Raw genomic sequence first — 57,149 nt, 5'->3', positions numbered from 1 at the left:
CGCTCGGCATCGACGGCATCCACCTCGGCAAGCCGCCCGCGCACGCGACGACGACCTATGCGCCGCTGGCGGGCACCCAGCTGAGTCTGATCGGAAAGCCGATCAGCACAAAGGTTTTGGGCCGCAGCTATGGTCTGCCCGGTGCGCTCGGCGCGGCCGCCCGGTGTCTGTTCCTGCCCGGGCTGGAGGCCATTCTGGAGGGTGAGCTGCCGCCCATCCTCGAAACCGAACTCGGTGCGGGCAACGGTGTGTGTACCGCCCCCGCCCTGGCCACCATGTACGGCGCGCTGGCCAATGGCGGTGTGGCCGACGGTGTGCAGTACCTGTCATCGCGAACCATCAAGGAGCTGAGCCGGATTCGGACCTTCCGTCTCGACCACACACTGTTCTACGCGCCGATGCTCTGGCATCTGGGTTACCACTCGCTGCCGATGCCCGGCGCGCGCGGCGGCTTCGGCCATATCGGCCTAGGTGGCTCCTTCGGCTGGGCCGAGCCGCGCCTCGGGCTGTCGGTCGGGTTCGTGCACAACCGACTTTCGGTGGGGCAGCTGAGTTTCGATCAGGCCTCGGCCGCATGGCTGTTGCCGATGGTCATGGCGGGCCTGCGCACGACCCGGCGGGCCGCCGCCGTGGTGGAGACGCCCAAGGCAGCGTAGTCGGGGAATGCAAAACCGGCCGCGGGGACCAATGTCCATGCGGCCGGTTCGTATTCGTGCTGCTGGTGGTTGCTCAGGTGAGGTAGCGGTAGGCCGGGGAATCCGGCTCGAGACGTTCGCACTGGATCGGCGAATCGTCCATCCGCTCCAACAAGGGGCCGAGTCCGTCCGGTGCGCCGAGTTCGATGCCGACCAGTGCGGCACCGGTCTCCCGGTTATTGCGCTTGACGTACTCGAACAGGGTGATGTCGTCATCGGGACCGAGCACCTCATTGAGGAACCGCCGCAATGCGCCCGGCTCCTGCGGAAAGTCCACCAGGAAATAGTGTTTCAGGCCGCGATGGACCAGCGAGCGCTCGATGATCTCGCCGTAGCGCGACACATCGTTATTGCCGCCGGAGACCAGGCACACCACCGTGGAACCCGGCTCGACCTCGATTTCGGCCAGCGCCGCCACCGACAGTGCGCCCGCGGGTTCGGCGATGATGCCCTCGTTCTGGTAGAGCTCGAGCATCGTCGTGCAGATTGCGCCCTCGTCGATGTGCATCATCTGGAAAGCGCCAGCACCCCTTGGTGATTCGGTCGCGGTCAGCAGGGGCAGCGACCCGTGCGAGACCACCCGGCCGCCGAATGCGGAAATCGCCGTATAGGGCAGCTGGCCGACCCGGCGCACCGCGGCGCCGTCGACGAATGGATCGATCTCCGGCAGCGTCACCGGGCCGCCCGCGACCAGTGCGGCGGTCATCGAGGCCGCGCCCGCCGGTTCGGCGCCGAGGATGCGGGTGCTGGGCGAGCGTTCGCGCAGATAGGTGCCAATGCCCGCCAGACAGCCGCCACCGCCGACCGGGATCACCACCAGATCGGGGGTTCGGCCGCCGAGCTGCTCCAGGATCTCCGGGGCGATGGTGCCCTGTCCGGCCGCGGTGCGCGGATCGTCGAACGGCGGCACTATGGTGGCGCCGGTGCGCTCGACATCCTCGGCGGCGGCCGCCGCGGCGGCGTCATAGGTTTCCCCAACCGCGATCAGTTCGACGTAATCGCCGCCGTGCACCCGGATGCGGTCGCGCTTCTGCTTCGGTGTGGTGGTCGGCACGTAGATACGGCCCTTGATACCCATCGCATTGCAGGCGAAGGCCACGCCCTGGGCGTGATTGCCCGCACTGGCCGCGACCACGCCCGCGGCCCGCTCGGACTCGGTGAGCTGGACGATCAGGTTGTAGGCGCCGCGCAGCTTATAGGAACGCACGGCCGTCAGGTCCTCGCGCTTGAGGTAGACCTGCGCGCCGGTCAGCGCGGAAAGCCGTGGGCTGTGCTGCAGCGGGGTCGGCTCGATAATGTCGGCAATTCGCTTGGCGGCGGCGTCGATCTCGTCCGCGCTCAGCGTGGGACGAGAAGTGGACTGGTCGTCGAGGAGTTCCAGCGGATTGGACACCCGAAACATGCTGCCACCCGCCGCGTCGGCCGGACGCGGCGGGTGGGCGTCTGAGGAGGGCAAACGGTCGGTTTCCCGGCCGCTAGCCGGGTCGGATCTACCGAGGCGTCAGGACGAAAACCGGGATTTCGCGGGTCGTCTTGGTCTGATAGTTCGCGTAATCGGGCCAGACCTCGACCGCCCGCTCCCACCACAGCGCCTTCTCCTCGCCGAAGACCTCGCGTGCGGTGTAGTCCTTGTTCACGGCCCCGTCGCGCAGCTCGACATGCGGCTCGGCCTTGATGTTCCAGTACCAGACGGGATGCTTCGGCGCGCCGCCCAGCGAGGCGACGATCGCGTACTCGCCGTCGTGCTCGACCCGCATCAGTGCGGTCTTGCGCAGCAGGCCGGTCTTCGCGCCCCTGCTGGTCAGCACGATGACGGGCGTGCCCTGCAACGTCGTGCCCTCGGCGCCGCCGGAGTTCTCGATCTGTTCGGCCTGCTCACGAGCCCAGTCGGAGGTGCTCGGTGCGTATTCACCTGTCAATGGCATGACACCGACAACACCGCCGGGCGCGGCGGTGTTCCCGACCCAATGTTAGGTCGCCCGAACTTCCGCATCCGTGTAGCCTGACGCTATGGCAGTGGTTCACCCCTCGACCCGCCCCCCGGCGGTGGAAATCGCGGGCAGCGCGTGGCCGATGTACAAGCTCGAGGCACTCGCCCTCGGCTTGGTCGTCTGCCTCGTACTCGCCCTGATCACGGGATCGCTCCAGGTTGCGGTGCTGGCCGCGGCCGCGGTCGGTGCTGGCCGCTGGGTCATTGGGCAGGTTGGAGCGCGAGACCGGGGTGAGCGCGGGCACTGAGCGTTCGAGGTGCCGGGGGTTCAGGGGTCCGGGTGGGCGTGGGGGGCGTGGGGAGCAATCTCGTGCGTACATCAGACGTCCCAGACCGATCATGGTCGTCCGCTGTCCAGTGGGTTGGTGCCCCGGGGTGGCCATTAGGCGGTGTGTAGGGGGAGGTTGGTGAGTTCGGTGCGGGAGAGGACGCCTAGTTTGGGGTAGGCCTTGTAGAGGTGGTGGCCTATGGTGCGGGGGCTCAGGAAGAGTTGGGCGGCGATATCTCGGTTGGACATGCCCTGGGCGGCGAGGCGGACGATCTGGAGTTCCTGCGGGGTCAGGCGGGCCAGGACGCCGGTGGTCGGGCGGGTGGCGGTGCCGACGCCGAGGGCGGCGAGTTCGGTGCGGGTGCGCGCGGCCCAGGGGGTGGCGTCGAGGCGGTCGAAGGTTTCCAGGGCGGGTTGGAGTTGGTTGCGCGCCTCGGTCTTTCGGCGGCTGCGGCGTAGCCATTCGCCGAAAAGCAATTGGGTTCTCGCCTGTTCGAAGGGGCGACCGCCCTGCTCGAGCGCGGCTTGAAAGTGCTTCTCCGCCTTGGCTTCCGGCGCTACCAATGCCATACACCGCTGGACCAGGGCGGCAATCCACTCTTGTTGCGACGCCTTGGCCCAGTTCTTCAGTCGCTGCAGCGCGTCACCAGCGCGCTCGGGGCTGCCGAGCCGCACCGCCGCCTCGATCAGGTCGGGCAGGGCGCGCAGACCGATCACGTGGTGGCGGGCGGGTTCCACGGTGAGCAGTTCCAGTCGCGAGAGTGCGCTGTCCACCTTGCCCTGGCCGAGATCGAGTACGCCGAGCGCCGCCAGCGTCCATGGTGCGCCGGGCGCGGTGGCGCCGCCGAGTTCTTCGGCGAGTGCTCGGTCGACCAATTCTCGGCAGTCCTGTTCGCGACCTTCGATGGCGGCCAGATAGGCCAGATAGCTCGACATCTGGCTGATCCAGTGCCGCTGTCCGATGTCCTGGGCGATCCGCAGGCCCTCGGTCGCGGCGATGCGGCCCCCCGGTCAGTAGCAGCCGATGTGCCGAAAGTGGTTTGCCCGCACCGAATTCCGCAGTGGCCCGGACCAGGTCCAGTCGGGCGCAGAGCAGTGGGTCGGTGGTCTGGGTGGCCGCGCGTTCGGCCAAGCGGCTGGCGCGGTCCAATTGTCCGGCCTCGCCGGCGGTTTCGGCGGCCGAAACCAATCGGCGGACGCGGGCCGCCGCATCGGTGCTCAAACCCGCCGCGCGCTCGTAGGCGGCGACGGCGCCGGAGTAGCCGCTGCGGCGGCGGGCGCGATCGGCGGTGTCCTCGAGGGCGGCGGCGGTGGTTTCGTCCGGTCCGGTCGCTGCCGAGGCCAGATGCCAGGCGCGCAGGTCGGCGTTCTCGGGTTCGGTCAGTGCGGCGGCCAGGGCGGCGTGGGCGGTGAGGCGTTGGGTCAGTGCCGCACCCTGGTAGACGGCCGAGCGCAGCAGCGGATGACGGAACCGCATGGTCTGTCCGTCGCTGTGGACGAGTCCGGCATCGGCGGCGGGTTGCAGGTCCGGCAGCCGTGCGCCGAGTCCGTCGGCGGCGCGCAGCACCGTGGTCAGATCGTCGGTGCCCGCGGCGGCGGCCACCAGCAGCAATGTCCGGGTGGTGGCGGGGAGTCTGGTCACTTGGCCGTGGAAGGCGACCTGGAGTCGCTGTGTCAACGGCAGCGGATTCGGCCCGCTCGTATGGCCCGATCCCGTTGCCTCGGCGGCCAATACGGCGGGCAGCTCTTGCAGCGCAAGTGGATTACCGCCCGCCTCGGCGAGCAGCCGATAGCGCATGGCGGGTGACAGCTCCGGAGCGCGGCTGTCCACCAGTGCGGCGGCCGACTCCTGCGGCAAACCGGTCAGCACGAGTTCGGGCAGTCCGGGTGCGGGAAAATCCTGGTCGCCGGTCCGCGTCGCGAAAATGATCACCACCCCCTCGGCATCGAGGCGCCGCGCCACGAACAGCAGCGTGTCCGCCGTCGCCCGATCCAGCCAATGCGCGTCATCGATCAGACACAGCAGCGGCCCCTCCTCCTCGGCCAGCAGGGATAACACCGCCAACCCGATCAGCATCCGATCCGCCGGATCATGGTGCGCCAGCCCGAAGGCCCCGCGCAGCGCATCGCGCTGCGGTGCGGGCAGCCCGTCGACCAGCGCCATCCCCGGCTTGATCAGCAGATGCAGCCCCGCGAACGGCAACTCCGCCTCGGACTCGATCCCGGCACTGCGCACCGAGGTGATCCCCTGCGCCGCCGCATAATCCAAGAGCGCCGTCTTGCCGATCCCCGGCTCCCCACGCAGCACCAGCGCCCCACTGCGGCCCGCCCGTGCCTGCTCGAGAAGCCGATCGATCTGTGCTTGTTCGGCTTCTCTTCCATGGAGCATCTGCCCACCGTAGCCGTTGGCTACGGCGATGTTCGATCGGATGTGGAGCCGTGTCACAGCCCATTTCCATAGCCGTGTGCTACTACAGTGCGGTTATGCCCTCGAAGTTGACGGAGATAGCGCTGGTGGGCGGCAGCGTCTTGATCGCCGCAATGTCGTCGATGGCGTCCGCACCGGCCGAGGTCGTCTCGATGGCGCCGCACGAGAAGACCTTCGCCTCGCCGATCGGCGGAAACATCATGGTGGGCAGTAGGGACGAGACCATCAACCGGATCGCGCCGCTGAATCAGGTGGGAACTACTCGGGAGGCGCTGGTTACCACCACTGTCTACGGTCAGGTCGATGCGGCGGCAGTGGGCAGGCTGAAGGTTGGCTACCACGTCGGCTGTGCGGTGACGATCGGTACGGGCACCCTCGGCGCGACACCCGACCTCATCATCCCTATACCTCTGCCCTGGAACAACCAGACCGACACGACCACCCCGACCACGCCGACCACGCCGAGCCTGCCGATCACGCCGACCCTACCGAGCCTGCCGATCACGCCGACCCTGCCGAGCCTGCCGATCACGCCGACCCTGCCGAGCGTGCCGATCACGCTGACCCACCCGAGCGTGCCGATCACGCCGACCCACCCGAGCGTGCCGATCACGCCGACCCACCCGAGCGTGCCGATCACGCCGACCCTGCCGATCCCACCGAGCCTGCCGATCCCGCCGAACGTGTCGACCACGCCGATTGCGCCGATCGCCCGGAACGTGCCGAATGTGCCGAACATGCCGACCGCGCCGAACGCGCCGAATGTGCCCATCACGCAGAACGTGCCGATCACGCCGATCACACCGAACGGGCCCAACAGGCCGAACGTGCCCAACTGGGCCAACTGGAATGGGCACGGGAGCAACGGGCACGGGAGTAACGGGAACGAGATCAGCGGGAACGAGATCAGCGGGAACGGGATCGGCGCGACCGAGATCAGCGACGGCGGCGGGTTGGACGTCCCCATCTTGGTCAACCCGAACCCGGTGGTCACGTTGAACCTCAACGCGGGTGAGATCGCGGAGGTTCCGTTGGCGGAGAAGGAGATGATCCCCGGCACGCTCATCCAGACGGTGGTCCGGGACTTCCACATCAAGGTCGATTCCTGCACCGGTCCGGTTACTCTGCGGCAATTCGCCTATGTCTACGCCTTCTCACCCGAGGTCGACGATTCGGGTGCGGTCTTCGGCGACCCCACCTGGTTGTAGCCGCGCGAGGATACTCGCGAAAATCCCCTCCGACACCGTCCTTTCAAATGAAAAGCAAGGATTTCATTAACGTCCCCGCTTGGGCCGTCGATGATTCGGGTAGTCGAGTACGCAGGTTTCGACGGTATTCGGGGCGGAGGATTTTTACCTATGAAACGACTGGTGGTCTGCTGCGACGGCACTTGGAAGGCCGAATCGAGCAGCACGGTATCGAATATCATCAAGATCGCGCAGACGATCCGGTACGAGGCGCCGGGACCGTCGGGGGAGCCGATCCAGCAGTGGGTCAGCTATGTTTCCGGGCCGGGCGCCCGCGGCTTCCTGGCCGACCGTCTGATGGGCGGCGCATTCGGACTCGGACTCGAGGCGAATCTGTCCTCGGCGTACTGGCATCTGGCATTGAACTGGCAACCGGGCGATGAGATCTACATCTTCGGTTTCAGCCGTGGCGCGTTCACCGCACGTAGCCTGGCCGGTCTGATCGGCCGCATCGGGATCATGACACCGGATGCCATGATCGACGGAAAGTACCCGGAGGCCTTGCGGATTCACCATCAACCCGCGCCGCAGCGGACACCGGAGAATCCGGATCCCAAGGAGCCGCAGGAGTGGATCGACTTCCGCAAGGCGAACTGCTGGGACGGCCCCGCCAAGATCGACTTCATCGGGGTCTTCGATACCGTCGGCGCGCTCGGCGTGCCCGGACTGACCTCGCTGCGGCACCGATTCCACGATGTGAAGCTCGGGCGCAATGTCTACTGCGCGCGTCAGGCCCTCGCCCTCGATGAGCGGCGCCGCAATTTCGAACCGTGCCTCTGGGAGGTGCCGATCGAGCCGGATGTGAAGTATTCCCACGACTACGACCGCGTCAAGCAGGTGTGGTTCGAGGGCGTGCACAGCGATATCGGTGGCGGTTACCAGCAGTGCGGGCTGTCCGACATCACGCTGCGCTGGATGGTGGGTGAGGCGGAGGCCGTCGGGCTCGTCTTCGACCGAGAGCGGCTGGAGGGTCTGGCAGAGCGCTGCCGAGCCGAGGACAACCATATGGAGCTGCACGGTTCGCTGAGCATCGGATACCGAATCCTCAATGTGCTGCGCACCATTCGCCAGCCGAGGAACCCGCGGTTCTATTGGGATTCCTGGCGGCGGCTCTACACCAACGGGGACCGGAGCGTGCGCCTGGCCTCCACCGTGCACGACGCCGACGACTATCGGCCCGTGAATCTGCGGCGCTGGCTGCGCGAGCACGACGGGATGGTGCCCGAGATGCTGATCGAGAAGACCGGCCCGGTCACCACGATCGCGCTGGAGCAGGCCTCAGCGCACCAGTAGCGCCACGGGCAGTCGGGCGAACAGTTTCTCCAATCGGGCCCGGCCCTGGAAGGTGTGGCCGGTCAGCCGGTCGGTCCAGCTGCCCTGCGGCAGCTCCAAGGTGGTATCGCCCCAGCCGGTTTCGGCCAGCGCTACGCTGTGCCGGGTGGCGGCGACGACCACCTCGGGCATCTCACCGACCCGGCCGCGTGCGTAGGCGACCAGTCTGCTCTCCTGCTCGCCGGTGGCGAACAGCGGCAGATAGGTGCCGCCGACGAAGCAGTCCGGACGTTCGCGGCGCAGCCACAGCGCATAGGCGACTATCCACATCTTCGCCGCACCCGTGGTGTCCAATGCCGGTGTGCCGGTGAGCGATTGCAGCAGGCCCGCGCGCGCCGCAAAGTCGACCGGACGCCGGTTGTCCGGATCGACGAGGGAGTCCTCCCACAGCTCGCAGCCCTGATAGATATCGGGGATCCCGGGCCCGCACAGTTGCAGCAGCTTCTGCGACAGCGAATCCGACCAGGCGTGTGGCGCGAGTTCGTGCACCAGATCGCCGATTTCGGAGCCGACGGGTCCGTCGATCACCGCGTCCAGCCAGGCGTGCACCTTTGTCTCGAATTCGGCATCCGGTTCCTCCCAGGAGGTATGGACTCCGGCCTCGCGAATGGCCTTCTCCGCGAACAGATGCAGTCGCTCGCGCAGTCCGGCCACCGAGGATGCGGGGCGGCCGTCGGCGGGCCAGATACCGAACATGTTCTGCAATAGGAACAGCGTGGTCGCACCGTCGGGGCCAGGGGCGACGTCCTGCCAGGATTCGACGGCGCGCGCCCAGGTCTCTGCGGCCTGGGACAGCACCCCGATCCGGGCCCGCACATCCTCGCCGCGCTTGGTGTCGTGGGTGGACAGCGTGGTCATGGTGGCGGGCCAGCGCTGCGCGCGTTCGCTATTGGAGAGGTGGAATTCGTTGAGCGAGTGGCCGAATCGCGCCGGGTTGCCACCCACCTCCTGTAGGGAGACCAGTCGCGCCGCCTGATAGAACATGGTGTCCTCGACGGCCTTGGCGGTGATCGCGCCGCAGACCTGGCTGAACCGCACGGCCGCCTCGCCATCGGTGGCCAGCGCGGCCACCAGCATGCTCAGCGGCACCGTCAGTTCGCTATTGCGCTTCTCCACCTCGGCGACCACCGCGCCGGTCATACCCGCGAGCGGTGCGTAATCCACCCGATAGACCGGCATGAAGGCCAGCACCTCGATGGTGGCGTTGGTCAAAGCCATGGTGTCGAAGCTCTCGGCTCTGGCATCGCGCTTGATCGCCGCGACCAGCCGGCGGATCTCCGGGGCCAGAATGTTCTCCGCCACCGCGCGTTTGATCCGATGTTCGGTTTCGCCGATCCAGGCGCGATCGCTGCCGTGTCCGGCGAGTTTGCGCGACAGTTCGGTCAGCGCCTGTTCGCCGTCGGGGTGGATCAGCACGCCGCCGTAGTCGGACAGGGCGTCGTAACCGGTGGTGCCGTCGACCGGCAGGGTGGCGTCCAGCGGTTCGCGATTGGCGAGGATCTTTTCGACGAGTAGTAGCCGGTGCGGGCCGATGAGCCGACGCAGCTTCGCCAGATACGCGGCGGGATAGGACAATCCGTCCGGATGGTCGATCCGGACGCCATCGATCAGGTCGTGCTCGCACCAGGCGGCCAGTTCCCGATGGGTGATCTCGAAGACCTCGGGATCCTCCTGACGTATCGCGGCCAGGCTGCTGACCGCGAAGAAGCGTCGGTAGGTGCACAGTCCGGCCTTCCAACTGACCAGCCGGTAGTGCTGTTTGTCGTGGATGCGCAGCGCGTTGTCGCCGTCGGTGCCCGCCGCGATGGGGAAGCGCAGATCGTGCAGTGCCAGCATCGGTTCCGAACCGGATCGGTCGACGGTCAGCGCGGCCGGATCGTTCTCGCTCTGCAGTACGGGCAGCGCCAGGCGCCCGCCCGCGCCGTTGCCCGCGCTCCAATCGATATCGAAGAAGTGCGCGAACTTCGATTCGCGGCCGTTGCGCAGCACATCCCACCACCACGGGTTCTGCCGGGGATCGGCGACGCCGAGGTGGTTGGGCACCAGGTCCACGATCAGACCCATACCGCGGCTGCGCACTTCGTCGGCGAGCGCCTTGAGTCCGCCCGGGCCGCCCAGGGCCGCCGAGACCGTCGTCGGGTCGGTGACGTCGTAGCCGTGCGTCGATCCGGCCGTCGCGGTGAGGATCGGCGACAGGTACAGATGCGAAATCCCCAGCTGCTGTAGGTATTCCGCGATCGCGCGGGCATCGGTGAAGGTCAACGTGTCCGGGCGCAGCTGGAGTCGGTAGGTGCTGCGGACCGGGGTCTGCCGGGCCGTGGCGCGGCCGCGGGAGATGGGATCGGTGTGATGGGTGTGCGTCTCGATCTTGGGGGTCTCGGTCATCGGCGTTTCGGTTATGCGGGGCAGTGGAGGACGAGCAGACAACGAGCGGGGACGGCAATGACACTCGCCGCCGGATAGGTGGCCTCGGCGCGGCCGTCTGGCACCGAACAATTCAGTGCGACAGACCATTCGGCGCCGTAATCGGGGCCGGGGAGTCCGAAGTCGAGGCCGGTGTGGTGCGCGTTGAAGCACAGCAGAAAGGAATCGTCGGTGATGCGCTCGCCGCGCGGGCCCGGCTCATTGATGCCGAGGCCGTTGAGATACACCATCAGCGATTTGCCGAATCCGCTGTCCCAGTCCGCGGGCGTCATCTCCTCACCGGCCGGGGTGAGCCAGGCGATATCGCGGGCGTGGTCTTTGGCGCGGATCGGCCTGCCCGCCAGGAAGCGGCGGCGACGGAACACGGGATGCGTTGTACGCAATGCGATCACCCGCTTGGTGAACTCGAGCAGATCCGAATTCGTCCGCATCAGTGACCAATCCATCCAGGCCAGCGGCGAGTCCTGGCAGTAGACATTGTTATTGCCCTGCTGCGTGCGGCCCATCTCGTCACCGTGCGCGAGCATCGGGGTGCCCTGACTGAGTACCAGCGTCGCGAGCAGATTGCGACTCTGCCCGGCGCGCAACGCGAGAATCTCCGGATCGTCGGTCGGTCCCTCCACCCCACAGTTCCACGAGCGGTTGTAGCTCTCGCCATCGCGATTGCCCTCGCCATTGGCCGCATTGTGTTTCTCGTTGTAGGACACCAGGTCCCGCAGCGTGAAACCGTCGTGCGCGGTAATGAAGTTGATGCTGGCACTCGGGCGACGGCCGGTGGCCTCGTACAGATCCGAGGATCCGGTGAGGCGGGAGGCGAATTCGCCGAGGGTGGCCGGTTCGCCGCGCCAGTAGTCGCGAACGGTGTCGCGGTACTTGCCGTTCCACTCGGTCCACTGGCCCGGGAAATTGCCGACCTGGTAGCCGCCCTCGCCGACATCCCACGGCTCCGCGATCAGCTTCACCTGGCTGACCACCGGATCCTGCTGCACCAGATCGAAGAACGTCGACAGGCGGTCCACATCGTGCAGTTCCCTGGCCAAGGTGGCGGCCAGATCGAACCGGAAGCCGTCGACGTGCATATCCAGGATCCAATAGCGCAGCGAGTCCATGATCAGCTGCAGCGTATGCGGGTGGCGCACGTTGAGGCTGTTGCCGGTGCCGGTGTAATCCATGTAGTGCGACGGGTCGTCATCGATCAGGCGATAGTAGGCGGCGTTGTCGATACCGCGGAAGGCCAGGGTCGGCCCGAGGTGATTGCCCTCGCCGGTGTGGTTGTAGACGACGTCGAGGATCACCTCGATGCCCTCCGCGTGCAGGGCTCGCACCATGGCCTTGAATTCGGTGACCGCGGCACCGCCGCGCGGGCTGGCGGCGTATTCGTTGTGTGGGGCCAGGTAGCCGAAACTGTTGTAGCCCCAGTAGTTTCGCAGTCCCTGATCCAAAAGGACGCGGTCGTGCAGGAATTGGTGCACGGGCATCAGTTCGATCGCGGTAATGCCGAGGCCCTTCAGGTGTTCCACGATCGCCGGGTGTGCGATACCGGCGTAAGTGCCGCGCAGTTCCTCCGGAATATCCGGATGCGTCATGGTCATGCCCTTGACATGCGCCTCGTAGATGACCGTCTCGTGGTAGGGGCGATTCGGCGGGCGGTCGGCGCCCCAGTCGAAGAACGGGTTGATCACCACACCGGTCATGGTGTGCCCCAGCGAATCCTGGCCGTAGGTGTAGAGCGAGGAGTCATTGTCGAATTCGCCGTCGAAGGCCTTGCCGTACGGATCGAGCAGCAATTTGCTTGGATCGCAGCGCAATCCGTGCTCGGGATCGTAGGGTCCGTGCACTCGGAAGCCGTAGCGCTGCCCCGGTCCGATGGTCGGGAGATACGCGTGCCAGACGTAGGTGTCGACCTCTTCCAGCGGCACCCGGGTTTCGGTGCCGTCCCTGGCGATCAGGCACAGTTCGACCGCGTCGGCAACCTCGGAGAACACCGAGAAATTGGTTCCGGCGCCGTCGTAGGTCGCGCCGAGGGGGTAGGCCGTGCCGGGCCAGACACCGAGGGGTGTCACCTCACCGGTCGCTGCGTCGGGCTGAGCCATGTCAACGACACTAGCGTCAGCCGGAGCGCACTCCGTATGGGTGGTTGCGGCCGGGCGAGTCAGTCCAGGTCGGGGCCGGTTGCCAAGTAGCGCCGCCGGTAGCCGATTCGGGTGGCCAGCCGGGCGAGTCCGCCGAGTATCGCGCGCTGCGGTCCAACCGGGATGCCCGCGATATAGCCGTCCTGGTAATCCCACAGCAATGCCAGGGCCAACGGGTTGCGTGGCATTCGGGACCGGACGGTGGTCTTGCCCGCGGCGTCCAGTGCGTGCCACAGCTGGAACATCTCCCAGTGCCGTAGCGGCGGGCGGATCTCGTGATCGAAGACCGTACCGGGCGCCTCGCTCCAGAATTCGTGTACCACGCGCGGGGGCGCGGTGAGCGAGTCACCCGGGCCGACAACGGTTTCCGTGCCGTCGATCCGGAAGCGCAGTCGACCGCGGCGCACGGTCCATGATTCGCTGAGTTCGGGGTGCCAGTGCGGGCCCGCCTGCCGGTCCGCCTCGGGCAGTTGATGTTCCAGGCGCAGGTATGGGCCGTGTTCGTCTTCATCTTGTGCGATGAAGGTGATGCGGTGTCCGTTGCGAAAGGTGAGCGTTTCTCCCATATTTTCAGATATAAAGGTAACCTTCATAATATGTCAATGGTTGATCCGCACACCACATTGCTGAAGCTGCTCGGTCAGGCGACGCACGCCTTCGAACGGGAACTGAACCGGGAATTGCGGGCCGCGCTGCGCGACGATCTACGCCCCGCGCACTACGCGGTGTTCCGGTATCTGGCTCCGGAAGGTTCACGCATCAGTGAATTGGCGCAGGAGGCCGGGATGACTCAGCAGTCGATGGGGGAGTTGGTCGCACATATGGAGCGGTGCGGATATGTGGAGCGGACGGTCGATCCGAGCGATCGGCGGGCGCGGCTCGTGGTGCTGACCGGCGAGGGGCGCGCGGCGCTCGGCATTGCGGCGGAGCAGATCCGCCGGATCGAGCACAGGCTCGCGACGAGTCTGGGGGAGCGTGGGTCGGCTGAGCTGCGGCAGTGGTTGGGGCGGGTGCCCGAGGCGCTGGCCGACTAGCGGTCACTCTCGCGTCGGCAAGGTCAGTCGCCAGGTCTGGCCCACCAGATCGTGGCCGAAGCTGTGGTGCGGATTCGATTCCACCAGTTCGAAACCCGCGCGTTGATAGATGTGCCGCGCCGAGGTCAGAACGTCATTGGTCCACAGCACCATCTCGCGGTAGCCCACTTCGGTGGCGAATCGCAGACACTGCTCGACCAGTGTCGAGCCGACCCCGAGCCCGCGGGCGCTCGGCTCCACCAGCAGCAGCCGCAGCCGGGCCGTTGTTTCGTTCTCTGCCACGCAGAACACGCAGCCCACCGGTTCACCGTCGTATTCGGCGATCCAGGCGCGCTCGCGACGGGTGTCGTGTGCGTCCAGATAGTCGGCGACGATGCGGGCCACGAGCGCTTCATAACTGGTGTCCCACCCGTATTCGGCCGCGTAGAGCGCGGCATTGCGCTGGATCACCCAGCCGTAGTCGCCGGGGCGCGGGGCCCGGATCGCCAACTCACGCGGTCCCAGGCCGTCGAGAATGCGCTGGATGGTGCGCATGGAGGTGACCAGCCGGGCGCGCTCGGCCGGTGCGTGCGCATCGAGCAGATGGCCGACCTCGCTGTTCGAGCGCTGGTTGAGTACCGCGAAAATCTCCTGTCCGCGCGCGGTCAGCCGGACCTCCTGGCGTCGCGCATCGCTCTCGCTGCGGTTGCGCTGGACCAGTCCGTCCTTCTCGAAGCGGGTCAGAATGCGGCTCAGATATCCGGGATCGAGGTCGAGCGTGCGGCGCAGCGTGACTACCTCGGTGGAGCCGGAGTTGGCCAGTTCGAACATGATTCGCACTTCGGTCAGTGAGTATTCGCTATCGAGCAGGCCCTCGCGCAACACGCCGATGACTCGGGTGTAGCGGCGGTTGAATTCGCGGACGGCGTCGATATCGGTGGCGGCAACGGTGGTCACGGCGGCTCCCCAATCTTTGACTGAGTCAAAGGATACGCCGCGCCGGTAGGTCGGTGCGGAATTCGCCGATGCGGGATCGTGCGCACGCTGCTCGGGTGGTAACTTGAACACCGTTCAAGCGCGCCTCGGGGAGGCCGGGGCCGTCGCGCGACCCCGAGGATTGCTGTGGCACCGAGTTCACCCACCCCGCCCACCCCGCCGGCTCCGCCGGCTGCCATCCCCCTGACCCCGGAACAGATCACCGCCATCGATGCCGAGCATGTCTGGCATCCCTACGGCGGCTTCCCCGCGACAACCGAACCGCTGGTGGTTTCTGGTGCTCGCGGCACCCGGCTCACACTGGCCGATGGCCGGGAATTGGTCGACGGGATGAGCTCCTGGTGGGCCGCCATCCACGGCTATCGGCACCCGGTGCTGGATGCCGCGCTGGTGGCGCAGTCGCAGCGGATGAGTCATGTGATGTTCGGCGGGCTGACCCATGAACCGGCGGCCCGGCTGTCCGAACTGCTCGTCGAGCTGACGCCGGCCGGCCTGGACAAGGTGTTCCTGTGTGACTCCGGATCGGTATCGGTCGAGGTCGCGGTGAAGATGTGCCTGCAGTACTGGCGCGCGGCGGGGCGGCCGGACAAGCGCCGGCTGCTCACCTGGCGCGGCGGGTACCACGGTGACACCTTCACGCCGATGAGCGTGTGCGATCCGCAGGGCGGTATGCATTCGCTGTGGACCGATGTGCTCGCCGAGCAGATCTTCGCCCCGGTGCCGCCGCGCGAATACTCGGCGGAATATGTGGCCGGACTCGAGCGACTGTTGGCCGCGCATGCGGACGAAATCGCCGCCGTAATAGTGGAACCGGTCGTGCAGGGCGCGGGCGGCATGCGCTGGCACGATCCGCGGTATCTGACCGATCTGCGGCGCCTGTGCGATGAATATGACGTGCTGCTGGCCTTCGACGAGATCGCGACCGGATTCGGCCGCACCGGAACGCTTTTCGCGGCCGATCACGTCGGGGTGAGCCCGGATGTGATGTGCGTCGGCAAGGCGCTCACCGGCGGCTATCTGACCTTGGCTGCCGCACTGTGCACCACCCGCATCGCCGAAACCATCAGCGCCGGACACGGCGGGCTGATGCACGGGCCGACCTTCATGGGCAACCCGCTGGCCTGCGCCGTCGCGGTGGCCTCGATCGAACTACTGCTGCAACGGGATTGGCGCGGTGCGGTGACCCGGATCGAATCGGAGTTGAAGACCGGTCTGGCTCCGGCTCTTTCGCTGCCCGGTGTGGTGGATGTGCGGGTGCTCGGCGCGATCGGTGTCGTCCAGCTCGACCATCCGGTGGATATGCGCAAGGCCACCCACGCGGCCGTCGAGGCCGGAGTGTGGTTGCGCCCCTTCCGCGATCTGATCTACACCATGCCCCCGTTCATCAGCACGACCGAGGACGTCGAGCGCATCGCCGCCGCAATGGTCGTCGCCGCCCAGGCCTGATCGCCGCTGGCCGGTGTTGCGTCGGTTTCGGCGATCTCGGGGTGGTCGGTAGCGGAGACGACCTGCCAGATGTCGTCGGCCCAGCCGCTGGCGATCAGCAGGTAGGTATGGCCGTCGCGGAGCACGGCGCGGCGGCCGGGGCGCTTCGGATGCGGTGGGGTGAAGCCCGGGATGAGTGCGGTCATTTCGGCCATGGCTTGTTCGCGGGTGCCGACCACCTCCGCGAGGACGCGCGGCGACCAGCGCTCGAGATCTCCGGAACCCGTTGTCTGTTCGACTTCTATCGTCCACCGTGGCATTCGGCCCTGCTCCCGCTGGCCGCGCCGTCGTTGGACGGTGGCGACCCTTCAACGATGGCCCACAGTACCGCGTCGGCCCCTGGGCAGGCGGCCTGAACGGTGTTCAAGTATGCTGCGGAGCTGTGACTACCGATCCGTTGGGCTGGTTGGATGAACGCGCCGCCGAGCGCGTGAGCGCTGGGTTGCGTCGCGAGCTGCGGCCCCGCACACCACAGTCGCCGTCGATCGACCTGGCCTCCAACGATTACCTCGGGCTGGTGCGCCACGCCGAGGTAATCGAGGGCGCGATCGATGCCGTGCGACGCTGGGGTGCCGGATCGACCGGGTCCCGGCTCGTCACCGGGACCACCGCCGAACACGAACAGCTCGAGACCGAACTCGCCGAATTCGTCGGCGCCGAAGCCGGTTTGGTCTTCGCTTCCGGTTACGCGGCCAATCTCGGCGTGGTGACCGCGCTCGCCGGACGGGGTGCGCTGGTCGTCTCCGATGCGGGCAGCCATGCCTCGCTGGTGGACGCCTGCCGACTCTCGCGGTCGCGGGTGGCGATTGCCCCGCACTGCGATATTGCTGCGGTCGAGCGGCTGCTCGGTGAGCGCACTGAGGAGCGGGCGCTGGTACTCACCGATTCGGTATTCAGTGCCGACGGTGATCTGGCTCCGCTGGCCGAATTGCACCGGGTCACCAGGGCCAACGGTGCGGTGTTGATCGTGGATGAGGCGCATGGGCTCGGCGTGCGTGGCACGGGGGGACGCGGGCTGGTGCACGAGGTCGGTCTGGCCGGGGAGCCGGATCTGGTGATCACCGCGACTCTGTCGAAAGCCCTTGCCGCGCAAGGTGGTGTGGTCCTGGCCAGCGCGCGCGTGCGTGCGCATTTGATCGATGCGGCGCGCACGTTCATCTTCGATACCGGGCTCGCACCGGCCGCGGTCGGCGCGGCGCGGGCGGCGCTGCGATTGTTGCGTCGCGAACCCGAGATGGCGGGGCGGGTGCTGGAGCGGGCCGCCGAGATCGCGCGCATTGCCGGTGTGGCGGAACCGGATTCGGCGGTTGTCTCGGTCGTGCTGGGGGAGGCGCAGGTCGCATTCGACGCCGCGCAGGCCTGTCGCGAGCGTGGGCTGGATGTCGGATGCTTTCGTCCGCCTTCGGTGCCCGAGGGTACGTCGCGATTGCGGCTGACCGCGCGGGCGAATTTGACTTCTATTGAAATCGACACCATCGCAACGGTTCTCACCGAGGTACTGGCGCGAGCGCGTGGACTGGAGGTGGTGGGCGCATGAGCGAGCGAATCGTGTCACAGTGCGCGACGCGCATGCCGGAGCCGAGCGCCAGCGAGGCGCAGGCATGAGCGTGCTCTTTGTTACCGGGACGTCGACGGAGGTCGGCAAGACCGTGGTGACCGCCGCACTTGCCGCGGCCGCCCTGGCCGACGGTCGGACCGTGGCCGTGTGCAAACCGGCCCAAACCGGAGTTGGCCCGGGGGAACCCGGCGATCTCGCCGAAATCGAACGTCTGACCGGGGCTACGCGAACTATTGAGCTGGCTCGCTATCCCGAACCGCTGGCACCGGATACCGCCGCGCGCCGCTGCGGGCAGCCGCAGCTGACATTGGGCGAAACCGCCGCCGCCATCGACTCGCTCGCCGATGCCGACCTGACATTGGTGGAGGGCGCCGGCGGACTGCTGGTCCGTTTGGGCGAGTTCACGCTGCTCGACCTGGCGCAGAAGCTCGACGCGCCCGTGCTGCTCGTTGCCGCGGCCGGACTCGGCACCCTCAACCACAGCGAATTGACCACGCGCGCACTGTCTTCGGCTGGAGTCCGCTGTGCGGGTCTGGTGATCGGCTCCTGGCCCGCCGACCCGGATCTGGCCGCCGAATGCAATCGCACGGATCTGCCCCGGGTTACCGGTGTCGACGTGGTCGGTTCGGTGCCAGCGGGTGCGGGCGGCTGGGATCGCGATCGCTTCGTCGCGGCCGCTCCCGGTTGGTTCACTCCGGGGTGGTCCCCGCTCGGCTGAGCGTTGGGACCGATCGGATCGGATGGCTCGAGTATCGTTGCTCCGTGGCTTCCACTCGGATCGGACGGCATGTGAAGGCGCCGCGGGCGACCGTCTATCGGCTGCTGCTCGATGCCGACGCGGTGGTGCGCTGGCAGGGCTGGCGCATCGGACTGGGCAAGCTCGCCGCACTCGCCGAGACCGGCGAACTGCCCTGACGCGCTGATCGAGCCAGCGCACCGCCTCATCGGCGCGGCTCAATGATGGAGGTGGGCACCGGATTCCACCGTTCGATCCGATCGGGGTCCGCTCCAGGACGCGCCGGATCCGCTGAGTTGTCTGGCAGTACCGGCGAACCGTACCTACCCTGGGGAAGATGTCGCCGTTGGACGATCGGCACCCGTCCACCGTCTCGGACTGGGACGGCGCGCGACGGAAAGCCCGGCTCCGGGAGACTCGTCTCGGGCACGGATGGCAGACGTTGCGCCGGACCAGGCAGGCGCTGCTGCGGGTCGCCGTGGTGTTGCTCGCTGGGCTGACCGTATTCGCCCAGTACTGGGAGTACGACGTGACCCCGGAACGCGATCGGCTCGCGCGCACCGAACCCGCGGTGCTGCCGATCGCCACGCCCGCGCACGAGCGCGATTGGGACACCGTCGTCGTCGATATGGTCGGTCTCGGTGGTCTGAATGCCAGCAATACCGCGGCCGCGCTGCCCGCGCTCAGCGAGATGGGCGTGGTCTGGGCGATCAAATACGACAATCAAGGCATTGATACCAAGGTGATCGCCGAGCTGATCATCCGCGCCGCGCAGATGTCGGGCCTGAAGAACATCGTGCTGGTCGGGCACAGCATGGGCGGGGTCATCGCACTCGAGGTCGCCCGGCATATCCATCTCGGCAGCGACCGGCGGCTGGTGGGGGTGCTCCTGGATTGCACGCCGGTGGATCTGAACGCGGTGCGCCTGGAGAGCCGCGGCGCTGGCGAGGATATGGTGCGCTGGATGGGCTGGCTCCCCGGTGCACGCGAGAGCCGCACGTTGCGGCTGGCCGTCGAAACCTATGCGCGGCGCGACCGATTCGTCGATCGCGGGCGCAGCGGATTGCCCGGCGTACGGCTCGAGCCGCTGCGCGACGTGGTCGAGGAAGTGTTGCGCGAGAAGGTCTTTTCCCGCGATGTGGCCAGCAACGGTCTGATCGAGACACAGTTCCTGGCGATCGTGGCGGGCGGTGCGATCAACGACCTGCGCGCGCTATCGCATCCCGCCACTGGCAAACCACGTCCGGCCATCGTGTTCATCCGTCCCCGGGATCCGGATAACGACCGGGTGGTCGATGTCGAATACTCCCATCAGGTGCTCATCGAGCGAGTCGGCGGCGTGGACGGCTCGCTGCTGGTCGTCATGCCGCGAAATACTGGGCACGCCAATCCGATGCAGCGGCCCGAGGCCTACAACCAGATCATCGACCAGCAGATCCTGCCGTTCATCGAGCGGTACCAGCAGCGGGTGCGGGAATCGGTCTCGTCGGCTTCGCCACCCTGATACCCGATTCCGGAGTTGGAATCAGGCTAAGACAAACCGTATTCGCGCCGGTTTTGTCTTGCTTCAATGCCAGCATGCCTCGACCACGTACGCTCCTGACCGGCCTGCTCGGCCGCACAACCGCCAGTTTGCTCGCCGTGGCGGCCGTTGCGAGTCTGGGACTCACCGGCTGCGCGAGCGACGACAAGCCGGTCGGCAATGCCAACGCACCGTTGCCCACCGAAATCCCCGCGGGCACCAAACTCGTTGTCGGCGACCAAGCCGAGCGGTTGAAGGCGGTGCTCCAGTTCTCCGGTGAGCTCGACAAGCTGCCGTTCAAGGTGGAGTTCGCCAACTTCGTCGGCGGTCCGGCGATTCTGGAGGCCTTCCGGGCGGGTGCCGCCGATGTCGCGACCGTGGGCGATGTCCCGCCAATTCACGCGCTGGTCGCCGGGCAGGACGTGCCGATCGTCGCGGCTTCGCAAACCAGCGCCAGCGCACTGAAACTCGCGGTCGCGCCGGGCAAGACCGTCACCACCCTGGCCGATCTGAAGGGTAAGAAGATCGCCTATGCCGAGGGCACCGCACAGCAGGCCGCCGTACTGCGAGCGTTGGCCAGGGCGGGGCTGAAACCCAGTGATGTGCAACTGGTTCGGCTGCAGCTCGCCGAGTTCCTGGACGCGGTGCGCACCGGCCAGGTCGATATTGCCCCGCTGATCGAACCGAATGTCACCCGGCTGTTGCGGACCCAGGGCGCGTCACTGATTCCGGATTCGGAGACCACCGGCATCTACGGCGGCCTCGCCTACCTGTACGCGCGTCGCGCCACCGTCACGGATCCGGCCAAGGCGGCTGCCACCAGGGCGCTGGCCGCCGCCTACGTGCGGGCCTTCCAGTGGGCCAATACCCACCAGGACGAGTGGGCGCGCAAGTATTACATCGAGAGCCAGAAGGTAAGTGCCGACGATGCCAAGCGCATTGTCGACTCGCTGGGCACCTACACCTTCCCGCATCTGGACCAGCAACTCGTCGATCGCCAGCAGGGCACCATCGACGCCATCGACCAGGCGGGTGAGCTGCCCAAGAAGGTGCGCGCCGCAGACGGTTTCGATCTGCGCTTCGACGCCGTCATCACCCAGGCCGTCGCGGAAAGCGGCGCGTCGTTCGAACCGAAGGCGAAATAGCAATGGTCACCTTGGAAGTCGGCGTACTCGGCCGGATCGGTCGAAATTCACCCACCACGCCCGAACCGGTGCTGGCCCGGCGCAGGCCGACCCGACCCCGGCTCGGTCCCGGCCGCCCGATCCCGTTCGGCATCGCCATCGGACCCGTGCTGCTGATCGCGGCGTGGGTGCTCGGATCCGCCACGGGCGCACTGGATGAGCAGACGCTGCCCGCACCGTGGACGGTCGCCGAGACCGCACGTGATCTCCTGGCCGACGGCAGACTGCAATCGAATCTGCTCACCTCCCTGAAGCGGGCCGCCTGGGGTCTCGGACTCGGTGTCGTGATCGGTGTGGTGCTGGCTTTGATCGCCGGGCTGAGCCGGATCGGGGAAGCCCTGCTGGACGGCCCGATTCAGATCAAACGCTCGATTCCGACGCTGGCGCTGATTCCGCTGTTCATCGTGTGGTTCGGCATCGGCGAGGAGATGAAGCTCATCGTCATTACGACCAGTGTCGCGATTCCGATCTACATCAATACCCACGCGCAACTGCGCGGCGTCGACAGCAGATATGTGGAATTGGCCGCGACGGTGGGGCTTTCGCGCTGGAGCTTTATCCGCCGGATCGCGCTGCCCGGTTCATTGCCCGGATTCTTCACCGGGCTGCGGCTGGCGGTCACCATTTCCTGGCTGGCGCTGGTCGTGGTCGAACAGGTCAACGCCACCAGCGGCATCGGCTATCTGATGACGCAGGCGCGCACCTACGGCCAGATCGATGTCATCGTCGTCGGCCTGGTGATCTATGGCCTGCTCGGACTGTTCGGCGATATCGCCGTGCGGGCGACGGAACGGAGGGCGCTGTCATGGCGGCAGACGATCGCGGACTGAGCGTGGTCCGAACCCGTGCGCTGCGCCGGGGTTTCGGCGATCGGGTGGTGCTGCACGGCATCGACCTCGATATCGCGCGCGGTGAATTCGTCGCCCTGCTCGGGCGCAGCGGTTCCGGCAAGAGCACCCTGTTGCGCGCGCTGGCCGAGCTGGATCGTGACGTGCGGGGCTCCGGGGAGCTGCGGGTACCCACGGAACGTGCCGTGGTGTTCCAGGATTCGCGACTGCTGCCGTGGCACCGGGTACTGGACAACGTGACTCTCGGGTTGAAGGGTGCCGACGCCGCCGAGCGTGGCCGCACCGCACTGGCCGAGGTCGGCCTGGCGGGGCGGGAAAGGGCCTGGCCCAAGGAGCTTTCCGGCGGTGAGCAGCAGCGCGTTGCACTGGCGCGCTCGCTGGTCCGGGAGCCGGAGCTGCTGCTGGCCGACGAACCCTTCGGCGCGCTGGACGCACTGACCCGCATCAAAATGCATGTGCTGCTACAGGATCTGTGTGCTCGACATAAGCCTGCCGTCCTGCTGGTGACCCACGATGTCGACGAGGCGGTGCTGCTCGCCGACCGCGTGCTCGTCCTCGACGAAGGGTGCATCGCCGTCGATCAGCGCATCGACCTGGAACGTCCACGCCGCCATATCGATCCGGACTTCAACCGCCTGCGCGAACTGCTGCTGGCCAGCCTCGGCGTCGATGTCGCCGCCCTACCCGATGAGAAGAAGGCCTCATGACCCGCCAACTCAGCCTCAATGCGTTCATCTACCCCTCCGGACACCATGAGGCGGCCTGGCGGCATCCGCAGAGCCGACCCGACCGGATCTACGATGTCGCCTACTACCAGGAGATCGGCCGCACCGCCGAGGCCGCCAAACTCGACGCGGTGTTCTTCGCCGACGGGCCCGCGCTGCGTACCAATGTCGAGCACAACGCGGCTTCGGGCCTGGAACCGATCACGCTGCTCACCGCGATCGCCACGGCCACAACCCATCTCGGCCTGATCGCCACCGCGTCCACCACCTACTACGAGCCCTACAACCTGGCCAGGCTGTTCTCCACACTGGATCACATCTCCGGCGGCCGGGCGGGCTGGAATATCGTCACCACCGGAACCGACCTCGCCGCGGCCAATTTCGGGCTCGACAAACATCCCGATCACCCGACCCGGTACGCACGGGCCAGAGAGTTCGTCGACGCGGTCGTCGCGCTGTGGGACAGCTGGGAAGACGATGCGATCGTGCTCGACCAGCAGGCGGGCGTCTACGCCGATCCGGACAAAATCCACCCGATCGACTTCGTCGGCGAATACCTCAGTGTGCGTGGGCCGTTCAATGCGCCGCGCACCCCACAGGGGCATCCGGTGCTCGTGCAGGCGGGTGCGTCCAATGACGGCCGGGCATTCGCGGGCAAGTACGCAGAGGCCATCTTCACCGCGCATCAGCGGCTCGAGGACGCGCAGGCGTTCTACGCCGATATCAAGGCCAAGGCGGCCGAATTCGGCCGCGACGCCGACCAGGTCAAGATCCTGCCGGGTATCAGCCCGTTCATCGGCGATACCGAGACGGCGGCCAAGCGACTCGAGCAGGAGTTCAACGAGCTCACCGTGCCCGAGTACGGTCTGAAGCAGTTGGAGGGCATCGCGGGTCAGCGGCTGGGGCACCTGCCGCTGGATGAGCCGGTACCGCTCGAATTATTCAGCGATGCGGGCGATGTCACCGACAACGACCGCAGCCGTCGGCAGGTGGTGGCCGGGATTGTGCAGCGGGAACGGCCCACCGTGCGCGGGCTGCTGCACCGCCTTGCCGGTGCGCGTGGGCATCGGGTCTTCGCCGGTACTCCGGAGCAGGTCGCCGACACGATCGAGGAATGGTTCCGCAGTGGCGCCGCCGACGGTTTCAACGTGATGCCGCCGTACTATCCGGGCGGGCTGGAGGTCTTCGCCGAAACCGTGGTGCCGATTCTGCAAGAGCGCGGACTGTTCCGGACCGAATACACCGGCACCACCCTGCGCGACCACTTCGGCCTCTCGCGCCCCGAGAGTCGGTTCGCCCGCCGACCGGCCCTCACCCAGTGAGCGCGGCGGTCGCCGAGCCGGACTGCCGTCGAGCTGCGAGCCGTCGGTCGGCGCGATATTCGATGGCCCCGCTGCCCGATCGTCCATCGCGGCGAACTGTGGTCGCCGAACGCGTTCGGGCAGATCGCGCAGCCACAGATCGTCGAGAATCCACGCCCCTGCGCAGTGGAAGTTCGTGGCCGAAGCCGAAGGACGAACTGGCCGCCCGCCGCTCGGCGCTCGACCACAATCGGGAGGTGGCCTGAGCACCCGCACTCAGTCGCCCGATATCAGCTGACGTCGGATCGTGATCTGCGCCTGGTGCATACCTAGCGAGCGCGGCGGATAGGTCGCACCTTGTGTGCTGCGCTCGCTGAGTGTGCGAGGTTCCGCACTGCTGGGGCTGGGGTGGCGATGAGCGGTCGCAATGTCAGTGCCGTGGTCGGATGCGGCCCAAATAGGCGAGTAGGCGGTCGGTCGGCGCGGCGGTCGGTGGTTCGATCGGGGGAGCGAAGAGCGGCCAGCGGTCCGCGACCGGAACCAGTTTTGGTGCCACGCTGAGCAATTCGCGGGCGAGGGGATCCGGAATCGGCGCGGCGGACTGGTCGGTGGCGGTCAGATCCCATGCGTGGATCGTCAGTTCGAGAGCGCCGACCGTGCCGAGGACCCGGGCCGATACCGGCCTGCCGTAAACCACAACCGATTCCGGATGCTCGTTCGCCCAGTCGTCGAGCAGGGCCTCGGCACGACTGCGAATATGCAGGCTCCCGGCACAATTCGGCGTCGGCGCGCCGGGTGTCAGCCGAACCTGCCCGCCTGCCAGACCTTCGCGCAATGCGGCGATCGACTCGTCCACGTGCGCGAGCAGCATGCGCGTATTCCAGCCCCGGCACGGCGTGGGTGCCGACAGATCCGGGCCGATAGCGGGCAGGACCGCCAGCAGATAGGCGACCGCCCGCTCGAGCAGGTCATCGGTCATGGCAGGACCGGCTCGCGCGGCGCGGTCTCGATCAGGGACGTCGGCAGGCCGAATGCCTCGAACAGCGCGGCGTCGTGGTAGGAGACGACGTGCGAGATCCCTTCCAGTGTGACCGTGAGCACTTGCACTGACTGCGCATGACCATGCAGATAGAACGCGAATCCGGGCTGACCGTTCGCCGCGATCGGCACCATCTGGGCCTCGCCCGGCGCATATGGGCACTTCGCTGCGATCAGTTCGACGATCGTGGTGTCGCCACGGAACCACTCGGACATCGGCGGCATCTCCCAGACCACATCCGAACGCAACAGCGTGATGAGCGTATCCATATCGGCGGCCTCGAACGCCGCGGCGTAGCGGTCCAGTAGCGCACGGATTTCGGGATCGTCGGGCTCTACCACCGGCGTATCCGGCCCCAGTGCATCGAGGGTGGCGTGGGCGCGTTGCAGCATGCTGTTGACCGCCGCCACACTGGTCCCGATCAGGTCCGCGACCTCGGCGGCCTTCCAGTGCAGCACATCCCGCAGAATCAGCACCGCGCGCTGGCGCGGCGGCAGATACTGCCACGCGGCGATGAGCGCCAGCCGCATATCGTCACGGGCCGCGACAATGGCGGCCGGATCCGACGCCTCGGGTGCGATGAGCACATCCGGCATCGGCTGCAGCCAGGGGATTTCGGGGGCGAAGCGCACGCCCTGTGTCGGATCGGCCGTCGGGCCGGACAATCCGGCGGGTAGCACACGTCGACTGCTGTGCTCGAGTGCGTTGAGGCAGGCGTTCGTAGCGATCCGGTAGAGCCAGGTCCGCATCGAAGCACGTCCTTCGAAGTCGCCGTAGGCGCGCCAGGCCCGCAACATCGTCTCCTGCACCAGATCCTCGGCGTCGTCGACCGAACCGAGCATCCGATAGCAGTGGGCGAGCAATTCGCGCCGATACGGCGTCGTGCGGGCCGCGAATTCGTCGCTGTCGGTCATCTGCTGTCCTTCCGGGTGCCCGAAACATGTCCCTGCGATTACCGACCGCCGAACCGCCCGGAATTCATCGGTCCGCGGCGAAATCAGGGCAGTCGATGAGTTTCGGTCCGGGGCCGGTCGGTATCTGTGCGGGTTCGAAACCACCGGACCTGCCGAAACCCCATAGGAAGGACCATCGTGAGCACACCGATTGTTTCGGCGGTGACCCAGCGCTGGGTGCTCGCACTCGGCGCGGTCGCCTCGCTGATGGCGGCATTGGACACCCTGGTCGTCAGCACGGCGCTCAGCACCATTCGCCACGACCTGGGGGCGTCGCTCGAGACGCTCGAATGGACCGTCAACGGATACAACCTCAGCTTCGCCGTCCTCCTGATGACCGCGGCCGTGCTCGGCGACCGCTTCGGACGCAAGCGGATGTTCACGGTCGGGCTCGGCATTTTCGTCGTCGCCTCGGCCGCATGCGCGGTATCGACCTCCGTCACGACCCTGATCGCCGCGCGGGTGGCGCAGGGCGTCGGCGCGGCATTGCTCATGAGTCTGGCGCTGGCCCTGGTCAGCGCGGCGTTTCCACCGGAGCGGCGGGGCATGGCGATGGGTCTGCTGCAGGGCATAACCGGCCTTGCGGTCGCCTGCGGTCCGCTGGTCGGCGGTGCCGTCGCGGAGGGGTTGTCCTGGCAGTGGATCTTCTGGCTGAACGTGCCGATCGGGCTGGTCGCGATTCCGCTGGTGGCGACTCGGGTTCCGGAGGGCTTCGGCCCCGACAATGCGCTGGACGGCATCGGATTGGCGCTGGTCACCGGTGGTGCGTTCGGTGTGGTGTGGGGCCTGGTGCGCGGCAATATCGCGAGCTGGTCGGGTTCGGAGGTGTTGATCGCGTTGATCGGCGGGATCGCCCTGCTGATCGCCTTCGCGGTCTGGGAGGCACGGGCGCGCGAGCCGATGTTTCCGATGCGGCTGTTCATGAATCGCGGCTTCGCTGCGGGCAATACCGCGATCTTTCTGACCTTCGCCGCCCTGTTCAGCGCGGTGTTCTTCTATGCACAGTTCCTGCAGACGGTGCTGCACTACGGCCCGCTCGGCGCCGGATTGCGGCTGCTGCCATGGACTCTCACGCTGTTCTTCTGTGCCCCGCTCGCCGGTGCGCTGGCCGACCGGATCGGGGAGCGGCCGCTGATGGTGACCGGCCTGGGATTGATGGCGGGCGGCATGTTCTGGATCGCGATGGTCGCCGATCCAGCAATGGCCTACGGCTCCTTCGTGATTCCGTTCATCGTCTCCGGTGTCGGCACCTCGATGGTGCTGCCGTCGGCGCAGAGTTCGGTGGTCGGCGCGGTGGAACACGCGATGCTCGGCAAGGCCGCCGGTGCCAACAGCATGATGCGTGAACTCGGCGGAGTCTTCGGAATCGCCGTCGCGGTAGCGGTTTTCGCCGGATCGGGTGGCTACGGCTCGGTGGAGGAGTTCACCGCCGGATTCGGTCCGGCGATCGAAGTCGGTGCGGCACTTGCCCTCCTGGGTTCGGTGGTGGCACTCGCGCTGCCCGGGCGTCGGGCGAGCGTTGCGACTTCTGATCTCGAGGTGACGGCGGCATCCGTCTGAGTCCGGACCGGTCGCCCCCGAACGGGCCGCAGAGGCGACACTGCGCACCCCTCATCTCAGCTGCACACCTGATATGAGGGGGCACAGGTCTGTGCGGCCGACGCCGGGCAAAATCCGGACGGGCTTATGCGCCGAACGCCGGACGTACCGGACTCAGCGCACGCGGGAGCCGAGCAGATGACGCACACCGCCGACGAACAGCTGTAACCCGAAGTCGAATCGTGCGGTCGCGTCCGGGGTGTCGTTGAGCGGTGAGGCGTCCTCGGTCAGCGCCCCGGCCGAATCCATCTGCATCCTGGACTGTTCGTCCACCGTCTGCCCGAGCACGTAGTACAGCAGCGTGTACGCCGCGAGTTCTGCCTCCGACCGCGGCATTCCGGCGCGGATCGCGGCCACCACGAGTCGTTCCCGGCCCTTGCTCGTGGTGAGTCGGGAGGCGTATGTCGCCGAGACCAATTCGGCCCCGTCGCGATATGCGAGCAGACAGCTGCGCAGCCGATGCGCCAATTCGGTGATCTGGCCGGACCAATCCTCGGCCTCGATGGGATCCTCCATCGGCGCCAGTATCCGGTCGGCGACCGCGCCCAGCAGCGCCTGTTTATTGGGGAAGTGCCAGTACAGCGCGCCCGGCTGGACCTGGAGTGACCCGGCGAGCCGGCGCATGGTCAGGTCGGCGAGACCGTACTGGTCGAGAATGGCGATGGCGCCGTCGACCACGTCCGCCCGGTGCAGTTGCACGAGGTTCTCCTCCGCTGTATTCGATTGCGGCGTTCCCGCCTGCAGGCCCGTCGCTCATGCCGCGCGTGTTTTGACTCACTGTTACCGCTACCCTAGCCTGAACACCGTTCAAGTTGCACGGCCACCTCGGCCGGACGAAGGGATTCGTGCAGTGACCCAGGCACCCGTCCACACCGATATTCTGGCGACCGCCCGCGAGCAGGTGCTCGAGCGCGGCGAAGGCCTGACCCAGGAGCAGACCCTCGAGGTCTTGCGGCTCGGCGACGACCGGCTAGAGGAGCTGCTGGCCCTGGCGCACGAGGTGCGCATGAAGTGGTGCGGTCCCGAGGTCGAGGTCGAGGGCATCATCAGCCTGAAGACCGGCGGCTGCCCCGAGGACTGCCACTTCTGCTCGCAGTCGGGCCTGTTCCAGTCGCCGGTGCGCGCCGCCTGGCTCGATATCCCAAGCCTGGTCGAGGCCGCCAAGCAGACCGCCAAGACCGGCGCCACCGAATTCTGCATCGTCGCCGCGGTGCGCGGTCCGGATGAGCGGCTGATGGCGCAGGTCGCCGCCGGTGTCGAGGCCATCCGCAATGAGGTCGACATTCAGGTCGCGTGTTCACTCGGCATGCTCACCCAGGAGCAGGTCGACCAGCTGGCCGCCATGGGCGTGCACCGCTACAACCACAACCTGGAGACCTCCCGTTCGCACTTCCCGAATGTCGTCACCACGCACACCTGGGAGGAGCGCTGGGACACCCTGCGCATGGTCCGCGAGGCGGGCATGGAGGTCTGCTGCGGCGGCATCCTCGGCATGGGCGAAACCCTGGAGCAGCGTGCGGAATTCGCGGCCGATCTGGCCGAGCTCGAACCGGACGAGGTGCCGTTGAACTTCCTCAACCCGCGCCCCGGTACCCCCTTCGGCGACCTCGAGGTGCTGCCCGCCGCCGACGCACTGCGCGCCGTCGCCGCGTTCCGGCTCGCACTGCCGCGCACCATGCTGCGCTTCGCGGGCGGCCGCGAGATCACCCTCGGCGACCTCGGCGCCAAGCAGGGCATTCTCGGCGGCATCAATGCCGTCATCGTCGGCAACTACCTGACCACCCTCGGTCGGCCCGCCGAAGCCGATCTGGACTTGCTCGGCGAGCTCAAGATGCCGATCAAGGCCCTCAACGAAACGCTCTGATCCGCGGCCGAAACACTGAGTACGCAAGCATCACGAAAGAGGCTGGCGCCGTGAGTACTGTCATGGATATGGACGAGCGCTATAACCCGTTCACCGGCAAACGCATTGTGCCGGGGCTCGATGATCCGGTCCCCGCCGCGGCGGTGCTCGGTCTGGAACCGCCGCGCTTCTGTGAGCAGTGCGGCCGTCGGATGATCGTGCAGGTCAGCCCCGATGGCTGGTGGGCGAAGTGCTCGCGGCACGGTGTCCTGGACTCCAAGAATCTGGAACACCGCTAGTGGTGGCCGAATACGGCGGTATCCAGATGGCGCCGCCCAGATCGGCGTGGCGGCTCGGTGTGCGCCGCGAGCTGCGGGCCGCGGCGCTGATCGCGGTCGGCGTGTTGGTGCTCAGTGCGCTGGGCGGTGTGGTGTGGGCCTTTGTGGTGCCCACCCAGCAGTTTCTGGTGGTCAAAGGGCGCGCCGGTGCGGTACCGGCCAAGGGCGCGACCCTGACCGGGGAGAGCGTGCACCAGTTCGATGCACTGGCGATCTTCGTATGCATCGGCGCGGTGCTCGGGGTGCTCACCGCGGTCGGCGCGTGGCGCTGGCGTCACGCGCGCGGGCCGCTGCTGCAAATCGGTCTGCTGATCGGCGCGGTGGCGGGCGCCTATGTCATGTCGAAGGTCGGCGAGCAGATCGTGCGGTGGCAGCATCCGATGCCGTACGACCCGCCGGTCGGGCAGATCGTGCAGTTGCCGGTGGAGGTCGGCAGCTGGGTGGCATTGATCGTGCAGCCGCTGCTCGCCTCGCTGACCGTGCTGTTCCTTGCGGCCCTGAGCCCGTCGGAGGATCTCGGCACCGGATCCCGCGGGCCGTTCGGCAATCGACGGCGATCCTCTTTCGCGACAAGCACATTCGAGTCGGTCGACGGCGCCGGGCCCGATGGCCGCGCTGCGAACGGTGGGCAGGTGCCCTACGGTGTGCCCTACAACGGCTTCGGACCGCCCGGCGAGGCCGGTTCGGGGCGCACTCGCTGAACTATTGTCCGAACCGTTGCCCGCGCGACGGCACAGCCGTATCGGAACACCCTAGAATTATGGGATACGCTGTGCGTTCAGAGAGGAACGGATCGTGGCGTTCGTCGGTAGCGGGCCAGTCGTCGAGGAGCTCGACGCACAGTTCTGGCGAGTGGTCGAACCGCTCGTCTATCACGGTGCGACAGCGGAATTCGTCATCCCCGCCGGCTTCCGCACCGACTTCGCATCGGTGCCGAGGGCGCTGGTCTGGTTGGTGCCCCGTTACGGCATCTACACCCGAGCCGCCATCCTGCACGACTACCTGCGCAGTTCGAATGCGGTGAGTGTGGCCGACGCCGACGGCATCTTCCGGCGCTGCCTGCGCGAGTTTCGCGTCTCGATACCGCGCCGCTACATGATGTGGGCCGCAGTGCGTTTGGGCAGTCGGCTGCGTGGCGCGAACCTCGGCGATATCGCACTGGTCGTGGTCATCGCCATCCCGTCGTTGGTCTTCCTCGCGATCCCGGTGACCGTGGTGACGGTATTCCTGCTGCTGTTCTGGTTGGTGGAGTTGGTGTTCTGGGGGTTCGGGCGGGTGGCCCGCCGAACGGCCGCGCCGCCGCCCGAGCCGCAGCTGAAGACGGCCTGAGCGCGGCGGCCCCTTCGAAAGTTCCGGTCCGGACGCTCTTTTCAGCCTGCTAGCTGCATGTTCGCATAGAGTCGGTGCCTGTGTGCGCTGGCCCGTCCTAATCTCGTTGCACGCCGGGGGGTGTCGCTCCCGCCATCGGAACGTGCAGGAGGACAGATGGATTCGGGTCACCGGGAACCGCGGCTGCGACCCTCGCCGCGAACCACTTTCTCGCAACAGTTCGCCGCGCTCTTCGAGTCCGCGGGCAATCCCACATTGCGTCGGGTGGCGGCAGCGGCGCAGGCGCGAATGCGCGCGGCACGGGCGCCCGGGCAGAAAGGCGGCGCATCGGTTCAGCGCATCAGCGACTGGAAGGCCGGACGCAATGTGCCGGCACGGTTCGAATCCTTGCTGCCCGTGCTGCTCACGTTGATCGAGGAGGCGCGCAAGTCGAGTGCGCCGGTGCCGCCCGCACTGTTGGATGTGCAAGAGTGGCAACGGTTGTGGGCCGCGTCGAATGCGTGGGATCCAGCCGCCGATGCGACCGAATGCCCGTATCTCGGGCTGACCTCCTACGGCCGTGACGACACCGAGTTGTTCTTCGGCAGGAGCAGGCCGACCGCCGAACTTGCCGAATTGGTCTGCACCACAGTCGGTCCCGAGGGACACGGCGGCATTGTGATGCTGGTCGGTGCCTCCGGTGCTGGCAAATCCTCGCTGCTCGCCGCGGGGCTGCTTCCGGCGCTGGCGGATCCGGTCGAGGAATGGGCGGTCGCGTCGATGACTCCGGGCAGCGCGCCTGTCGAGGCGTTGCTGGCTGCTGTCCGAGCGGAATTCGATACGAAGCCCGTTGAACCCGGATCTCTTTCGACGGACGTAACCAGGCCTGCGGACGAGGCATTGCTGGCCGCCGTCTGCGCCGGATCCGACAGGAAGCCCGCCGAACCCGAATCTCTCTCGACGGAGCCTGCGGACCGCAGCGGTGCGGCGCTGGAAGACAGCGCTGGATCCGCAGCTGGGCTCAGCCGCGAAGCCAGATCCGAGAAGACCGGCGGCGCTGCGGAATCCATCGCCGTGGCGCTGGCGGCATGGGGTGCGGGCAAGCGTCGACTCCTGATCATCGACCAGCTCGAGGAACTGTTCACGCTGTGCCGCAACGAAGACGAGCGCGCGCACTTCCTCGCCACCCTCGAACACCTCGCCATCCGCGGTGAACGCGAACCGACCGCAGTCGTCATCGCCGTCCGCGCCGACTTCTACGCCCGCTGCCTCGACATCCCCGTCCTGGAGGACGCCCTCAAACACCGCAGCTACCTCCTGGGCCCGATGCGCCTGGACGAACTCGCCGAAGCCATCAACCGCCCCGCCGAACTGGCAGGCTACAAACTGGAATCGGGGCTCGAAGAGCTCGTCATCAGCGAGCTGTGCGGACTCGGCGGCGACCGCCGAGCTTATGACCCCGGCGCACTGCCCCTGGTATCGCATGTGATGGCGGCCGTATGGCAACGCCGCGACGGCACCCGCCTAACCATCGACGGCTACCGAGCTGCGGGTGGTGTGATCGGCTCGGTCGCCGCGACCGCCGAAAAGGCCTGGGGCGAACTGACCGACTTCCAACAGAGCATCGGCAAACAGGTTCTGCTCGGCCTGGTCGCCGTCGGCGACGACTCCCGCGACACCCGCCGCAAAGTCACCCGCACCGAACTCATCCAACAGACCGTCGACGCCGCCGACACCGCCTTGGAGGTCCTGGCCCGCACCCGATTGATCACCCTCGACGCCGAATCCGCCTACCTCACCCACGAAATCGTCCTGGACGCCTGGCCCCGCTTGCGCACCTGGATCGATGAGGACCGCGTCGGGTATCTGGAACGCCAACGGCTGCAGGCGGATGCGTCGGATTGGGCGACCCAGGGGCGCGACCCCGCCCTGCTCTACCGCGGTGCGCGCTTGATCACCATGCAGGAGCATGCGGATATGGGTGCCATCGGCGCGGTGGCCGAGGAATTCCTCGCCGCGTCGGCGGCGGGGCGGCGACGAACGCAGCGGCGATCGTCGGCGAGAATGGCGGCCCTGGCGCTGCTCGGGGTGATCGCGCTGGTGTTGGCAGGTGTGGCCTTCGTGCAGAGTGGTACCGCGAAAACCCAACGGGACAATGCGGTCTTCGCGGCCGTGCTCGCCGAATCGGACCGGCTGGAGACAACCGATCCGTCGCTGTCGGCGCAACTGGTGCTGGCGGCCGACAAGCTTCGACCCGGTGATCCCGAAGTGCGTGCACGCCTGCTGAATACGCAGAACATGGCACTGGCGAGTATGTTGCCGGGCCACGAAGGGTTCGTCCATGCGCTGGCCGTTCGGCCGGACGGGCGGTTCATCGCCTCGGGCGGCGCCGACAAAACCGTTCGGCTATGGGACATTTCCGATCGTCTCCACCCGAGGGGAGTCGGTCGACCACTGACCGGGAGCACCGGCTCGGTCTACGCCGTGGCGTTCAGCCCGGACGGCTCGATGCTCGCCTCGGCATCTGGCGACAAAACGGTGCGGCTGTGGGATGTGCGCGATCCGGAGCATCCCACCATGATCGGAACGCCGCTGCCCGGTGGTTATCCCAACGTGCTGGTCTTCGGCGCGGATGGCAAGACGTTGGTGACCGCGAGCAAGGACCTACCGATCATGTTCTGGGACATAGGTGATCCCACCCGCCCCACGCCGATCGGCACGCCGATCCCAACACTTTCGTCGGATCCGCCGACCTTTGCGACGGTCGGCCCGGATCTGCGAACCGCGGTTACGGTTGGTCTGAACGGAGAGACCCTTCTGTGGCGTATTCCGGATCCGCGTTCCGCTGCCGTGTCCGTCAGACTGACGAGTGATGCCCTGTCGGCCGCGTCAAGTCGCGAGTCCGCGTTCACTCCGGACGCTGTGTCGGCCGCAATCAGTCCAGACGGAGCGGTGGTCGCGGTCGCGGGTCGAGAAGCTATCCATCTTTGGGATGTTCGTGATCCGGTGGCACCACGGGCGATCGGGCAGCCTCTGAAAATCGGCCCGCCCTCGGTGGGTACGCCGATCGCCTTCAGCCTGGATGGTCGGACGGTAGTCGCAGTATCCGATCGCGGAACGGCCACCGCATGGAATATCGCCGACTCGGATCACCCGGTAACGGTAGAAGGACGGCTGGCGGGCACCAAAGGGTCGGTGACCGCAATATGCTTCGCCCTCGACGGACAGACGGTGGTTACCGGCGGACAAGACGGTGCAGTTCGGGTGTGGTCGATGCCACGGATCGGCCTGACCCGCGCATACGAACCGATCATCGATGCGAGCGGGACGAGGATGGTGGTCCGTTCGGGCGACGGCGCGGTCGAGGTGTGGCAGATCAGCGACCCGGAAACGCCGCGCCGTCTCGGCAGGCTCGAGCTGCCGCTCTCGAGTGCCACCAATATGGCGATGACTTCGGACGGCCGTCTGTTGGTGGTCGGTGGTGAGCGGTACCTCGGCGTGCTGATTGATATTTCCGATCCCACCGCCATGCGCGTGCTAACCGAATTGCCAGCCGAGACAGGGCAACTCAGTGCCGTCGGGTTCAGTCCGGATTCGCGGCTGCTCGTGACGGCGGGGCTCACCTGGGCGTCTGGAACAACACCCAACGATGTCATTCGAGTCTGGGATGTATCTGATCCGGGGCGTCCGAGGGCAGTGGGCGAGCCGATATCCACTGCCCACGATTACCCCTTCGATGTACGGTTCAGCCCGGACGGTCGTCGATTGGCCGTGGCGCGCATGCAGGAATCGGTCACCATGTGGGATATCGCGAACCCGGCCGCCCCGAACAGGCTTGGGCACATCGCGGCCGGACAGGCACAGTCGGGGATTACCCTCGCATTCACGCCGGACGGACGCACTCTGGTGACTTCTGGTGATGATCTGCGAGTACGCGTGTGGGACATCCAGAATCCGAGCGAACCGGTCGCAATCGACGCTCCACTGATCGGTCACACCGCCTTGATCGGCTCGATGTCCTTCAGCCCCGACGGCCGCCTGCTGGCATCGGGTGGACTCGACGGGATTCAGCTGTGGGACTTTACGAACCCCCGCAAACCCGAGCCGATCAAGCACCCTGTCACGGCGGCCGCATCATCGACCTTCTGGATCGCCGCATTTTACCCAGGCGGGGAGTACCTGGTCGGGGCAGGCTCGGGCGGAGTCCGGTTCTGGGATCTGGATCCACAGCACAGCATTGCGCGCATCTGCGACGCCGCGACGCCGAGGTTGAGTTCCGAGGTGTGGCAGGACCATCTGCCAGGGCTCCCGTATCGGCAGTCGTGCGAATAAATCCAGGCTTTGGAGGGTTTCTTCTCGCGGAAAATTCAGTGGCCGCATATGCGGTGGCGTGGCTACCGTTGACGCGCATGTCGAGCCGCGAATAGGAAGGAGGTGGCGATGAGCGAGGATATGTTGACCAGGCATGGGCAGGCGGTATTGATTCCGTCCGGGGAGCAGGAGCGGCCGGATCTGGTGGCGTGGCGGCGGCGGAATGCGCTGCGGCGGTCCAGTGCCGCGCAGCCGATTCCCAGTAAGCGGCGGTATCGGCGGAATGAGAAACATAAGGGTCGGGTGGGGGATTGACGCCGATCCGGTAGTGCTATGGGTTGACCCCGTTTTCGCATGTGAAGTATGCGGAGGCGGGGTTTTTCTATGCTCCGGTTCGACATGCGCGTTGGCTGGCGCAATGGCGCTCGGTTACCGCACCCAGCAGCCACCGGGCAACTGGCGTCCGGCGGCCTCGCCGACCATGCCGGATATTGGCCTGCCGCACAGTGAGCGCTAGGCGTCGGACCGCATTTCTGTCCGGTCCGGAAAGTCGGACAGGCGGTCGAGCGCATTGCCGCTTCCGGTCCGGATAACTCGTATCCGACTGTGACCAGCCATATTCGGCGATTCTGAACGCTCGGCCGTTCCGTCGCGGCGCACCGACCCCTATCGTCGAAATCGTTCGAGTGATCGAATAGCGGAGGCGGACAGTCGATTTCGCCAATGCGAAGCGCCGATGGAGCGGCAGCCGAAGAGGGAGGGCGGCAAATGTTCTGGAAATCGGTTGTAGCAGGGGCGGCTCGGGTCGAGACGGGCTTCCCGTCGAACTGGGTCGTATGGATCCTGTGCTCCGGGCATCTGGGTATGCCCGGCGGGCTGTCCGAGTAAAAGGGGAGTGTCCCGGTCATCGGTGATCGGGACACGCTCGGGATGCCGTGGCCCCTATGGCAGTGGCCGCGGCACAGTCCACTTTGTGCTGGGCGACGGGTTCGGGGGCCGGTCGTCGAATGGGGGCCGATCGCGGGGAGGCGATCGAGTGGGTCAGGTGGGTGGGCGGAATGCGGCGAATTCGTCGGTGACTCGGAGTTCGGAGTCGGTGAACCGATAGACCGCCGCGGGCCGTCCACCCGCCCGGCCGGGGGAGGCGGTCGCACCGGTCGGCATGATCACCTTGCGGCGCGTGAGAACTCGCTGCAGATTCGTCGTATCGACCTCATAACCCAGCGCGGCGCAGTAGATTTCGCGCAGCGTCGACATGGTGAACCGCTCCGGTGCCAGCGCGAAGGCGATATTCGTGTAGGACAGCTTCGCCGCGAGTCGGGTGCGCGCATGCTCGACAACGGTGCCGTGATCGAACGACATCAACGGCAGCATCGATACCGGATGCCACGCGGTGTCGGACGGTAGCCGCGGGTCGGCGGTCAGCGGCACCAGGCCGAGATAGGCCGAGGCGATCCGGCGCGGCGCGGGTACCCGGTCCGGATTGCTGAATACCGACAGCTGCTCCAGATGTGCCAGCTCGCGCACGTCGACCTTCTCGGCGAGCTGACGGCGGGCCGAGATATTGAGGTCCTCGTCGTCGCGCAGGCGGCCGCCGGGCAGCGACCAGGTGCCCATCTGCGGGTCGAGGGCGCGCTCCCACAGCAGCACCGCCAGTTCGGTCCGCTGACCGGGCGGACAGGGGCGAATCAACTCGTCGGTCACCCATGCAGGGCTGCTACCTGCGCTGATGTCTTCGGGGAAGCGCCGAACCTGGAACACCGCGGTGAGCGTTTCGTGGATGGTGTTACTATGGGGCACGTTTTCGATTATAAGTCGAAAACCTGGTTTGGGTGTGAATCGGCTGCCATGTGAACAGGCACAAGCTCCGATCGCACGAGGAGAGGAGCCATCATGGCGACGATGGGTGCGAAGCTGGCGCCCCCGCTGATGGGGCAGGTATTCGACGGTCCGACCGGATTCGCCGGTGTCGAGGCCACGCCGGAGTGGGCGGCCGAGATCAAGCGACTCGCCAGGGAGCGCAACGCGACGATTCTCGCGCACAACTATCAGTTGCCCGAGATCCAGGATGTCGCCGACCACGTCGGTGATTCGCTGGCGCTGTCCCGCATCGCGGCCGAGGCCCCCGAGGACACCATCGTGTTCTGCGGCGTGCACTTCATGGCCGAGACGGCCAAGATCCTCAGCCCCGAGAAGACGGTGCTCATCCCGGATCAGCGGGCCGGTTGTTCGCTGGCCGATTCCATCACCGCCGACGAATTGCGTGCCTGGAAGTCCGAATTCCCGAATGCGGTGGTCGTCTCGTACGTGAACACCACGGCCGCGGTGAAGGCGCTCACCGATATCTGCTGCACCTCGTCGAATGCCGTCGATGTCGTCGCCTCCATCGATCCCGACCGTGAGGTGCTGTTCCTGCCGGACCAGTTCCTCGGCGCGCACGTCAAGCGCGTCACCGGCCGCGAGAATATGCACATCTGGGCGGGCGAATGCCATGTCCACGCCGGGATCAACGGCGATGAGCTCACCGAGCAGGCCCGCACCCATCCGGATGCCGAACTGTTCGTGCACCCCGAATGCGGTTGCGCCACTTCGGCGTTGTACCTCGCGGGCGAGGGCTCGTTCCCGGCCGACCGGGTGCACATTCTGTCCACCGGCGGCATGATCGATGCCGCGCGGGCCGTGCGGGAGCGGAGCCTGCGCAGTGACCCGAAGGCGCCGTCGCACCAGGTGCTGGTCGCCACCGAGGTCGGCATGCTGCACCAGCTGCGAAAGGCCGCCCCCGGCATCGACTTCCAGGCCGTCAACGACCGCGCGTCCTGCAAGTACATGAAGATGATCACCCCGGCGGCGCTGCTGCGCTCGCTCGTCGAGAACACCGATGAGGTGCACGTCGATCTGGAAACGGCTGCGCTGGCCCGCAATTCGGTGCAGCGGATGATCGAAATCGGCAACCCGGGCGGTGGCGAATGAGCGCGCCCGGGTGTGATCGGAGTGCGATATGCGCACTCGTCCGGAGTGGCGGTGCGGAATGACCGCCAGGGCGGCCGGTAGCGCCGCCTGCGGCATCGTCCGGACGCCGTTGCTCGTCGAGAAGGGCAGGGGCGCATGAGTATCGCGCCGCGGATCGATTGGGAAGCCGAGGCCGATCTGGTGGTGCTCGGCGGCGGCGTCGCCGGGTTGACCGCGGCGCGTACGGCATCGCTGCGCGGGTTGCGGGTGCTCATCCTCAGCAAAGGCGGGCCGACGGATACCGCAACCCAGTACGCCCAGGGCGGTATCGCCGTTGTGGCGCCACATGAGGATTCGGTCGAATCACATGTGCGCGACACGGTCGAGGCCGGTGCCGGGCTGTGCGATGAGTCGGCGGTGCGATCGATCGTGGCGGGCGGTCAAGCGGCCGTGGCCGCGCTGACCGATCTCGGCGCGGTCTTCGACCTCGGCCGGGACGGCCAGATTTCGCGCACCCGCGAGGGCGGGCACAGTACGCGACGGATCATCCATGCCGGAGGTGATGCCACGGGCGCGGAGGTGCAGCGCGCGCTGAATGCGGCCGGACTGCCGGTGCTGTTCGGTGCCGCAGCATTGGAGATCGTCACCGGCCGGACCGGTGTGCAGGGCGTTATCGCGGTGTCGGAGAACGGATTCGGGGTCGTGCACGCACCGGCGGTGCTGCTGGCCACCGGCGGGCTCGGCCAGCTGTACGCGTTGAGTACGAATCCGCCGGGTGCGACCGCCGACGGCATCGCGCTGGCGCTGTGGGCCGGGGCGACGGTGGCCGATCTGGAATTCGTGCAATTCCATCCGACGGTGCTCTACACCCCGGGTGGGCTCGGCCGCAGGCCACTGATCAGCGAGGCGGTGCGCGGCGAGGGCGCGGCACTGGTGGATTCCGAAGGGAATTCGGTGACCGCGGGTGTGCACCCCCGTGGCGATCTGGCACCCCGCGATGTGGTGTCGCGTGCCATTGCCGCACGGATGCGTGCGCTCGGCACCGATCACGTCTACCTCGATGCCCGCGCGATCGACGGCTTTCCGCAACGTTTTCCGACGATCACCGCGTCCTGCCTGGCCGCGGGGATCGACCCGCGCGCCGATCTCATCCCGATTGCGCCCGCCGCGCACTATCAATGCGGCGGGATCGTCACCGATCCCCACGGCCGGACCGCGGTTCCGGGTTTGTACGCCGCGGGTGAGGTGGCGCGCACCGGCCTGCACGGCGCCAACCGGCTGGGATCGAACAGCCTGCTCGAGGGTCTGGTGGTCGGCGAACGGGCCGGGGTGGCCGCGGCGGAACGGCTCGGCGAGGACGCGCATGTGACGGAGGTGTCCTTCCACACCGTGCCGCGTGCCGCGCGCGCTCTGGTGCAGCAGTCGATGACATCGCATGCCTCGGTGGTTCGCGATGCCGCCGGGCTCGCGGATGCGGCGATGCGATTGCGAGATGCGGTGTCGCACAGCGCCGCGACCCGGCTACGTGCCGAATTGACCGGTGCCGCGCATCGGATCGCTGGAACGACGGGCACGGCGGTCAGCGATATCGCCACGCTGCACGGCGCTGAGGCGCCGAATGGGACCGGAGCGCCGGACGGCACCGGGGACTTGAACAGTACTGCTGCGGCACAGCGCATCACCGCATTCGAGGACGCCGCGCTCACCCTCACCGCGCAGGTGCTCCTGCTCTCCGCCGCGGCCCGCACCGAAAGCCGCGGCTGCCACACCCGCTCCGATCACCCGACCTCCGATGAGCAGCAACGCCACAGCCGCGCAGTGCGTCTGGGGCCCGAAGGCCATCCCGTCCCGGCACCCGACGGTCTCGACCTCGGTGACTGGAACCAAGACGCCATTCCGAGCGCCTCATGACGTGCGGATCGGCGGGTGGGACATCGCTGCGGCAACGCAGGGTACGAGCTTTCGGTGGGCGGCGAGGTCCGGGCGACACGATGGCCCGACGATTTGAGATTTGCTCGCCGACAATGCGGGCAATAGGACGAGGAGTGCACTGATGGGTCTGGATACCGGCCTGGATCGTGACGAGGTGCTGGCGCTGATCCGCACCGCGCTGGATGAAGATCTGCGCTACGGCCCCGATATCACCACCGCCGCAACGGTTCCCGCCGACGCGGCGGTCAAGGCATCGGTGGTCTCGCGCCAGCCGGGCACCGTCGCCGGACTCGACGTCGGACTGCTCGTTCTCGATGAGGTGATCGGCGCGGGCAACTACGAAATCACCGATCGAGTCGCCGACGGCACCCGGGTCGAGCCGGGACAGAGCGTGCTCGGGCTGGTCGCACCGACGCGCGGCCTGCTCACCGCCGAACGCACCATGCTCAACCTGGTCTGCCACCTCTCCGGCATCGCCACCGCCACCTCGGCCTGGGTCGACGCGGTGGCGGGTACCAACTGCCGCATCCGCGACAGCCGCAAAACCCTGCCCGGCCTGCGCGCCCTGCAGAAGTACGCGGTCCGCGTCGGCGGCGGCGTCAACCACCGCATGGGCCTCGGCGACGCCGCCTTGATCAAGGACAACCACGTTGTCGCCGCCGGTTCGGTGGTCGCCGCACTGCGCGCCGTCCGCGACCTGGCGCCCGATATTGCCTGCGAGGTGGAAGTCGACAGTCTCGAACAACTCGACGCCGTCCTTGCCGAACACGTCGAACTCGTCCTGCTGGACAACTTCCCCCTCTGGCAAACCCAGGCCGCCGTCCAACGCCGCGACAATACGGCCCCCGATACCAAACTCGAATCCTCCGGCGGCCTCACCCTCGACAAAGCCGCCGACTACGCCCGCACCGGCGTCGACTACCTCGCCGTCGGCGCCCTGACCCACTCCGTCCGCGTCCTCGACCTCGGCCTCGACATGTAGGACCGTCGGCGCTACTGCGCCAGCAGCATCTCCCAACGGCGAGGGGCCGGTGACAGTGCCGTCCGCTGGCCGGAAGCTGTGCAGCTTCCGGCGGCTTTGTGTCGATCAGGCGGTGAGTTCGCGTTCCAGGGGCGTGCGGAAGCGGGGGATGGCGCGGACTTCGCCGAACCATTCGGAGGTGCGGGCGGCCTCGGCGGCGATCATGGTTTCGGCATCCGAACCGACGTCTTCCAGTAGCCGGTAGGCGATTTCGCCGTCTTTGCGCTGGGCCCAGCCACCGACGATGCGGCCGTTCCACCAGATGGTCGGTCCGACGTTTCCGTTGCGGTCGAACAGGTTCGGGGCGTGCGGGCCCAGGTACCAGTCGCGGGATTGCCAGCCCATGGAGGTGGGGTCGAGCGCGGGGAGCAGGGCGGCCCAGGGTTCGGGCTCGGGGGTCGGGTCCTGATCATCGGCGAGCAGCAGGCCGGTGCCGCCGTCGAGATCGACCTCGACCACATCGAGTTGGGCGAGGGCCTTGCGGACCTCGCCGAGGGGCCAGCCCGTCCACCACTTGATATCGGCAATGGGGGCGGGTCCGAAGGCGTAGAGCCACTGCCGGACGAGTTCGGCGCGGGCTTCGTCGGCGGGGATGCTCGCAACACCTTGCGGTAGCCACGATTCCACGGGCGCCCAGGTGTATTGGCTACTGGTCCAACTGCCATTGGGACGGCCACGCACGATGCGGCCCTCGACGCCGAGGATCACCAGCACCCACGTGGTGATGGAGGTCGGACGCGAATAGGCCTTATCCGGAGCGGGATTCACCTGGGTACGCAGTAGCGGCACATCCTTGCTCAGCTGTGCGCCGGTGGCCGCGCCCCTGGCCAGCAGCGCCTTGTGCGTGGCGTCCTCGACCTCGGCGAGCCAGGTGCGCACATCGCCGTCCACCACACCCGCCTGCTCGATGAATCGGCCGTAGGTGCGACGTTGTTTGTGCGCCAACGCATCCGCGCAGGATGCCTGCAATACCGGGACCAATCCGATCGGCGCGACGAACATGGTGCGCCGCATCGCCAGCATGCGCAGCAGCGTCCGATCGTCGTACAGCGCCTTCTCGACATGCGCGGGCTCGGCGGCATGACTGCGCGCGCCGACGGAGAGGTACACCGTCGCCGGATCGGTCGCATGCAGCACTACCAGCGATTGCACGATCTCGGCCACGTCATCGGTGCGATTCGATGGCGCCAGCCGATGCCGCACCCCCAGTCGTGCTCGCCGCTCCGCCGCATCAATCGAACGCATAGGCGAATATTAGCGTTCGCCCGGCGATCCAGAACTATGCCGGTTGCCAGGCGCGCACCAGATCGAGCAAGCCGGGAAAGCGCTCTTCCAGGTCCTCGATCCGGACCCGGCTGCGCCGCTCGAGTCCGTACTGCCGCTGGCGGGTGACACCGGCCTCGCGCAGCACTCGGAAGTGGTGCGTCAGTGTCGATTTCGGCCGATCGATGTCGAACCAGCCGCAGGAGCGATCGGTCTCGGGGGATTCCAGCAGCAGCTTCTGCACCATGCTCAGCCGCAGCGGATCACTGAGCACGCCGAGCACCTCTTCCAGCCGCAACTCCGCGCGCGCGGGCTCGGGCAGCGTGGTCGCGACGGTGTTGGTGGCGGGCATCAGGGTCTCCTGTGGATCTCGAATTCGTTAGTTCGACTTCTATCGTACTAGGTGTTAAGTTCGACTCTCGTCGTACTAGTACGAGAAATTTCGAACTGATGGAGGTTGGGCATGTCGACACTCGTAGCGTCCGAAGTCGAGATAGCCGAACGCAACGGCGCGGTATGGCTGGCGGCCTGGCCCGTGCTCGCGGTCTTCGTGCTCTCGAACGCGCCGACGCCGCTGTATGTGGTGTGGCAGCACCAACTCGGCTTCTCCTCCGGCGTCCTGACCGCCGTATTCGCCTGCTACATAGCCGGTTTGCTCGGCGCACTGCTGGTCGCGGGCGTGGTCTCGGATCGCGTCGGGCGCAAACCGGTGCTATTGCCCGCGGTGATACTCGCGATGCTCGCCTGTGTACTGTTCGCCACCGCGAATTCGGTTGCGGTGCTGGCGATCGCGCGCCTGCTCACCGGGATCGCGGTCGGTGCCGCCGTATCGGCGGGTATGGCGGCGGTGACCGATATCGGCGGCCGCCACCGCAAACGCCTTGCCGCACTGGCGGCGTCATCGGCCATGGTGCTCGGCGCTGGCTTCGGTCCGCTGCTGGCGGGTGTGCTGTCGCAGACCGTTCCCGGCCCGACCGTAACCATCTTCGTCGTCGAGATCGTCCTGCTCGCCTCGGCTTTCGTGGTGGTGGCTCGGCTGGACCTGCCCAAGGGTGCGGGCGGGCGCGGCCCGTGGATTCGTATCCCGGCGGTCGCACCGGGTGGCCGGACCGCGGTACTGCTCGGCATCGCGGTCTTCGCGCCGGGCATCACCGCCACGTCGTTCGTGCTCTCGCTCGGACCCTCGCTGCTGTCGAACCTGTTGGGCGCCACCAATCGAGTGCTCGCGGGCGGCCTGGCATTCGTCATGTTCCTGGGCGCCACCGGAATTCAATTCGCGGTGCAACGGCTGCGGCTGCGCGCAATTCTGCTCGGTAGCGCCGCGGCCACCCTGCTCAGCATGGTCGCCCTGGCTTCGGCGCTGCGGCTGTCATCGATCGCGCTGTTCGCCGCGGCCGCGATACTCGCCGGAATCGGTCAGGGCATGGGGCAGTTCGGCGGTCTCACCGCCATCAGCGCGAATGTGGCCGCCGATCGGCTCGCCGAGGCCAATGCCGCCCAGAATGTCGGCGGCTACCTGCCCGCCGCCGTACTCCCGCTGTCGGCCGGATTCCTCAGTGACGCAATCGGTTTACCGGCAGGCTCGACGACCTTCGCGGGTGTGGTCGGCGCCGCCGCGGTGGCCGGTGCGATATTCGTCGCGACGCGCGCCGCCGCTGCCACCGGACCGCGATAGCCGCATGCCATCATTCCAGCATGAGGCGCGGATACCTACTGCTGATGGCCTGCTGTGCCCTGCTCACCGGGGCGTCGACGACAAGCCCGGTCGCACCGGCCGCTTCGGCCGAGCCCGAGTGCGCGGTCCAGGTGGATATCAGGCCGGTGACCCTGACGGTGGACGGTGAGGACGCCACCGGCCGCGTATACGAGCCGTACCGCTGTGCGGCGGGCGACCTGACACCGCACGATCTGGTCGTCGCGGTACACGGCCACGGCGGGAGCTCCGCCGACTTCGCCGGATATATGACCTCGATCGCCAGCCGTACCGCGACCCCGATCCTGTTGATGGACGCACGCAGCGAGACCAGCGTGTGGCGGACCGGCGACTGGAATCTGTGGGCGGGCTGGCGCGATATCGTCACCGCCACGCAGTGGTACAAGAACGAACACCCCGCGATCGGCCGCACCGTGCTGTGGGGCTGGAGTCAGGGCGGCACCATGAGCGGCCTCGCGGCGGCATATAGCCCACCGGGACTATTCGATTACTGGGTCGACAACTACGGTCCCGCGGACGATTTCGCGATCTGGCACACCTCGGCAGGTATCGATCCCGCGCTACCTGCTCAGATCGAACGCGACGCGGGTGGCTGTGCCCCGACGGTGTGTCCGCAGGCCTACGCCGAACGCTCACCCGCCCTGCTGGCCGCCCGGATGGGCATGAAACGCGCCTTCCTCATCCACGGCACCAGCGACGATGTGGTGCCGTATTCGTCGACCCTGGAAATGCGAGCCGGACTGCTCGCCGCGGGCAAACCCACCTCGATGTACACCATCGTCAGCGGCCGCGATCTGTACGGTGCGGTGGTCCCCGGCGATCACAGCATCGGGCCCGCGTACTTCGAGGGCGGCTGCGTCGTCGAGCGGCTGCTCATCGGCACCGAACCCGTCGACGGACCCGACCGCGACTATCTCGTCGATGTCGCTCGCGGCATAAATACCGCCCCCGCGGCCCCGCCGTACGCCAAATGCGCCGCCTGAAACAGGCCGTGGGAACACTCGTCGGGTAGGTGTGGTTCATTCGAGCAGACCGAGACGAGGAGAGGTGCGATGGAGACGGGATCGCGAAGCGATTCGATGGGTAACAGTGGCCTAGGGAAGGGTCCGCATAAGCCGGACGACCCCGCCTACCACTGGAACGGCGCGGAATTGGACCTCGACGCCTACCTCGCCCGCATCGGCTACGCGGGCGACCGCTCGCCGACACTGGCAACCCTGCGAGCCCTGGTCTACGCGCACACCACGACGATCCCGTTCGAGAACCTGGAGACCATCCTCGGCCGCCCCGTGCTGCTCGACCTGGAGGCGTTGCAGGACAAGATGATCCGGCAGCGTCGCGGCGGCTACTGCTACGAGAACGTCGGCCTGTTCGCCGCCGCACTGGAACGGCTCGGGTTCGGCGTCACCGGTCTCAGCGGCCGGGTCACCATGGGTGCGCCGGGCGGTCTGCGTCCGGCGACACATGCTCTGCTGCGCGTCATCACCAGCGACGACGACCGGGTCTGGCTCTGCGATGTAGGTTTCGGCTCCGGCCCGCTCGCACCCTACGAGCTGGTCGAGGGCGGCGAATTCGCGCTCGGCGAGTGGCGATTCCGGCTCGAATACACCACCGGCGAACTCGACAGCGATCTGTGGGTGCTGCACCAATTCGGTCGCGAGGGTTGGATCGACCGCTACACCTTCACGCTGAACCCGCAGTACCGCATGGATTTCGCCATCGGCAGCCATTTCGTCTCGACATCCCCACGCTCGCCGTTCACCACGCGCCCGTTCGTGCAGCGATTCCTCCCGGACGTCCACTACGTCCTGGACGGTCTCACCCTCATCACCGAACGCCCCGACGGCTCCAGCGAAACCCGTGAACTCGAACCCGCCGAACTGCCGAAGCTCCTCGCTGAAACCTTCGATATCGACCTGGCCGAACCCGACGCCGCCGTGCTCGCCGAGGCTCCCTGGCTCGCCTGATCTGCACTCTTGTCGGCCTCCGCACTCCCAGTGCGAAGGCCGACAAGGTGTGCGAGAGATCGGCGCGCGAGCCGGTAGCACTCCCGGGCGGGTTACCCAGGCTGGTCGCCATTGGCGGTTAGAGTCGGCCAGGTGCGCGCATACCGGAATCTCCTCGTCCTGTTCGCGGCCCCCGCCCTGGCCTTGACCTGCTGCAGTTCCAGACCGGACCAGCCCGACACCGTCGCCGGGCAGTTCGCCGACGCGCTCAACCGCGACGACGTCGCCGCTGCCGCCGCACTCACCGACGATCCGACGAAGGCCTCCGACGCACTGGGCAAGCTCTATGACGGGCTCGGCAAGGAGGTGAAATTCGAGGTCCGCAGCGCGGATAAGAACTCCTTCACCCTCGCCGCCACCTGGAAACTCGGCAAAGACGGCACGAACGAGTGGAGCTACACCACCAATGGCACCGCAAGCGATTCCGGCGACGGCTGGAAGGTCAAATGGGATCCCGACGCGATCGCGCCCGGCCTCGCCAAGGGACCGCTGACCTACAGCACCGCCTACCCGAAGCCCGCCCGCATCCTCGAGTCATCGGGCGGTGAGCTGATGACCGAGCAGGTGGTGACCCTGGTGAACGTCGCCCCCGGCGCGGACACCGCGGCACTGGCTGGTGTACTGGGCCCGGTCGCAGCGGGCATCACCGCCCAGTCGCTGCAATCGGATCTGGATGCGGCACAGGGCAAGCCGATCACCGCGATCGCCCTGCGCGATGCCGATATCGCCCCGATCCAGACCGCGCTGGCCGCGGTTCCCGGCGTCACCCTTGCGCCCCAGACCCGCCTGCTCGCCACCGACAAATCCCTCGCCTCACCCGTACTGTCCGGCCTCGCCGACCTGTGGCAGCGCGCGGCCGAAGCGGACGCTGGCTGGGCGATCCGGGCGCAGACCGCCGACGGCACCGAACGCGTCGCCGGCCAGGATCCCAAACCCACCGTGGACATCGTGACCACCCTCGACACCGATCTGCTGCGCGCCGCGGAGGACGCGCTGACGCCGGTCACCCAGCCCGCCGCGATCGTCGCATTGCAGCCCTCCACCGGAAAGGTGCTCGCCATCGCACAGAGCGCGGCCGCCGACGCACAGGGCCCGATCGCGCTCACCGGCCTGTACCCGCCCGGTTCGACCTTCAAGACCGTCACCGTCTCCGCCGCCCTGCAATCCGGCGCGGTGACCCCGGACACAGTTCTGCCGTGTCCGGCCACCGCGAATATCGAGGGCCGCCGCATCCCCAACGACAACAACTTCGATCTGGGCAATGTGCCGCTGCACACCGCCTTCGCCCAGTCCTGCAACACCACCATGGGCCAGCTTGCGGCGAATCTCCCACCCGACGGCCTGGCCGATGCCGCGGCACAACTCGGCCTCGGCATCGACTTCGTCACACCCGGTCTGACCACCGTCACCGGCAAGGTGCCGACCGCCGACACGCCGGCGCTGCGGGTGGAGTCCGGCATCGGCCAGGGCAAGGTGACCGCATCGCCGTTCGGCATGGCACTGGTCGCCGCCTCCATCGCGCGCGGATCGATGCCGCTGCCGATGGTGGTCGACGGACGGCCCGGCGCCGCCGACCGCATCCCGGCACCATTGCCACCGACGATCGATGAGCAGCTGAAAACGATGATGCGCGAGACCATCACCGGCGGCACCGCGACCGCGCTGCGGGATATCCCCGGGCTGATCGGCAAGACCGGCACCGCCGAGTACATCGATGACAAACATGCGCACGGCTGGTTTGTCGGAATCGACGATGACCTGGCCTTCGCCGTATTCGTCAGCGATGCGAACAGCTCGGCTCCGGCCGTTGCGGCCGCCGGTCGTATGCTTCGGGCGCGGCGGTGAACTAGCATGGCAGCCGCGCACGGCGCGATGTGGGCGGCGAATATACCCCCGCAGCCGCATGCCGAGGAATGCGCCCCGCTACACTCGTCGACGGAACGCGTTGATGGTCAATACGCGTGATGTCACGATTTCGAGAAGGTTCGGAGTAGGCGCCATCGATACCGGTCAATTGATCGCGGAGCACTACCGCCTGGTCGAGCGGATTGGTAGCGGCGGCACAGGTGTGGTTTGGCGTGCCATCGACGAACGCCTGCAGCGCTCGGTCGCGGTGAAGCAGATCCACATCAAGCCCAGCCTGCCCGAGGCCGAGCGCGATGTGGTGCGTCAGCGCGCGTTCCGCGAGGCCCGCAATGCGGCACGCTTCCAACATCCGAATGCGATCGTGGTCTTCGATATCACCGAGCACAACGGTGACCCGTGCCTGGTGATGGAGTATCTGAAGTCGAAGAGTCTGGCCGGGGTGATCTCGGAGCAGGGCATGCTGCCGCTGACCCAGGTCGCGCGGATCGGCGAGCAGGTCGCCTCGGCATTGATCGCCGCGCACCACGCCGGGATCGTGCATCGCGACGTCAAACCGGGCAATATCCTGCTCGATGACACCGGCACCGTGAAGATCACCGATTTCGGCATCTCCCGCGCCACCGGTGACGTCACCCTCACCGAAACCGGTCTGATCTGCGGTACCGCCGCCTACCTCGCACCAGAGGTCGCACGCGGCGCCGACCCGACGCCCGCTGCCGACGTATTCGCCTTGGGGGCCACGCTTTTCCACGCGCTGGAGGGCGAACCGCCGTACGGTTCCAGCGCCAATCCGCTGGCCGTGCTCTACGCCGCGGCAAACGGCCAGGTCAGCGAACCACGGCACGCGGGCCCCGCCACCGACTTCCTGCTGGATCTGCTCAGCCCCGACCCCAGCGCCCGGCCGACCATGCGTGCGGCCCGCGAACACCTGTCCGCGCTCGCCGACTCCGGTTCGGCACCGGTGCACGCCGGATTCGTCCCCGCCAGTGAGGCTTTCGCCCGCCACGGCGAATCCGCCACCCGCGCCCTGCGGCCGCCGGCGAATCCGACGCCGGAGCATCAGCCGACCGCGCGGCAGCCACGTCCGGCGCCGCCGCGAAATTCCGCTCGCTCCAACAACTCCGGTGGTGCGTCGCATCCGAGAACGGCGTCGCATCCGAGAACCGCAGCGCATCCGCAGACGGCGACACAGCCACGTCCGGCACCGGGCAAGTCCGGTGGCAAGCGCAAGGCCGTCTTGGTCGGCGGGAGCGTCGGTGCGGTGGTGGCCGTCGTGGCCATTCTCATCGGCGCGCTGAACCAGTCGGGCAGCAATACGCCATCGGTGCAGGCGAGTCCGCCGTCGTCGTCCGCGTCGAAGGGCACCACTTCCACGGCTGCCGCTGGCACGCCGGGGCAGACGAAGAGCGTCGGCCCGGCAGACTCGCGGCAATCCATCGATCAAGTGGTGGACTTCTACAACAACCTCACCTACATGAGCTTCCCGGCTGCATGGAAACAGTTGACCCCCGCTGCTCAGCGGGTCTACGGCAGTGAGTCAGCCTTCCAGGATTACTGGACGCAGAATCGGGTCACGGGCTTCAACACTGTTGATGCGGCCGGTAGTGGTACAGGAACCAACCCAGACGGTTCAGTGGATATCAATGTGGCCAGCGTGACCTATGCGGGCCGGAACAGGTCCGTGACGCTGCGGTTGATCAACCCTGGCAGTGGCGCCCCGCTCATTGACAGCGATACGCGCAGCGGCGACGCCCGCTAGTCATTGCCTAACGGGAACCGGACCGCACCGTCGATTGCGCCCAACTCGCCAGCAGCGCAAGGGCGGTCGCGCTCGGCGAATCCGGTTCGGTGGTGTGCATGATCAGCGCCTGATCCGGATCGTCGGGAAGGCGCAGGGTTTCGTAACCGAGATCGAGCCTGCCGACCACCGGATGCAGGTACACGTACTGCCCATGCGTCTTGTCCTTGAGCTCGTGCCGCTCCCAGGTATCGCGGAAGTCGGCGGAGTTCGCGCTCAATTCCTCGATAAGCGAAGCGATTCCGGCATCGCCCGGGTTGCGGGCCATGTCCAGACGCAGGTATGCCACGACATCGGCGGCCTTGGCCGGCCAATCCTCGTAGAGCTCGCGCATGCCCTCGTCGAGAAAGACCAGCCTGGCCAGATTGCGTTCGCGGGGCGGTAGCGCGCCGAAGTCGGTGATGAGTGCGGCGGCCAGCGGATTCCACGCGAGCACATTGGTGCCTCGGCCCACGATGTAGGCGGGCACATCGGCGGCGGCGTCCAGCAGTCGGCGCAGTCCGGGGCGAACCTGCTGTTCGGACTGCGGCTCAGCACCGGACCAGGGCCGGGCCAGTCGATACAGATGTTCGCGCTCTACCTCGTTCAGCCGCAGCGCCTGCGCGACAGCATCCAGCACCGACTCCGAAAAGTGCAGCGTGCGGCCCTGTTCCAGGCGTACATAGTGGTCCACGCTGACTCCGGCCAGCATGGCCAGTTCTTCGCGGCGCAGGCCGGGAACCCGGCGGCGGCTGCCGTAATCGGGCAGGCCGACCTGCTCGGGGCTCAGCCGCGCCCGTCGGGAACGCAGGAATTCGCCGAGTTCAGCACGTCGATCCAGACTCACACCATCAAGTATCCCGGTGGCTGCCGCCGCGCATCCTGGTCATCTCGTGCCCAGGCTCGCGCGGCGCTGTTTACCGCTCTCGTACCCGCCGAAAGTGGTGATCACGCCGGAACGGATCCGGCAGAAGTACGGAGAACCCAATGAGCAACACTCGCCCCTTCGGCGACACCGGCATGAACATCACCCCACTCGGCTTCGGCACCTGGGTGATCGCCGGATCCGGCTGGCAGTACTCCTGGGGCGCCACCGATGACGCCGATTCGATCGCCGCCATCCGGCACGCCATCGATTCCGGACTCAACTGGCTCGACACCGCGCCCGCCTACGGTCTGGGCCATGCCGAGGACCTGGTCGGCCGGGCACTGGCCGGGCTGCCCGAATCCGAGCGGCCATACCTGTTCACCAAGACCGGCCTGGTCTGGGACGAGGGCGACGACCGCACCGGACCGCCACGCCGAATCGTGCGCCCCGACGTCGTGCGCCGTGAACTCGAGCAATCGCTGCGCCGCCTGCGCGTCGACCACATCGACCTCTACCAGGTGCACTGGCCCGACACCGGCGAGATCTTCGTCTACGGCGCCGACGGCGTCGCCTCCGGCGCGGCCACGCCGCTGGAGGAGTACTGGCAGGTAATGGCGGATCTGAAGAAGGAGGGCAAGGTGCGTGCCATCGGCCTGTCCAATCACGATGTCGCCCAACTCACCGTCGCCGAGCAGGTCGCACACGTCGATGCCATCCAGCCGCCGTTCTCGGCGATCAACCGCGCCGCGGCCCCGGAGATCGCCTGGGCCGAGGCCAACGGCACGGGCGTCATCGCCTACTCGCCGCTGCAGTCCGGACTGCTGACCGGCGCATTCACCGCCGACCGCGAGCTCAGCGCCGATGACTGGCGCTCCGGCCACCCGGACTTCACCACCAACCTGTCCGCCAATCTGGCCCTGGTCGACGCGCTGCGCCCGATCGCGACCCGCCACGGCGTGACCGTCGCCGAGGTCGCCCTGGCCTGGGCAACCGCATGGCCCGGCGTAACCGGCGCGATCGTCGGCGCCCGCACCGTGGCGCAGATCGACGGCTGGATCGGCGCCAGCGCCCTGCGGCTGACCGCCGCCGACCTCGCCGAGATCACCGCCGCCATCACCGAAACCGGCGCGGGCACCGGCCCGGCCCACGCCTGATCCCCCATCACCCGGCCCCGCGCCGAAAACCCTTGACAGGACACCGAAATGACACTGCACGTGGTCGCCGAATTCCAAGCCGCCAACGGACAGGAGGATCGTCTCCGCACCGCGCTCGAAGCGATGATCGAACCCACCCTCGCCGAGCCCGGCTGTCTCACCTACCAGCCCTACACCGACCCCAACGACCCGTCCCGCATGGTCCTGGTCGAGGAGTGGACCGGCCCCGATGCCCTCGACGGGCACTTCACGACCCCGCACTTCTTCCATGTCCGCGATGTGCTCACCCAAATCCTCGCCGAGCCGATGGTGATCAAACGCCTCATCCCGGCCTGACCGGCGCGCCTGCCCCGATCACTCGGGGCAGGCGAAGGTCTGCCCGAACTCGGCCGCCGCACCTGACTCGGCGATCAGTATTCGAGTTCGGTCCAGGGGATTTGAATCGGGAAGGGGAAGTCGATCTCGATGTCGTCGGTGTTGTCAGGGGTCCATTCGCCTGCAAGCAGGTAGTTGGCCGAATGCAGCGGGTGCACTCCGTCCGGCAGCTCGCCTGCTCCGGTCTGCAGGACGTACGCGCGCACAATTGCGATTGCACTCACCTCGGGAGCCAGGTGCACTTCCCAGTACCAAGGAATTCCGGCGCTCGCGTAGCGACCTTTCTTTGCCTCGATGTCGGTCTGGGTGTTGGACGGGGACAGGACTTCGCCGACCAACAGAGCATCGCCGCCACGAACATCCTGGTAAGGCGATTCCAGGCAGCGGTGGACGAGGAAGTCGGGTGTCAGGAAGTTGGACTTACCAGTGCGTCCAAGGAAGACGTTGGTTTCGAAACCGACTCGCCAGCAGTGCTGCGGTCGATCCGACATATCTTTGCGTGCGCAACGCTCGAGGGCGGCCCACAGACGTCCCATGAACACCTGGTGTTCGGAAGGCCCACGCCGAACCCACACCACCCGTCCATCCCATAGCTCGATCTGCTCAGCGATCTCCTCGGGAAGTCGCTCCAACTCCTCCCAGGTCATGTATTCGGGGAGGTCGGGCCGCTGAACGTGCGGAATGGACATGCCGCCATCGTAGTCGGCCTCGTCGCCGTGCAGTGATGCTTCCGAATCCGGCGTCGCGACGACCGCAGCGGATAACCGGTGGCATGCGACCGATAGGCTGTTAGCTGGAGCGGAGCGGAGGAAACCGACCGCTCGGCGTCGGGGGACCGACGTCCAAGGATCAGGACAGACAGGATCGCAGACCTCATGACATCCCGCATCGAGCTCGCCCGCGTTGATCTGCGCGGCCGTACTCCCTCCGCTGCCGAGCTGCGCACCGCGCTGCCGCGCGGGGGAGTCGACGTGGACTCGGTGCTGCATCAGGTGCGGCCGGTGGTGGAGGCGATCCGGGATCGCGGGGTCGCGGCGGCGCTCGAATTCGGTGAAAAGTTCGACGGGGTGATTCCGCCGAGCGTCCGGGTGCCCGCAGCCGAGCTGGACGCCGCGTTGGAGAAGTTGGATCCGGCCGTGCACACCGCGCTGGAGGTCGCGATCGAGCGGACCCGCAAGGTGCACGCCGATCAGCGGCGTACCGACACCACCACCGAGGTGGTACCCGGCGGTACGGTCACCGAGCGCTGGGTGCCGGTCGAGCGGGTCGGTCTCTATGTGCCGGGCGGCAATGCCGTGTACCCGTCGAGTGTCGTGATGAACGTGGTGCCCGCGCAGGCGGCGGGCGTCGACTCGCTGGTGGTGGCCTCGCCGCCGCAGGCGCAGTTCGGCGGGCTACCGCATCCGACCATCCTGGCCGCCGCGAAGCTGCTCGGCGTCGAGGAGGTGTGGGCCGTCGGCGGTGCGCAGGCGATCGCGCTGCTCTCCTACGGTGGCACCGATACCGATGGCGCCCAGCTCGAGCCGGTCGACCTGATCACCGGTCCCGGCAATATCTATGTCACCGCCGCCAAGCGCCTGTGCCGCGGCCTAGTCGGCATCGACGCCGAAGCGGGCCCCACCGAAATCGCCATCCTGGCCGATGCCACCGCCGATCCGGTACACGTGGCCGCCGATCTGATCAGTCAGGCCGAACACGATGTGCTCGCGGCCAGCGTGCTGGTCACCGACAGCGTCGACCTGGCCGATGCGGTAGATGCCGCGCTCACCACCCAGATGACCGTGGTCAAACACGCGCACCGGGTGCGAGAGGCGTTGTCCGGCAAGCAGTCCGGCATCGTCCTGGTCGACGATATCGAGCAGGGCCTGCGCGTCGTCAATGCCTACGCCGCCGAACACCTGGAGATCCAGACCGCGGAAGCCCCGGCTGTCGCGGCCCGAGTGCGCAGCGCCGGAGCTATTTTCGTCGGCGCATACGCCCCGGTCAGCCTGGGCGACTACTGCGCGGGCTCCAATCATGTACTGCCGACCGCAGGTTGCGCCCGCCACTCTTCGGGCCTTAGCGTGCAGACCTTCCTGCGCGGCATCCACGTCGTCGAATACACCGAGGCCGCACTCAAAGATGTCGCCGGTCATGTGGTCGCCCTGGCCAATGCCGAGGACCTGCCCGCCCACGGCCAGGCCGTGCAGGCGCGATTCGAGGCGCTGGCATGACCCCCGAGATCACCGTGCCCGGTGCCGACGTCAGCCTGGACCAGCTACCGCTGCGCGACAACCTGCGCGGCAAAAAGCCTTACGGCGCACCACAATTGACGGTTCCAGTGCAGCTGAATACCAATGAGAACCCGCACCCGCCCAGTAAGGCCCTCATCGACGACGTCGCCGAATCCATTCGCGCCGCCGCCACCGATCTGCACCGCTACCCGGACCGCGATGCCGTCGCCCTGCGCACCGATCTGGCCGAATACCTGACCCGTCAGACCGGCGTCGCGGTGAGCACCGCCAATGTGTGGGCGGCCAATGGCTCCAACGAGATCCTGCAGCAGTTGCTGCAGGCCTTCGGCGGCCCCGGCCGCAGTGCATTGGGTTTCGTCCCGTCCTACTCGATGCACCCGATCATCTCCGAGGGCATCGATACCGAATGGGTCGAGGCCAAGCGCAATGCCGACTTCTCCCTCGATATCGACTACGCGCTCACCACCATCGCCGAGCGCCGCCCCGACGTGGTCTTCGTGACCCGACCGAACAATCCCACCGGACACAGCATCCCGCAGGCCGATCTGGCCCGGATCCTGGCCGCCGCGCCGGGCATTGTGGTCGTCGACGAGGCCTACGGCGAGTTCTCCGCCGAGCCGAGCGCGATCGCACTGATCGATCGGTATCCGACGAAACTCGTGGTCACCCGCACCATGAGCAAGGCATTCGCCTTCGCAGGCGGCCGCCTCGGCTACCTGGTCGCGGCCCCCGCGGTGATCGACGCCATGCTGCTGGTGCGGCTGCCGTACCACCTGTCGGTGGTCACCCAGGCCGCCGCCCGCGCGGCCCTGCGGCACGCCGACGAAACCCTCGCCAGCGTTGCGGAATTGGCATCCCAGCGCGACCGCGTCGCGGAAGCGTTGCGCGCCATGGGGTTCGACGTTCTCCCCAGCGATGCGAACTTCCTGCTCTTCGGCCGCTTCGCCGATGCACCCCGCGCCTGGCAGCACTATCTGGACCGCGGCGTGCTGATCCGCGATGTCGGCATCCCCGGATATCTGCGCGCCACCATCGGTCTCGCTGCCGAGAACGACGAATTCCTGAGTGTCAGCGGCACACTCGCCGAGACCGACCTCACCATTCGATGAATCCGCCTGTGGAGGAACCAGCAATGAATCGCACCGCGCGGGTGGAGCGCGTCACCAAGGAATCCAATATCGTCGTCGAACTGGATCTGGACGGCACCGGTAAGACCGACATCTCCACCGGCGTCCCGTTCTACGACCACATGCTGACCGCGCTCGGCGCGCATGCCAGCTTCGATCTGACGGTGCGCGCCGAGGGCGATATCGAGATCGAGGCGCACCACACCGTCGAGGACACCGCCATTGTGTTCGGTCAGGCGCTGGGCCAGGCGCTGGGCGATAAGTCCGGCATTCGCCGCTTCGGCGACGCGTTCATTCCGATGGACGAGACCATGGCGCACGCCGCGGTGGACGTCTCCGGCCGCCCGTACTGCGTGCACACCGGCGAACCCGACCACCTGCTGCACGCGGTGATTCCGGGTTCCGGACCGGGTGCGCCGTATTCCACCGTCCTCAACCGCCACGTTTTCGAATCGATCGCGCTCAATGCCCGCATCGCTCTGCACGTGCGCGTTCTCTATGGCCGTGACCAGCACCACATCACCGAGGCCGAATTCAAGGCGGTGGCACGGGCTTTGCGCGCCGCCGTCGAACTGGACCCGCGGGTGAGCGGTGTGCCTTCGACGAAGGGGACGCTGTGAGCACCAAATCTGTCGCGCTGCTGGACTACGGCTCGGGCAACCTGCACTCGGCGCAGCGCGCGCTGATCCGCGCGGGTGCGAATGTCGAGGTGACCGCCGACGCCGATATCGCGCTCGCCGCCGATGGATTGGTCGTCCCCGGCGTCGGCGCATTCGCTGCGTGCATGGCCGGACTGCGTGCGGTAAAGGGCGAGCGCATCATCGGCCAGCGGCTGGCCGGTGCCCGGCCGGTGCTCGGTATCTGCGTCGGTATGCAGATTCTGTTCGAGCGCGGTGTCGAGTTCGGCGTCGAAACCGATGGATGTGCGGAATGGCCCGGTGTGGTCGAGCGCCTTTCTGCTCCCGTACTGCCACACATGGGCTGGAACACGGTGTCGGCTCCATCCGACAGCGTCTTGTTCGCGGGGATGGATAGGGATACGCGTTTCTATTTCGTCCACTCCTATGCCGCGCAGACTTGGGACCTGCCACCGAACGAGCACTTCGCCGCGCCGAAGCTCACTTGGGCAGAACACGGTGTCCCATTCCTGGCGGCCGTCGAGAACGGACCGCTGTCGGCGACGCAGTTTCATCCCGAAAAGTCAGGCGATGCGGGCGCGCAGTTGCTCCGCAATTGGGTGAACTCGCTGTAAACACCCGCTGGCCAGGCGATTTGACATCGTGCACGCCGGTAAGTAACTTTATTCAAGTCAGAGCGACACGGACACCGACCCGGAGCCGAAAGGCCTGGGAAACGAGGTAGGACGAGGAGCGCCTGACTATCACACTGGTTCGGAAGAGGCCCGATTTTGTATCGGGGCTCGGCTGAGCTAAGCTTCAACAAGTTGCCTCACGGAAGCGCCGGATTTACTCCGGAGTGAAAGTGTGTGCGTGTGTTCTTTGAGAACTCAATAGTGTGTCGATGAATGTCAGTGCCAAATATTTTTTGGTTCCGGCTCCTCATACCCCCGTGTGGTGGGGCTGGACAT

At 67.1% G+C, this 57,149-nt stretch carries 52 protein-coding genes (1 of these 52 running past the window's edge); 35 read left to right on the top strand and 17 right to left on the bottom strand.

Annotation, left to right across the window (positions count from 1 at the left end; translation table 11 throughout):
* Positions 1-656: the 3' portion of a serine hydrolase domain-containing protein gene (locus tag ACWEO2_RS37775; protein WP_452409749.1), read on the top strand. Its footprint begins 595 nt before the window's first position; the window shows 656 of its 1,251 coding nt (coding positions 596-1,251); its start codon lies off the left edge, out of view; it ends in the stop codon at positions 654-656.
* 73 nt (positions 657-729) lie between these two features.
* On the opposite strand, the gene ilvA is transcribed toward ACWEO2_RS37775, so the two are convergent.
* Positions 730-2,097 carry a threonine ammonia-lyase IlvA gene (ilvA, locus tag ACWEO2_RS37770; protein ID WP_452409763.1) on the bottom strand — a complete coding sequence of 456 codons (1,368 nt, stop codon included), beginning with the start codon at positions 2,095-2,097 and terminating at the stop codon, positions 730-732.
* 88 nt (positions 2,098-2,185) lie between these two features.
* Positions 2,186-2,620, bottom strand: coding sequence for a nitroreductase family deazaflavin-dependent oxidoreductase (locus tag ACWEO2_RS37765; RefSeq protein WP_355188427.1), 435 nt, complete (start codon positions 2,618-2,620; stop codon positions 2,186-2,188).
* A gap of 85 nt (positions 2,621-2,705) precedes the next feature.
* Here ACWEO2_RS37765 and ACWEO2_RS37760 point away from each other — a divergent pair, with 85 nt between their 5' ends.
* Positions 2,706-2,933, top strand: coding sequence for a hypothetical protein (locus ACWEO2_RS37760; RefSeq protein ID WP_354961576.1), 228 nt, complete (start codon positions 2,706-2,708; stop codon positions 2,931-2,933).
* 134 nt (positions 2,934-3,067) lie between these two features.
* On the opposite strand, the gene ACWEO2_RS37755 is transcribed toward ACWEO2_RS37760, so the two are convergent.
* On the bottom strand, positions 3,068-3,691 hold the full coding sequence (locus ACWEO2_RS37755; RefSeq protein WP_452409748.1) for a helix-turn-helix transcriptional regulator: 624 nt from the start codon (positions 3,689-3,691) through the stop codon (positions 3,068-3,070).
* Complete coding sequence (locus ACWEO2_RS37750; protein WP_452409747.1) at positions 3,597-5,342, bottom strand: AAA family ATPase; 1,746 nt, start codon at positions 5,340-5,342, stop codon at positions 3,597-3,599. Before ACWEO2_RS37750 ends, ACWEO2_RS37755 begins: the two co-directional genes overlap by 95 nt.
* A gap of 95 nt (positions 5,343-5,437) precedes the next feature.
* On the opposite strand from ACWEO2_RS37750, the gene ACWEO2_RS37745 reads away from it, so the two are divergent.
* Entirely contained in the window at positions 5,438-6,589 is a 1,152-nt protein-coding gene (locus tag ACWEO2_RS37745) for an MspA family porin (RefSeq protein WP_452409746.1), read from the top strand.
* A gap of 150 nt (positions 6,590-6,739) precedes the next feature.
* Positions 6,740-7,921, top strand: coding sequence for a DUF2235 domain-containing protein (locus ACWEO2_RS37740; RefSeq protein WP_452409745.1), 1,182 nt, complete (start codon positions 6,740-6,742; stop codon positions 7,919-7,921).
* Here ACWEO2_RS37740 and treY read toward each other — a convergent pair.
* The 3 genes from treY to ACWEO2_RS37725 are packed head-to-tail and all read right to left on the bottom strand — an operon-like array spanning position 7,907 to position 13,082.
* Positions 7,907-10,345: a malto-oligosyltrehalose synthase gene (treY, locus tag ACWEO2_RS37735; protein ID WP_452409744.1), complete on the bottom strand. Its 2,439-nt coding sequence runs from the start codon at positions 10,343-10,345 to the stop codon at positions 7,907-7,909. The genes ACWEO2_RS37740 and treY overlap by 15 nt on opposite strands.
* A gap of 11 nt (positions 10,346-10,356) precedes the next feature.
* On the bottom strand, positions 10,357-12,477 hold the full coding sequence (glgX, locus tag ACWEO2_RS37730; protein WP_452409743.1) for a glycogen debranching protein GlgX: 2,121 nt from the start codon (positions 12,475-12,477) through the stop codon (positions 10,357-10,359).
* A gap of 59 nt (positions 12,478-12,536) precedes the next feature.
* Positions 12,537-13,082, bottom strand: a complete 546-nt coding sequence (locus ACWEO2_RS37725; protein ID WP_452409742.1) for a cupin domain-containing protein — start codon at positions 13,080-13,082, stop codon at positions 12,537-12,539.
* 36 nt (positions 13,083-13,118) lie between these two features.
* On the opposite strand from ACWEO2_RS37725, the gene ACWEO2_RS37720 reads away from it, so the two are divergent.
* A complete protein-coding gene (locus ACWEO2_RS37720) occupies positions 13,119-13,550 on the top strand; it encodes a MarR family winged helix-turn-helix transcriptional regulator (protein ID WP_452409741.1) in 432 nt (143 codons plus the stop codon).
* Positions 13,551-13,553: 3 nt separating this feature from the next.
* Here the strand turns inward: ACWEO2_RS37720 and ACWEO2_RS37715 are convergent, their stop codons facing one another.
* Positions 13,554-14,486: a bifunctional helix-turn-helix transcriptional regulator/GNAT family N-acetyltransferase gene (locus ACWEO2_RS37715; RefSeq protein ID WP_452409740.1), complete on the bottom strand. Its 933-nt coding sequence runs from the start codon at positions 14,484-14,486 to the stop codon at positions 13,554-13,556.
* Positions 14,487-14,702: 216 nt separating this feature from the next.
* Here ACWEO2_RS37715 and ACWEO2_RS37710 point away from each other — a divergent pair, with 216 nt between their 5' ends.
* A complete protein-coding gene (locus ACWEO2_RS37710; protein WP_452409762.1) occupies positions 14,703-15,971 on the top strand; it encodes an adenosylmethionine--8-amino-7-oxononanoate transaminase in 1,269 nt (422 codons plus the stop codon).
* Here the strand turns inward: ACWEO2_RS37710 and ACWEO2_RS37705 are convergent.
* A complete protein-coding gene (locus tag ACWEO2_RS37705; RefSeq protein ID WP_452409739.1) occupies positions 15,890-16,270 on the bottom strand; it encodes a hypothetical protein in 381 nt (126 codons plus the stop codon). The two genes, ACWEO2_RS37710 and ACWEO2_RS37705, sit on opposite strands and share 82 nt — an antisense overlap.
* Positions 16,271-16,392: 122 nt before the next feature.
* Between ACWEO2_RS37705 and ACWEO2_RS37700 the strand changes: the two genes are divergently transcribed.
* The 8 genes from ACWEO2_RS37700 (at position 16,393) to ACWEO2_RS37665 (ending at position 23,905) form a co-directional block, all read left to right on the top strand.
* Positions 16,393-17,547 carry an 8-amino-7-oxononanoate synthase gene (locus ACWEO2_RS37700; RefSeq protein ID WP_452409738.1) on the top strand — a complete coding sequence of 385 codons (1,155 nt, stop codon included), beginning with the start codon at positions 16,393-16,395 and terminating at the stop codon, positions 17,545-17,547.
* A gap of 64 nt (positions 17,548-17,611) precedes the next feature.
* Complete coding sequence (gene bioD, locus ACWEO2_RS37695; protein ID WP_452409737.1) at positions 17,612-18,286, top strand: dethiobiotin synthase; 675 nt, start codon at positions 17,612-17,614, stop codon at positions 18,284-18,286.
* A gap of 44 nt (positions 18,287-18,330) precedes the next feature.
* The gene (locus ACWEO2_RS37690) at positions 18,331-18,483 is read left to right on the top strand and encodes a hypothetical protein (RefSeq protein ID WP_452409736.1); all 153 of its coding nucleotides are present in this window, start codon (positions 18,331-18,333) and stop codon (positions 18,481-18,483) included.
* 158 nt (positions 18,484-18,641) lie between these two features.
* Positions 18,642-19,808, top strand: a complete 1,167-nt coding sequence (locus ACWEO2_RS37685; protein ID WP_452409735.1) for an alpha/beta fold hydrolase — start codon at positions 18,642-18,644, stop codon at positions 19,806-19,808.
* Positions 19,809-19,882: 74 nt separating this feature from the next.
* Positions 19,883-20,971 (top strand): ABC transporter substrate-binding protein, encoded by a 1,089-nt coding sequence (locus tag ACWEO2_RS37680; RefSeq protein ID WP_452409734.1) that lies wholly within the window; start codon positions 19,883-19,885, stop codon positions 20,969-20,971.
* 2 nt (positions 20,972-20,973) lie between these two features.
* Positions 20,974-21,840: an ABC transporter permease gene (locus ACWEO2_RS37675; RefSeq protein WP_452409733.1), complete on the top strand. Its 867-nt coding sequence runs from the start codon at positions 20,974-20,976 to the stop codon at positions 21,838-21,840.
* A complete protein-coding gene (locus tag ACWEO2_RS37670) occupies positions 21,816-22,565 on the top strand; it encodes an ABC transporter ATP-binding protein (RefSeq protein ID WP_452409732.1) in 750 nt (249 codons plus the stop codon). The genes ACWEO2_RS37675 and ACWEO2_RS37670 overlap by 25 nt, the downstream gene beginning before the upstream one ends.
* Positions 22,562-23,905: an LLM class flavin-dependent oxidoreductase gene (locus ACWEO2_RS37665; protein WP_452409731.1), complete on the top strand. Its 1,344-nt coding sequence runs from the start codon at positions 22,562-22,564 to the stop codon at positions 23,903-23,905. The genes ACWEO2_RS37670 and ACWEO2_RS37665 overlap by 4 nt, the downstream gene beginning before the upstream one ends.
* A gap of 409 nt (positions 23,906-24,314) precedes the next feature.
* On the opposite strand, the gene ACWEO2_RS37660 is transcribed toward ACWEO2_RS37665, so the two are convergent.
* Together ACWEO2_RS37660 and ACWEO2_RS37655 are read right to left on the bottom strand one after the other, a co-directional pair.
* Positions 24,315-24,863, bottom strand: a complete 549-nt coding sequence (locus ACWEO2_RS37660) for a maleylpyruvate isomerase family mycothiol-dependent enzyme (protein ID WP_452409730.1) — start codon at positions 24,861-24,863, stop codon at positions 24,315-24,317.
* On the bottom strand, positions 24,860-25,837 hold the full coding sequence (locus ACWEO2_RS37655; protein ID WP_452409729.1) for a sigma-70 family RNA polymerase sigma factor: 978 nt from the start codon (positions 25,835-25,837) through the stop codon (positions 24,860-24,862). Before ACWEO2_RS37655 ends, ACWEO2_RS37660 begins: the two co-directional genes overlap by 4 nt.
* 177 nt (positions 25,838-26,014) lie before the next feature.
* Here ACWEO2_RS37655 and ACWEO2_RS37650 point away from each other — a divergent pair, with 177 nt between their 5' ends.
* A complete protein-coding gene (locus tag ACWEO2_RS37650) occupies positions 26,015-27,436 on the top strand; it encodes a DHA2 family efflux MFS transporter permease subunit (RefSeq protein WP_452409728.1) in 1,422 nt (473 codons plus the stop codon).
* 153 nt (positions 27,437-27,589) lie between these two features.
* On the opposite strand, the gene ACWEO2_RS37645 is transcribed toward ACWEO2_RS37650, so the two are convergent.
* On the bottom strand, positions 27,590-28,174 hold the full coding sequence (locus ACWEO2_RS37645; RefSeq protein ID WP_452409727.1) for a TetR/AcrR family transcriptional regulator C-terminal domain-containing protein: 585 nt from the start codon (positions 28,172-28,174) through the stop codon (positions 27,590-27,592).
* A 151-nt stretch (positions 28,175-28,325) separates the two neighbouring features.
* Here ACWEO2_RS37645 and bioB point away from each other — a divergent pair, with 151 nt between their 5' ends.
* From bioB to ACWEO2_RS37615, 6 genes are all read left to right on the top strand, one after another.
* Positions 28,326-29,339 (top strand): biotin synthase BioB, encoded by a 1,014-nt coding sequence (gene bioB, locus ACWEO2_RS37640; RefSeq protein ID WP_355188387.1) that lies wholly within the window; start codon positions 28,326-28,328, stop codon positions 29,337-29,339.
* A gap of 62 nt (positions 29,340-29,401) precedes the next feature.
* Complete coding sequence (gene bsaP / locus ACWEO2_RS37635) at positions 29,402-29,617, top strand: biotin synthase auxiliary protein BsaP (protein WP_354957084.1); 216 nt, start codon at positions 29,402-29,404, stop codon at positions 29,615-29,617.
* A 2-nt stretch (positions 29,618-29,619) separates the two neighbouring features.
* Complete coding sequence (locus ACWEO2_RS37630; RefSeq protein WP_452409726.1) at positions 29,620-30,357, top strand: DUF2567 domain-containing protein; 738 nt, start codon at positions 29,620-29,622, stop codon at positions 30,355-30,357.
* 94 nt (positions 30,358-30,451) lie between these two features.
* Positions 30,452-30,985 carry a DUF1353 domain-containing protein gene (locus ACWEO2_RS37625; protein ID WP_452409725.1) on the top strand — a complete coding sequence of 178 codons (534 nt, stop codon included), beginning with the start codon at positions 30,452-30,454 and terminating at the stop codon, positions 30,983-30,985.
* 156 nt (positions 30,986-31,141) lie between these two features.
* Positions 31,142-35,296, top strand: coding sequence for an nSTAND1 domain-containing NTPase (locus ACWEO2_RS37620; RefSeq protein ID WP_452409724.1), 4,155 nt, complete (start codon positions 31,142-31,144; stop codon positions 35,294-35,296).
* A gap of 108 nt (positions 35,297-35,404) precedes the next feature.
* Positions 35,405-35,590 carry a hypothetical protein gene (locus tag ACWEO2_RS37615; protein WP_355188379.1) on the top strand — a complete coding sequence of 62 codons (186 nt, stop codon included), beginning with the start codon at positions 35,405-35,407 and terminating at the stop codon, positions 35,588-35,590.
* A 726-nt stretch (positions 35,591-36,316) separates the two neighbouring features.
* Here ACWEO2_RS37615 and ACWEO2_RS37610 read toward each other — a convergent pair.
* Complete coding sequence (locus ACWEO2_RS37610) at positions 36,317-37,075, bottom strand: NUDIX hydrolase (protein ID WP_452409723.1); 759 nt, start codon at positions 37,073-37,075, stop codon at positions 36,317-36,319.
* Between the two features lie 93 nt (positions 37,076-37,168).
* On the opposite strand from ACWEO2_RS37610, the gene nadA reads away from it, so the two are divergent.
* The 3 genes from nadA (at position 37,169) to nadC (ending at position 41,138) form a co-directional block, all read left to right on the top strand.
* Entirely contained in the window at positions 37,169-38,245 is a 1,077-nt protein-coding gene (nadA, locus tag ACWEO2_RS37605) for a quinolinate synthase NadA (RefSeq protein ID WP_452409722.1), read from the top strand.
* Positions 38,246-38,380: 135 nt separating this feature from the next.
* Complete coding sequence (locus ACWEO2_RS37600; protein ID WP_452409721.1) at positions 38,381-40,135, top strand: L-aspartate oxidase; 1,755 nt, start codon at positions 38,381-38,383, stop codon at positions 40,133-40,135.
* 142 nt (positions 40,136-40,277) lie between these two features.
* A complete protein-coding gene (nadC, locus tag ACWEO2_RS37595) occupies positions 40,278-41,138 on the top strand; it encodes a carboxylating nicotinate-nucleotide diphosphorylase (RefSeq protein WP_452409720.1) in 861 nt (286 codons plus the stop codon).
* A 105-nt stretch (positions 41,139-41,243) separates the two neighbouring features.
* Here the strand turns inward: nadC and ACWEO2_RS37590 are convergent, their stop codons facing one another.
* Positions 41,244-42,422, bottom strand: coding sequence for a winged helix DNA-binding domain-containing protein (locus ACWEO2_RS37590; protein WP_452409719.1), 1,179 nt, complete (start codon positions 42,420-42,422; stop codon positions 41,244-41,246).
* 34 nt (positions 42,423-42,456) lie between these two features.
* Positions 42,457-42,792, bottom strand: a complete 336-nt coding sequence (locus ACWEO2_RS37585; RefSeq protein WP_452409718.1) for an ArsR/SmtB family transcription factor — start codon at positions 42,790-42,792, stop codon at positions 42,457-42,459.
* Positions 42,793-42,903: 111 nt separating this feature from the next.
* Between ACWEO2_RS37585 and ACWEO2_RS37580 the strand changes: the two genes are divergently transcribed.
* The 5 genes from ACWEO2_RS37580 (at position 42,904) to ACWEO2_RS37560 (ending at position 49,785) form a co-directional block, all read left to right on the top strand.
* On the top strand, positions 42,904-44,115 hold the full coding sequence (locus ACWEO2_RS37580; protein ID WP_452409717.1) for an MFS transporter: 1,212 nt from the start codon (positions 42,904-42,906) through the stop codon (positions 44,113-44,115).
* Between the two features lie 20 nt (positions 44,116-44,135).
* A complete protein-coding gene (locus ACWEO2_RS37575) occupies positions 44,136-45,137 on the top strand; it encodes an alpha/beta hydrolase family protein (RefSeq protein WP_452409716.1) in 1,002 nt (333 codons plus the stop codon).
* Positions 45,138-45,233: 96 nt separating this feature from the next.
* The gene (locus ACWEO2_RS37570; RefSeq protein WP_452409761.1) at positions 45,234-46,121 is read left to right on the top strand and encodes an arylamine N-acetyltransferase family protein; all 888 of its coding nucleotides are present in this window, start codon (positions 45,234-45,236) and stop codon (positions 46,119-46,121) included.
* 132 nt (positions 46,122-46,253) lie between these two features.
* Positions 46,254-48,005 carry a penicillin-binding transpeptidase domain-containing protein gene (locus ACWEO2_RS37565; protein ID WP_452409715.1) on the top strand — a complete coding sequence of 584 codons (1,752 nt, stop codon included), beginning with the start codon at positions 46,254-46,256 and terminating at the stop codon, positions 48,003-48,005.
* Between the two features lie 103 nt (positions 48,006-48,108).
* On the top strand, positions 48,109-49,785 hold the full coding sequence (locus ACWEO2_RS37560) for a protein kinase domain-containing protein (protein ID WP_452409714.1): 1,677 nt from the start codon (positions 48,109-48,111) through the stop codon (positions 49,783-49,785).
* A 7-nt stretch (positions 49,786-49,792) separates the two neighbouring features.
* On the opposite strand, the gene ACWEO2_RS37555 is transcribed toward ACWEO2_RS37560, so the two are convergent.
* Positions 49,793-50,650, bottom strand: coding sequence for a helix-turn-helix transcriptional regulator (locus ACWEO2_RS37555; protein ID WP_354957046.1), 858 nt, complete (start codon positions 50,648-50,650; stop codon positions 49,793-49,795).
* A gap of 140 nt (positions 50,651-50,790) precedes the next feature.
* Between ACWEO2_RS37555 and ACWEO2_RS37550 the strand changes: the two genes are divergently transcribed.
* The gene (locus ACWEO2_RS37550) at positions 50,791-51,825 is read left to right on the top strand and encodes an aldo/keto reductase (protein ID WP_452409713.1); all 1,035 of its coding nucleotides are present in this window, start codon (positions 50,791-50,793) and stop codon (positions 51,823-51,825) included.
* 48 nt (positions 51,826-51,873) lie between these two features.
* The gene (locus ACWEO2_RS37545; protein WP_452409712.1) at positions 51,874-52,161 is read left to right on the top strand and encodes a putative quinol monooxygenase; all 288 of its coding nucleotides are present in this window, start codon (positions 51,874-51,876) and stop codon (positions 52,159-52,161) included.
* 74 nt (positions 52,162-52,235) lie between these two features.
* On the opposite strand, the gene ACWEO2_RS37540 is transcribed toward ACWEO2_RS37545, so the two are convergent.
* Positions 52,236-52,889: a Uma2 family endonuclease gene (locus tag ACWEO2_RS37540; protein WP_452409711.1), complete on the bottom strand. Its 654-nt coding sequence runs from the start codon at positions 52,887-52,889 to the stop codon at positions 52,236-52,238.
* A 186-nt stretch (positions 52,890-53,075) separates the two neighbouring features.
* Between ACWEO2_RS37540 and hisD the strand changes: the two genes are divergently transcribed.
* From hisD to hisH, 4 genes are read left to right on the top strand one after another with little or no spacing between them, the layout of a single operon-like run.
* The gene (gene hisD, locus ACWEO2_RS37535) at positions 53,076-54,413 is read left to right on the top strand and encodes a histidinol dehydrogenase (RefSeq protein WP_354957042.1); all 1,338 of its coding nucleotides are present in this window, start codon (positions 53,076-53,078) and stop codon (positions 54,411-54,413) included.
* Positions 54,410-55,543, top strand: coding sequence for a histidinol-phosphate transaminase (locus ACWEO2_RS37530; RefSeq protein ID WP_452409710.1), 1,134 nt, complete (start codon positions 54,410-54,412; stop codon positions 55,541-55,543). The genes hisD and ACWEO2_RS37530 overlap by 4 nt, the downstream gene beginning before the upstream one ends.
* 23 nt (positions 55,544-55,566) lie before the next feature.
* Positions 55,567-56,181 (top strand): imidazoleglycerol-phosphate dehydratase HisB, encoded by a 615-nt coding sequence (gene hisB / locus ACWEO2_RS37525; RefSeq protein WP_355189858.1) that lies wholly within the window; start codon positions 55,567-55,569, stop codon positions 56,179-56,181.
* Entirely contained in the window at positions 56,178-56,813 is a 636-nt protein-coding gene (gene hisH, locus ACWEO2_RS37520) for an imidazole glycerol phosphate synthase subunit HisH (RefSeq protein WP_354957039.1), read from the top strand. The genes hisB and hisH overlap by 4 nt, the downstream gene beginning before the upstream one ends.
* Positions 56,814-57,149: the final 336 nt, after the last annotated feature.

The organism is Nocardia sp. NPDC004278 (assembly GCF_053602975.1).
Note: the sequence above shows the minus strand (reverse complement) of the source record. Positions and strands in the feature narration are given on the sequence as shown.

What these genes read in the sequence shown, in the direction of transcription:
- ACWEO2_RS37660 (WP_452409730.1), bottom strand. Translation starts at nt 24,863, where the DNA reads ATGACCGATGACCTGCTCGAGCGGGCGGTCGCCTATCTGCTGGCGGTC.
- ACWEO2_RS37600 (WP_452409721.1), top strand. Translation starts at nt 38,381, where the DNA reads ATGAGTATCGCGCCGCGGATCGATTGGGAAGCCGAGGCCGATCTGGTG.
- ACWEO2_RS37765 (WP_355188427.1), bottom strand. Translation starts at nt 2,620, where the DNA reads ATGCCATTGACAGGTGAATACGCACCGAGCACCTCCGACTGGGCTCGT.
- ACWEO2_RS37570 (WP_452409761.1), top strand. Translation starts at nt 45,234, where the DNA reads ATGGGTAACAGTGGCCTAGGGAAGGGTCCGCATAAGCCGGACGACCCC.
- ACWEO2_RS37540 (WP_452409711.1), bottom strand. Translation starts at nt 52,889, where the DNA reads ATGTCCATTCCGCACGTTCAGCGGCCCGACCTCCCCGAATACATGACC.
- ACWEO2_RS37750 (WP_452409747.1), bottom strand. Translation starts at nt 5,342, where the DNA reads ATGCTCCATGGAAGAGAAGCCGAACAAGCACAGATCGATCGGCTTCTC.
- ACWEO2_RS37720 (WP_452409741.1), top strand. Translation starts at nt 13,119, where the DNA reads ATGGTTGATCCGCACACCACATTGCTGAAGCTGCTCGGTCAGGCGACG.
- hisB (WP_355189858.1), top strand. Translation starts at nt 55,567, where the DNA reads ATGAATCGCACCGCGCGGGTGGAGCGCGTCACCAAGGAATCCAATATC.
- nadC (WP_452409720.1), top strand. Translation starts at nt 40,278, where the DNA reads ATGGGTCTGGATACCGGCCTGGATCGTGACGAGGTGCTGGCGCTGATC.
- ACWEO2_RS37545 (WP_452409712.1), top strand. Translation starts at nt 51,874, where the DNA reads ATGACACTGCACGTGGTCGCCGAATTCCAAGCCGCCAACGGACAGGAG.
- glgX (WP_452409743.1), bottom strand. Translation starts at nt 12,477, where the DNA reads ATGGCTCAGCCCGACGCAGCGACCGGTGAGGTGACACCCCTCGGTGTC.
- ACWEO2_RS37560 (WP_452409714.1), top strand. Translation starts at nt 48,109, where the DNA reads ATGGTCAATACGCGTGATGTCACGATTTCGAGAAGGTTCGGAGTAGGC.
- ACWEO2_RS37575 (WP_452409716.1), top strand. Translation starts at nt 44,136, where the DNA reads ATGAGGCGCGGATACCTACTGCTGATGGCCTGCTGTGCCCTGCTCACC.
- ACWEO2_RS37745 (WP_452409746.1), top strand. Translation starts at nt 5,438, where the DNA reads ATGCCCTCGAAGTTGACGGAGATAGCGCTGGTGGGCGGCAGCGTCTTG.
- ACWEO2_RS37670 (WP_452409732.1), top strand. Translation starts at nt 21,816, where the DNA reads ATGGCGGCAGACGATCGCGGACTGAGCGTGGTCCGAACCCGTGCGCTG.
- ACWEO2_RS37530 (WP_452409710.1), top strand. Translation starts at nt 54,410, where the DNA reads ATGACCCCCGAGATCACCGTGCCCGGTGCCGACGTCAGCCTGGACCAG.
- ACWEO2_RS37620 (WP_452409724.1), top strand. Translation starts at nt 31,142, where the DNA reads ATGGATTCGGGTCACCGGGAACCGCGGCTGCGACCCTCGCCGCGAACC.
- ACWEO2_RS37655 (WP_452409729.1), bottom strand. Translation starts at nt 25,837, where the DNA reads ATGACCGACAGCGACGAATTCGCGGCCCGCACGACGCCGTATCGGCGC.
- bioD (WP_452409737.1), top strand. Translation starts at nt 17,612, where the DNA reads ATGAGCGTGCTCTTTGTTACCGGGACGTCGACGGAGGTCGGCAAGACC.
- ACWEO2_RS37550 (WP_452409713.1), top strand. Translation starts at nt 50,791, where the DNA reads ATGAGCAACACTCGCCCCTTCGGCGACACCGGCATGAACATCACCCCA.
- ACWEO2_RS37705 (WP_452409739.1), bottom strand. Translation starts at nt 16,270, where the DNA reads ATGCCACGGTGGACGATAGAAGTCGAACAGACAACGGGTTCCGGAGAT.
- ACWEO2_RS37725 (WP_452409742.1), bottom strand. Translation starts at nt 13,082, where the DNA reads ATGGGAGAAACGCTCACCTTTCGCAACGGACACCGCATCACCTTCATC.
- ACWEO2_RS37740 (WP_452409745.1), top strand. Translation starts at nt 6,740, where the DNA reads ATGAAACGACTGGTGGTCTGCTGCGACGGCACTTGGAAGGCCGAATCG.
- bsaP (WP_354957084.1), top strand. Translation starts at nt 29,402, where the DNA reads ATGGATATGGACGAGCGCTATAACCCGTTCACCGGCAAACGCATTGTG.
- ACWEO2_RS37675 (WP_452409733.1), top strand. Translation starts at nt 20,974, where the DNA reads ATGGTCACCTTGGAAGTCGGCGTACTCGGCCGGATCGGTCGAAATTCA.
- ilvA (WP_452409763.1), bottom strand. Translation starts at nt 2,097, where the DNA reads ATGTTTCGGGTGTCCAATCCGCTGGAACTCCTCGACGACCAGTCCACT.
- hisD (WP_354957042.1), top strand. Translation starts at nt 53,076, where the DNA reads ATGACATCCCGCATCGAGCTCGCCCGCGTTGATCTGCGCGGCCGTACT.
- treY (WP_452409744.1), bottom strand. Translation starts at nt 10,345, where the DNA reads ATGACCGAGACCCCCAAGATCGAGACGCACACCCATCACACCGATCCC.
- ACWEO2_RS37580 (WP_452409717.1), top strand. Translation starts at nt 42,904, where the DNA reads ATGTCGACACTCGTAGCGTCCGAAGTCGAGATAGCCGAACGCAACGGC.
- ACWEO2_RS37760 (WP_354961576.1), top strand. Translation starts at nt 2,706, where the DNA reads ATGGCAGTGGTTCACCCCTCGACCCGCCCCCCGGCGGTGGAAATCGCG.
- ACWEO2_RS37590 (WP_452409719.1), bottom strand. Translation starts at nt 42,422, where the DNA reads ATGCGTTCGATTGATGCGGCGGAGCGGCGAGCACGACTGGGGGTGCGG.
- ACWEO2_RS37615 (WP_355188379.1), top strand. Translation starts at nt 35,405, where the DNA reads ATGAGCGAGGATATGTTGACCAGGCATGGGCAGGCGGTATTGATTCCG.
- ACWEO2_RS37680 (WP_452409734.1), top strand. Translation starts at nt 19,883, where the DNA reads ATGCCTCGACCACGTACGCTCCTGACCGGCCTGCTCGGCCGCACAACC.
- ACWEO2_RS37585 (WP_452409718.1), bottom strand. Translation starts at nt 42,792, where the DNA reads ATGCCCGCCACCAACACCGTCGCGACCACGCTGCCCGAGCCCGCGCGC.
- ACWEO2_RS37685 (WP_452409735.1), top strand. Translation starts at nt 18,642, where the DNA reads ATGTCGCCGTTGGACGATCGGCACCCGTCCACCGTCTCGGACTGGGAC.
- ACWEO2_RS37665 (WP_452409731.1), top strand. Translation starts at nt 22,562, where the DNA reads ATGACCCGCCAACTCAGCCTCAATGCGTTCATCTACCCCTCCGGACAC.
- nadA (WP_452409722.1), top strand. Translation starts at nt 37,169, where the DNA reads ATGGCGACGATGGGTGCGAAGCTGGCGCCCCCGCTGATGGGGCAGGTA.